The 57,671-nt window shown below is 58.9% G+C and carries 44 protein-coding genes (2 of these 44 cut by a window edge); 23 read left to right on the forward strand and 21 right to left on the reverse strand.

Annotated features, from left to right (window positions below; genetic code table 11):
• From HMPREF2820_RS01025 to HMPREF2820_RS01045, 5 genes are all read left to right on the forward strand, one after another.
• Positions 1–606, forward strand: partial view of an alpha/beta hydrolase gene (locus HMPREF2820_RS01025; RefSeq protein WP_070437281.1) — the 3' portion only. Its footprint begins 438 nt before the window's first position; the window shows 606 of its 1,044 coding nt (coding positions 439–1,044); its start codon lies off the left edge, out of view; its stop codon occupies positions 604–606.
• 554 nt (positions 607–1,160) lie between these two features.
• Positions 1,161–3,272 (forward strand): alpha/beta hydrolase-fold protein, encoded by a 2,112-nt coding sequence (locus HMPREF2820_RS01030; protein WP_070602325.1) that lies wholly within the window; start codon positions 1,161–1,163, stop codon positions 3,270–3,272.
• A gap of 37 nt (positions 3,273–3,309) precedes the next feature.
• Positions 3,310–3,801, forward strand: coding sequence for a DUF732 domain-containing protein (locus tag HMPREF2820_RS01035; protein ID WP_070566670.1), 492 nt, complete (start codon positions 3,310–3,312; stop codon positions 3,799–3,801).
• A 5-nt stretch (positions 3,802–3,806) separates the two neighbouring features.
• Positions 3,807–4,730, forward strand: coding sequence for a cutinase family protein (locus HMPREF2820_RS01040; RefSeq protein ID WP_070602327.1), 924 nt, complete (start codon positions 3,807–3,809; stop codon positions 4,728–4,730).
• Positions 4,731–4,945: 215 nt separating this feature from the next.
• Positions 4,946–5,503 (forward strand): TM2 domain-containing protein, encoded by a 558-nt coding sequence (locus tag HMPREF2820_RS01045; protein ID WP_070602329.1) that lies wholly within the window; start codon positions 4,946–4,948, stop codon positions 5,501–5,503.
• 18 nt (positions 5,504–5,521) lie between these two features.
• Here HMPREF2820_RS01045 and HMPREF2820_RS01050 read toward each other — a convergent pair whose 3' ends face one another.
• The 7 genes from HMPREF2820_RS01050 to trmB all read right to left on the reverse strand — a co-directional run bounded on the left by HMPREF2820_RS01050 (position 5,522) and on the right by trmB (position 12,095).
• Entirely contained in the window at positions 5,522–6,886 is a 1,365-nt protein-coding gene (locus HMPREF2820_RS01050) for a PFL family protein (RefSeq protein ID WP_069359737.1), read from the reverse strand.
• Positions 6,887–6,900: 14 nt separating this feature from the next.
• Positions 6,901–7,170 (reverse strand): ACT domain-containing protein, encoded by a 270-nt coding sequence (locus tag HMPREF2820_RS01055; RefSeq protein ID WP_016421638.1) that lies wholly within the window; start codon positions 7,168–7,170, stop codon positions 6,901–6,903.
• 237 nt (positions 7,171–7,407) lie between these two features.
• Positions 7,408–8,934 (reverse strand): peptide MFS transporter, encoded by a 1,527-nt coding sequence (locus HMPREF2820_RS01060; protein WP_016421637.1) that lies wholly within the window; start codon positions 8,932–8,934, stop codon positions 7,408–7,410.
• Between the two features lie 87 nt (positions 8,935–9,021).
• Complete coding sequence (locus tag HMPREF2820_RS01065) at positions 9,022–9,393, reverse strand: DUF3054 domain-containing protein (protein WP_049171813.1); 372 nt, start codon at positions 9,391–9,393, stop codon at positions 9,022–9,024.
• Positions 9,394–9,455: 62 nt separating this feature from the next.
• A complete protein-coding gene (locus HMPREF2820_RS01070; protein WP_242458653.1) occupies positions 9,456–10,436 on the reverse strand; it encodes a lysylphosphatidylglycerol synthase transmembrane domain-containing protein in 981 nt (326 codons plus the stop codon).
• A 122-nt stretch (positions 10,437–10,558) separates the two neighbouring features.
• Positions 10,559–11,242, reverse strand: coding sequence for an NYN domain-containing protein (locus HMPREF2820_RS01075; RefSeq protein ID WP_070432088.1), 684 nt, complete (start codon positions 11,240–11,242; stop codon positions 10,559–10,561).
• Positions 11,243–11,246: 4 nt separating this feature from the next.
• The gene (gene trmB, locus HMPREF2820_RS01080; RefSeq protein WP_224784017.1) at positions 11,247–12,095 is read right to left on the reverse strand and encodes a tRNA (guanosine(46)-N7)-methyltransferase TrmB; all 849 of its coding nucleotides are present in this window, start codon (positions 12,093–12,095) and stop codon (positions 11,247–11,249) included.
• Positions 12,096–12,420: 325 nt separating this feature from the next.
• Here trmB and HMPREF2820_RS01085 point away from each other — a divergent pair, with 325 nt between their 5' ends.
• The 6 genes from HMPREF2820_RS01085 to HMPREF2820_RS01110 all read left to right on the forward strand — a co-directional run bounded on the left by HMPREF2820_RS01085 (position 12,421) and on the right by HMPREF2820_RS01110 (position 18,539).
• Positions 12,421–12,960 carry a hypothetical protein gene (locus HMPREF2820_RS01085; protein ID WP_070602330.1) on the forward strand — a complete coding sequence of 180 codons (540 nt, stop codon included), beginning with the start codon at positions 12,421–12,423 and terminating at the stop codon, positions 12,958–12,960.
• Complete coding sequence (locus tag HMPREF2820_RS01090; RefSeq protein ID WP_070602333.1) at positions 12,942–13,970, forward strand: hypothetical protein; 1,029 nt, start codon at positions 12,942–12,944, stop codon at positions 13,968–13,970. The genes HMPREF2820_RS01085 and HMPREF2820_RS01090 overlap by 19 nt, the downstream gene beginning before the upstream one ends.
• Positions 13,971–14,004: 34 nt before the next feature.
• The gene (locus HMPREF2820_RS01095; RefSeq protein ID WP_070602335.1) at positions 14,005–14,430 is read left to right on the forward strand and encodes a DUF6802 family protein; all 426 of its coding nucleotides are present in this window, start codon (positions 14,005–14,007) and stop codon (positions 14,428–14,430) included.
• A gap of 299 nt (positions 14,431–14,729) precedes the next feature.
• Positions 14,730–16,565, forward strand: coding sequence for a phosphoenolpyruvate carboxykinase (GTP) (locus tag HMPREF2820_RS01100; RefSeq protein WP_049171801.1), 1,836 nt, complete (start codon positions 14,730–14,732; stop codon positions 16,563–16,565).
• Positions 16,566–16,677: 112 nt separating this feature from the next.
• A complete protein-coding gene (locus HMPREF2820_RS01105) occupies positions 16,678–17,151 on the forward strand; it encodes an Rrf2 family transcriptional regulator (RefSeq protein WP_070602337.1) in 474 nt (157 codons plus the stop codon).
• 191 nt (positions 17,152–17,342) lie between these two features.
• On the forward strand, positions 17,343–18,539 hold the full coding sequence (locus HMPREF2820_RS01110; protein WP_070602339.1) for a globin domain-containing protein: 1,197 nt from the start codon (positions 17,343–17,345) through the stop codon (positions 18,537–18,539).
• 394 nt (positions 18,540–18,933) lie between these two features.
• Here HMPREF2820_RS01110 and HMPREF2820_RS01115 read toward each other — a convergent pair whose 3' ends face one another.
• On the reverse strand, positions 18,934–20,037 hold the full coding sequence (locus HMPREF2820_RS01115; protein WP_070602341.1) for an NAD(P)H-dependent flavin oxidoreductase: 1,104 nt from the start codon (positions 20,035–20,037) through the stop codon (positions 18,934–18,936).
• A 111-nt stretch (positions 20,038–20,148) separates the two neighbouring features.
• The gene (gene betA, locus HMPREF2820_RS01120; RefSeq protein WP_049171795.1) at positions 20,149–21,888 is read right to left on the reverse strand and encodes a choline dehydrogenase; all 1,740 of its coding nucleotides are present in this window, start codon (positions 21,886–21,888) and stop codon (positions 20,149–20,151) included.
• A gap of 348 nt (positions 21,889–22,236) precedes the next feature.
• Here betA and betT point away from each other — a divergent pair, with 348 nt between their 5' ends.
• The 3 genes from betT (at position 22,237) to HMPREF2820_RS01135 (ending at position 26,946) form a co-directional block, all read left to right on the forward strand.
• Positions 22,237–24,417 carry a choline BCCT transporter BetT gene (betT, locus tag HMPREF2820_RS01125; protein WP_070602343.1) on the forward strand — a complete coding sequence of 727 codons (2,181 nt, stop codon included), beginning with the start codon at positions 22,237–22,239 and terminating at the stop codon, positions 24,415–24,417.
• On the forward strand, positions 24,418–25,986 hold the full coding sequence (locus HMPREF2820_RS01130) for an aldehyde dehydrogenase family protein (protein WP_070602346.1): 1,569 nt from the start codon (positions 24,418–24,420) through the stop codon (positions 25,984–25,986). It abuts the gene before it with no gap.
• A 141-nt stretch (positions 25,987–26,127) separates the two neighbouring features.
• A complete protein-coding gene (locus tag HMPREF2820_RS01135; RefSeq protein ID WP_083308390.1) occupies positions 26,128–26,946 on the forward strand; it encodes a CDP-alcohol phosphatidyltransferase family protein in 819 nt (272 codons plus the stop codon).
• Here the strand turns inward: HMPREF2820_RS01135 and HMPREF2820_RS01140 are convergent.
• Complete coding sequence (locus HMPREF2820_RS01140; protein ID WP_070602348.1) at positions 26,943–27,962, reverse strand: hypothetical protein; 1,020 nt, start codon at positions 27,960–27,962, stop codon at positions 26,943–26,945. The genes HMPREF2820_RS01135 and HMPREF2820_RS01140 overlap by 4 nt on opposite strands.
• 204 nt (positions 27,963–28,166) lie before the next feature.
• Between HMPREF2820_RS01140 and HMPREF2820_RS01145 the strand changes: the two genes are divergently transcribed.
• The 8 genes from HMPREF2820_RS01145 (at position 28,167) to HMPREF2820_RS01180 (ending at position 38,978) form a co-directional block, all read left to right on the forward strand.
• The gene (locus HMPREF2820_RS01145; protein WP_070602350.1) at positions 28,167–29,651 is read left to right on the forward strand and encodes a YeeE/YedE thiosulfate transporter family protein; all 1,485 of its coding nucleotides are present in this window, start codon (positions 28,167–28,169) and stop codon (positions 29,649–29,651) included.
• Between the two features lie 76 nt (positions 29,652–29,727).
• The gene (locus HMPREF2820_RS01150) at positions 29,728–30,399 is read left to right on the forward strand and encodes a YdhK family protein (RefSeq protein WP_083308391.1); all 672 of its coding nucleotides are present in this window, start codon (positions 29,728–29,730) and stop codon (positions 30,397–30,399) included.
• A gap of 660 nt (positions 30,400–31,059) precedes the next feature.
• Complete coding sequence (locus HMPREF2820_RS01155) at positions 31,060–31,152, forward strand: potassium-transporting ATPase subunit F (protein WP_016421618.1); 93 nt, start codon at positions 31,060–31,062, stop codon at positions 31,150–31,152.
• Entirely contained in the window at positions 31,149–32,801 is a 1,653-nt protein-coding gene (kdpA, locus tag HMPREF2820_RS01160; RefSeq protein ID WP_070602352.1) for a potassium-transporting ATPase subunit KdpA, read from the forward strand. The genes HMPREF2820_RS01155 and kdpA overlap by 4 nt, the downstream gene beginning before the upstream one ends.
• The gene (gene kdpB, locus HMPREF2820_RS01165; RefSeq protein ID WP_049181801.1) at positions 32,798–34,906 is read left to right on the forward strand and encodes a potassium-transporting ATPase subunit KdpB; all 2,109 of its coding nucleotides are present in this window, start codon (positions 32,798–32,800) and stop codon (positions 34,904–34,906) included. The genes kdpA and kdpB overlap by 4 nt, the downstream gene beginning before the upstream one ends.
• Positions 34,907–34,987: 81 nt before the next feature.
• The gene (gene kdpC / locus HMPREF2820_RS01170) at positions 34,988–35,578 is read left to right on the forward strand and encodes a K(+)-transporting ATPase subunit C (protein WP_048734312.1); all 591 of its coding nucleotides are present in this window, start codon (positions 34,988–34,990) and stop codon (positions 35,576–35,578) included.
• 46 nt (positions 35,579–35,624) lie between these two features.
• Positions 35,625–38,228 (forward strand): sensor histidine kinase, encoded by a 2,604-nt coding sequence (locus HMPREF2820_RS01175; RefSeq protein ID WP_070602354.1) that lies wholly within the window; start codon positions 35,625–35,627, stop codon positions 38,226–38,228.
• Positions 38,229–38,234: 6 nt separating this feature from the next.
• Positions 38,235–38,978 (forward strand): response regulator transcription factor, encoded by a 744-nt coding sequence (locus tag HMPREF2820_RS01180; RefSeq protein ID WP_070602356.1) that lies wholly within the window; start codon positions 38,235–38,237, stop codon positions 38,976–38,978.
• Between the two features lie 201 nt (positions 38,979–39,179).
• On the opposite strand, the gene HMPREF2820_RS01185 is transcribed toward HMPREF2820_RS01180, so the two are convergent.
• The 8 genes from HMPREF2820_RS01185 to HMPREF2820_RS01220 form a co-directional block, all read right to left on the reverse strand.
• On the reverse strand, positions 39,180–40,862 hold the full coding sequence (locus HMPREF2820_RS01185) for a dipeptide ABC transporter ATP-binding protein (protein ID WP_070602359.1): 1,683 nt from the start codon (positions 40,860–40,862) through the stop codon (positions 39,180–39,182).
• Positions 40,859–41,827 (reverse strand): ABC transporter permease, encoded by a 969-nt coding sequence (locus HMPREF2820_RS01190; protein ID WP_070602361.1) that lies wholly within the window; start codon positions 41,825–41,827, stop codon positions 40,859–40,861. Before HMPREF2820_RS01190 ends, HMPREF2820_RS01185 begins: the two co-directional genes overlap by 4 nt.
• Entirely contained in the window at positions 41,820–42,746 is a 927-nt protein-coding gene (locus HMPREF2820_RS01195; RefSeq protein ID WP_016421610.1) for an ABC transporter permease, read from the reverse strand. The genes HMPREF2820_RS01190 and HMPREF2820_RS01195 overlap by 8 nt, the downstream gene beginning before the upstream one ends.
• 4 nt (positions 42,747–42,750) lie before the next feature.
• Positions 42,751–44,496, reverse strand: a complete 1,746-nt coding sequence (locus tag HMPREF2820_RS01200; protein ID WP_069358931.1) for a peptide ABC transporter substrate-binding protein — start codon at positions 44,494–44,496, stop codon at positions 42,751–42,753.
• A 479-nt stretch (positions 44,497–44,975) separates the two neighbouring features.
• Positions 44,976–46,604, reverse strand: a complete 1,629-nt coding sequence (locus HMPREF2820_RS01205) for a protein adenylyltransferase SelO family protein (RefSeq protein WP_070602363.1) — start codon at positions 46,602–46,604, stop codon at positions 44,976–44,978.
• 140 nt (positions 46,605–46,744) lie between these two features.
• Entirely contained in the window at positions 46,745–48,976 is a 2,232-nt protein-coding gene (locus HMPREF2820_RS01210; protein WP_070602365.1) for a 3-hydroxyacyl-CoA dehydrogenase NAD-binding domain-containing protein, read from the reverse strand.
• Positions 48,977–49,050: 74 nt separating this feature from the next.
• Positions 49,051–50,286, reverse strand: coding sequence for an acetyl-CoA C-acetyltransferase (locus tag HMPREF2820_RS01215; RefSeq protein ID WP_048760224.1), 1,236 nt, complete (start codon positions 50,284–50,286; stop codon positions 49,051–49,053).
• A 283-nt stretch (positions 50,287–50,569) separates the two neighbouring features.
• Positions 50,570–53,779, reverse strand: coding sequence for a type I restriction endonuclease subunit R (locus HMPREF2820_RS01220; RefSeq protein ID WP_070602368.1), 3,210 nt, complete (start codon positions 53,777–53,779; stop codon positions 50,570–50,572).
• A 198-nt stretch (positions 53,780–53,977) separates the two neighbouring features.
• Between HMPREF2820_RS01220 and HMPREF2820_RS01225 the strand changes: the two genes are divergently transcribed.
• The gene (locus tag HMPREF2820_RS01225) at positions 53,978–55,699 is read left to right on the forward strand and encodes a DUF5635 domain-containing protein (RefSeq protein WP_042388976.1); all 1,722 of its coding nucleotides are present in this window, start codon (positions 53,978–53,980) and stop codon (positions 55,697–55,699) included.
• A 136-nt stretch (positions 55,700–55,835) separates the two neighbouring features.
• On the opposite strand, the gene HMPREF2820_RS01230 is transcribed toward HMPREF2820_RS01225, so the two are convergent.
• The 3 genes in view from HMPREF2820_RS01230 to HMPREF2820_RS01240 are tightly spaced (each overlapping or abutting the next) and all read right to left on the reverse strand, a layout consistent with a single transcriptional unit that may run on beyond the window.
• Entirely contained in the window at positions 55,836–56,450 is a 615-nt protein-coding gene (locus HMPREF2820_RS01230) for a restriction endonuclease subunit S (RefSeq protein WP_070602369.1), read from the reverse strand.
• A complete protein-coding gene (locus HMPREF2820_RS01235; protein WP_070602372.1) occupies positions 56,447–57,103 on the reverse strand; it encodes a restriction endonuclease subunit S in 657 nt (218 codons plus the stop codon). The genes HMPREF2820_RS01230 and HMPREF2820_RS01235 overlap by 4 nt, the downstream gene beginning before the upstream one ends.
• Positions 57,100–57,671, reverse strand: partial view of a virulence RhuM family protein gene (locus HMPREF2820_RS01240; protein ID WP_083308392.1) — the 3' portion only. The gene runs 466 nt beyond the window's last position; the window shows 572 of its 1,038 coding nt (coding positions 467–1,038); its start codon lies off the right edge, out of view; it ends in the stop codon at positions 57,100–57,102. Before HMPREF2820_RS01240 ends, HMPREF2820_RS01235 begins: the two co-directional genes overlap by 4 nt.

Here is a 57,671-nt window from a genome sequence, read left to right on the forward strand (position 1 = left end):
CAGAAGTGGGAAACCTTCCTGACTCAGGAGCTGCCGGTCTATCTGCAGCGTGAGTTTGGTGTCAACCCGAACCGCAACGCAATCGCTGGTCTGTCCATGGGTGCGGCTGCGGCGGTTTCTCTGGCGGCCCGCCACCGTGATCAGTTCAAGCAGGTTACTTCGCTGTCCGGTTACTACCAGATGTCCAACCCAGTTGTTGCTACGGGTACCACTGCAATGGTGGCTAGCACTGGTGTAGTGAATCCGACTGGCATGTGGGGTCTTCCGGTTCCGGCCTCGGCGGAACGCCAGGCCCATGACCCTTCGATGCTGCTCGACCAGCTCAAGGGGCTGCCGATGTATGTTTCCTCCGCCCAGGGTGTTCAGAGCCTGTGGAGTGATCCGGAGGTTTTGAACCGTCCGGTGCCACAGCTCCCTGACACCGTCTGGCGTGCCGTGATGGAGTCCGTCTCCCGCGCTTCGACGCAGCGCTTTGAGCAGGATGCTCGCGCTGCCGGCCTCAATGCGCAGTTTGTCTACAGCCCCAACGGTATCCACTCGTGGGAGCTGTGGGGCCGTGATGCCGCGCTTGCTCGCCCGCACATTCTTCGGGCGCTGGGGCTTTAAGCCGGTAATTATTTCAGGGCACTCTGGCGCTCTGGCGCGCTGGCCTAGTTCTGGTGCTGGATGACTTCTTAAAGGGACTAGCTTCTTAAGACGTCTCAATTTTGAAAAAGACCAATCCTTTTGTTGGGGTTGGTCTTTTTCTGTGTTGAGTCCGGTTTGGATGCTGAGCGGAAGGTGTGGGTAACGGCTTAAAGAGGGGCACAAAGAGTTGCGCTGTCAAAGCTTGAATTCAGTTCCGTTTGCGTGTGTCTCCACGGTTTTTACCCGTAAGAGGGTAAACATGAGAGTCGAACCTTAAAGTAAAGGGTGAAGCTATTCAGGTAGCTATACCGTTTGTTTCGCAGAACGTGTGTGAGATTCTTCGTGCAGCGGCATGCCGGAGGAGGGGAACCTTCGGATACGTTGCTGGTCACCACGTAATTCCGCGAAGTCGAACGGTAAACGCATAGCTCTAGCGCCGCGTGATGCTATCTGCAGGTGCCTAATCGGCGCCGGTGCAACACTCAACGTCTCAAATAATTTCAACCAGCGACTTTGTAAAGGGAAGCCCTCTTATGCGCGTAACCGCTAGATTCCCCCGTGGTGGCCTCGGCAACAGCCGGAAGTCATCGCGGGCGTTGACCGCACTTTTGGCACTACCGTTGACTCTCGCTCTCGGTGCCCCTGCTGCAGTGGCGGAACCGGAGCCAGCTCAGCCAGGTCTGCCTAGCTACGAGGAGCTTCAGGCCGTTCAGGGGCAGTTGGCTCAATCTGGAGACCTGGGAGACCTTGCTAAGGCCGCTGAAGCAGCGCAAGCTGCTGGTGCGCAGCTACCTGGCCTGGGTATGCCGAAGCCGATGCCAGGGCCGGAGCGTACGCCATTTAAAGTCGATACTCCCGCAGTGGCGAACCTCCCCAGCGGAGTCAGCGTAGACAAGGTCGAGTGGTACACAGATCACCACGTCATTGCGCACATTCGCTCGGCTGCCATGCCGGAGAAGCCAATCCAGGTTGAGATTTTGCTGCCGCGCGATTGGTACCGCGACAAGGAGCGCACATTCCCGAGCGTCTACCACCTTGACGGTATGGCATCGTTTGATGACTACTCCGGTTGGATTCGCGCTACTAATATCGAGCGCTTCTACGAGGACAAGAATGTCCTGGTGGTTATGCCTGCCGGCGGTACATCGTCCTTCTACTCTGACTGGGATCAGCCGGATAACGGTCAGAACTACAAGTGGGAGAGCTTCATCACTAAGGAGCTCGTGCCGGTTATCACCAACGGCTTCCGCGGCAACGATGAACGCGGCATTATCGGTATCTCCATGGGAGCTACCGGTGCTTACAACGTTGCAGCACACTCTCCGGAGCTGTGGAAGTTTGCCGGTAGCCTCTCTGGTTACCTGGATATGACTTCGCCGGGCATGCCGCAGGCAATCTCTCTGGCGATGAAGAACACCGGTGGCTATGACGCGACGAAGATGTGGGGCCCGCTCGGTTCGCAGCGTTGGAAGGACAATGATCCGAAGCTGAACATCGACAAGCTCAAGGGCATGTCGCTGTACATCTCGGCGGGTAACGGCAACACCGGTGAGTGGGACGTGCCGTCGCAGATCGATCCGACGAAGCCGGACAATCCGACCGGTTACGCATTGGAAGTGCTTTCCCGCATGACCAGTGAGACCTTCATCCGAAATGCTCGCGAAAAGGGCGTCGAGCCGGTTGTGAACTTCCGGAGCTCGGGTACTCACACCTGGCCGTACTGGCAATTCGAGGTCAGTCAGGCCTGGCCAACGCTGGCCGATGCACTGCAGTTGCCGGAGTCCGATCGTGGCGCTGTCTGCCGCGTAGGTGGCGAGATTGAAAAGGCCGTCGCATCGCTGCCGGGAATCGGCACCTGCCTGTCGGATGAGTATGGTGTCGCCAAGAATGGCGTGGCTCAGGACTTCACCGGCGGTACCGCCTACTGGCACCCGGATTCCGGGGCACATGTGGTCTGGGGACGCATCGGTTCGCGTTACAACGAGCTCGGTGGTCCGTCCTCGCCGCTCGGCTACCCAGTGACCAACGAACTGGCTACGCCGGATGGCTCGGGACGCTTCGTTCACTTCGAAAAGGGCTCGATTTACTGGACTCCGGAAGGCGGAGCCCACGAAGTCACCGGCGACATTATGAACGTCTGGGGCAAGGCCGACTTCGAGACCGGTCCGCTGGGCTACCCAGTCGCCAACCACCGCGATATTCCGGGCGGTGTCGCCCAGGACTTCCAGGGTGGCACCATCGTCAAGATCGGCGGCGAAGAACCTCGCATCGTGCGTGGTGAAATCGGCCGTGTCTACAAGGAGCTCGGTGGCGCTGAGTCCGATCTGGGTCTGCCTGTCGACGGCGACGAGGTCAAGCTCGCCCGCGGCGCTTTCCAGCGCTTCGAACACGGTGCCATTTACTGGACTCCGGAAACTGGTGCACAGCCGGTGCGCTCCAACGACATCACTGACCACTGGGGCAGCACTGGCTACGAGAATGGCCCGTTCGGCTACCCGGTCGGCCCACTGCAGCCAGTCAAGGCCGGCGGTCTTGAGCAGCAGTTCGAGGGTGGCTGGATCCGTCAGCTCAACGGCAAGATTGTCGAAGAGCGCAACAAGCCAGATGCACCGGCCCCAGCCGCCGACAACGCTGATGACAAGTAAGCCAACCAAAGCAGGGCACTGAGTAGGGGATAGACAAATGTCCATGAACAAGTCCTTCCGGACACTGGCTACAACCACAGCTGTTGCGCTGCTGACCTTCGGAGTGGTCGCCTGTGGCAGTTCCACAGTGGAGTCCTCGGAGGTCACCTCGTCGACGACGACGAACAAGACCTCCACGACGTCGTCAAGCACGAAGACTTCTGCGCCGAAGTCGAGCGAAAAGTCTGCGCCGGAGATCACAGATCCCCAAGCTAAGCGCGTGGACGAAGCGCCCGATGGGCAGATGAAGCTCAGCGAGGCGGACGATTCATACCTCGGAGCGCTGGAAAAAGCGGGAATCGATGTTGATGGGGTGGAGGATCAGCTCATCGGCACAGGTCGCGCGGCATGCGCGGACGCACCGGAGGAGGAGCGTGAAGTCATCGCGCTGGCGATTGCCGGGCAGCTGGTCGCACAGGGGCGCTCACAGGAAAGCGCCGAGGAAGTGGCGAAGACTATTGCAAGCTCCGCTAAAAAGGCGTATTGCTAGCACTCATGCGTAAAGTGCTGACAATTCTGGCGGTCATTGTGCTGGTGGCCGCTATTGGCTTCGGCGTAGTGCAATGGCTTAACGACGACCAAGGCGGTCAAACCCCACCGACCCCCGGTGACGATGGCGGGGTTCTGGCCGAACAACCCGAGTGGTGCCCGGCGGTAGAAGTTATCGCTGTGCCCGGAACTGCGGAATCGCGTGCTGACGATGATCCGATGGCCCCGACCGCGAACCCGCATTCGCTGCTGCTTGGTCTGACGAACTCGATTTCGGAGTCCTACTCGGAGGGTGATGTCAAGGTCTGGACTACGCCGTACCCGGCACAGATCAAGACGCATCAGCTGCCCGACCAACTCACTTACGATGATTCGCAGGCAGTCGGGCGCGATGTCACCGCTAAGGAAATGGCTGACTTGCACGGGCAGTGTCCACTGACGGACTTCGTCCTGATGGGCTTCTCCCAGGGTGCCGCTATTGCAGGTGATTTGGCCTCTGACATCGGCAATGGCCGCGGTGTCGTTCCGGCCGAGCGCATTGCGGGCGTGGCTCTGTTGGGCGACCCGCGGCGTGACCCCAATCAGGGCGTGAACCAGGGCGTTCCGCTGGCTGGTGTGGGCGTCGAGCTGTCATTGCAGCCGCTCGGCGGTATTGTGCAGGCTGTGGTTCCGGGCGCAACGATGCGCGGTCCACGAGACGGCTTTGGGCCTCTTAATGACAAGGTCCAGAATGTCTGCGTGCCATCGGACTCCTTCTGTGATGTGCCTCCGGGAGTGGCCGATGCGATTGCACGAGCGCAGGAGATGATTACCGGCGCGGGTGCGCACGCGACCTACGCCACGAATGATGCGGCAATTCCGGGGACGACTCCGCTGGCCTGGACTGAGGGTTGGGCTCGCGAACTGATTGAGCAATCGCTGGCGCGGTAGTCGAGGCAGCTCACAATGTGCGAGACGCCCCCGACGGGGACTTGCTGTTAGAATCTTGCTCAAGAACTGGTGTTTAATATTCCAAAACAACAGTTTCACTAAAATTTCGAAAGAAATTGACAAAGTTGCAGGAAGCAGTCTGACGGAACCGGTTATTATCGCCCAAGGAACTGCTGTTCATGACCGGGGAAATCTAGGCGAAAAGGTAGGGTGCAATGACGAATCCGACAAACCCATATGGAGATTTCGACGAAGACGGTATGCCGAGGTCCAAGGGGAAGTTCGCTAACAGCTCAGGTGCTTACAGCTCCGGTATGCCGTACTCGGATCCATACCCACCGCAGCAGCCGAACGTGGGGCAGGGCTATCAGGACCCGAGCCAGCACAATTTCCACAACGGGTACTCGAACCCGTATCAGAGTGGTTACCCAAACCAGCAGGTGCCGGCGTATTCCGCTGGCTTCAGCGGCCCGAACCCGCACCAGGGCTACGGGGTCGCAGGTTCCCCTGTCTCGGATAAGTCCAAGATTGCAGCGGCTCTGCTTGCCTTCTTCCTGGGCACCCTCGGTGTTCACAATTTCTACCTGGGGCACAACTCGCGTGGTGCTATTCAGCTAGCACTGACGGTATTCGGCTGGATTACCGCCATTTTCCTGGTTGGCTTCTTCCTCATTATCGGCGTCAGCATTTGGGCATTTATCGAGTTCATTTTGATTCTCGTCGGTAGCGGCTCCTACGCCTATGACGCAAATGGGCGCCGCCTGCAATCGTAGGAGCCTCGTCCGAAGCCACTAGTTCCTGAACCCGTGCACAGGTGCGGGGATGTAGCCGCCGCGGGCAATGAACTCGGCATTGCCCTTGGCATTGACATCAATGACCGGCGCGTAGCCGAGCAGGCCACCGAAGTTCACCTCATCGCCCGGCTTGGTACCCGGCACCGGAATGAGGCGGGCTGCGGTGGTCTTGTGGTTCATCACACCGATGGCGGCCTCGTCGGCAATCATGCCGGAAATCGTGGTCGCAGGCGTGTCGCCGGGAATCGCGATCATGTCGAAGCCCACCGAGCAAATAGAGGTCATCGCCTCCAGCTTGTCCATGCTGATCGACCCCGCGCGCACAGCATCAATCATGCCCTTGTCCTCAGAGACCGGAATGAACGACCCGGACAGTCCACCGACGCGTGAACACGCCATCAGGCCGCCTTTCTTGACGGCGTCGTTAAGCAGTGCCAGCGCGGCAGTGGTGCCGTGCGTGCCGACCTGCTCCAACCCCATGTGCTCGAGAATATGAGCGACGGAGTCGCCCATCTCTGCAGTCGGCGCGAGCGAGAGGTCCACGATGCCAAAAGGCACGCCCAGGCGCTCCGACGCCATCGTGCCGACCAGCTGACCCGTGCGCGTGATCTTGAACGCCGCCTTCTTAATCTCCTCGGCGACTTCGTTAAAGCTGGCGCCCTGCAGATCGCCGAGCGCGCGATCGACCACGCCCGGACCCGAAACGCCGACGGACACGACACAATCTGGCTCCCCGACACCGTGGAACGCGCCGGCCATGAAGGGGTTGTCGCCCACCGCATTGGCGAAAACCACCAGTTTTGCGCAGGCAATCGAGCTGCGGTCAGCGGTTTGCGCCGCAGCTTCCTTCACTACCTCGCCCATGCGGCGCACCGCATCCATGTTGATGCCCGCGCGTGACGACGCAACGTTGACCGAACTGCACACCAATTCGGTCTCGCTAAGAGCGTGGGGAATGGAGTCGATGAGCCGCTTCTCGCTGGTCGTCGCGCCCTTTTCGACGAGCGCCGAGTAGCCGCCGAGGAAGTTCACGCCAGAATCGCGGGCGGCGCGGTCGAGCGCCTTGGCAACCACTGTGGGATCGCCTTCGCAACCGGCCGTGATGAGGGAAACTGGTGTGACGGAGATGCGCTTATTGACGATCGGAATGCCCAGCTCCGCCTCGATACCCTCGCAGACCTCCACGAGGCGAGCGGCCTGCCTGGTTACGCGGTCATACACCGCCTGTGCGGTGGCTTCCATTTCAGAGCGAGAGCACTCGAGCAGGGAAATCCCCATGGTGACCGTCCGGATATCCAGGCGGTACTTCTCGATCATGTCAATAGTGTCGAGGAACTTAGATTGCGCGAAGTTGAAATCCATCCTGGTCGCGCCCTTTAAATCTCGTTGACGGCGTTGAATAGCGCCTCAGACTGGATTCGAATGACAAGCCCCTCCCGCTTGCCGACGGAATCCATGTAACCCTGCAGCGTGCTGATAGGGGTGGCCTTCTCGTTGAACTCCACCCGCAGGATCATGGTGAACCATTTATCCATGAGGGTCTGGGAAACATCGACGATGTTGACGTCCTGCTCCGCCAGAGCAGTGGTGACGGCGGCGATGATGCCGGTGTGATCCTCGCCGGTGACGGTAATGATGGCAAACATGGCCTCAATTTTAGCCGGTGGGGAGGCGGGGAAAACTTGTGGATGGCGGTTGTGCTGGTGGCAAGTTTGTGGCGAAGCATGTTCAGGGCCACCCAAAAACACTTCACGACACCTATGTCACCTCGTGCCATCTGTGGAGGCGGCATGAGGTGACATAGGTGTCGTGAAGTGGGGAGGAGGGGAGGGGGCGTGGGCGTGGGCTGTGCCAGAGCGGGGGCCAGCCTTACGGAGCCAGCCCTATCGGACGTCGACGAACTCCTTGACAATCCACTTGCGCAGGGCGAGCAGAATCAAGCCCAGGACAACCGAGGCGATACCCAGGGTGATGAAGAAGGTGTTCTCAGCAGCGGCATCCTCATAGTTGTAGAAGCCGGCCAGGGTGCCTGCCAGCGAAGTACCCATAGCGACTGCCATCAGCCAGACGGCCATCATGCGCGACGGGAATGCCGCCGGAGCGACCTTGGTAGCAAGGGCGTTGCCGACCGGGCTCAGCATGAGCTCACCCATGGTGAATAGGAAGAGAATCCAGATAATCGCATACAGCGGAGTGGAGTTCTCACCGCCACCGGAGAATGGGATGAAGAAGAACAGCGAGATGCCGATGATGATGTTGGCGACACCGAACTTCACTGGGGTGGACCACTGGCGGTCACCAAGCTTGGACCAGGCGGCTGCAAAGACCATCGAGAAGGCGATGATGAAGATCGGGTTGATCGAGTTAATCCAGGCTGGGGACATTTCCCAACCGAAGATCTCGCGGTCGAGGCGGATGTCCGAGTAGATGGCCAGCACCGTGAACTGCTGCTGGAAGATACCGAAGAACAGCACGCCTGAGACGAACATCGGGATGAAACCGACCAGGCGAGTCTTCTCCGATTTCGTCGTAAGTGGCGAGGAGTACATCTGCCACCACAGCACCACAGCGGCGATCAGTGCAATCACCGTGACCACAGTGGAAAGAGTCGTGACCGGAACAATTCCGGTGGAAACCAGCGTAACCGAGACAACAGTGATGACCACTGCGATGCCAATCCATACCGGGTACTGCTTCTTCGGCAGCGGGTTCGGAATCTCATGGCCAGCCTCGGCGATGGTGGACTTGCGCATCAGGATGTACTGAATCAGACCGGCAGCCATACCGATAGCGGCCAGGCCGAAGCCCCAGTGGAAGCCCTTCATTCCCCAAATCCAGCCGGTGAGCAGTGGGCCGAACAGGGCACCGATATTGACGCCCATGTAGAAGATGGAGAAGCCGGCGTCACGACGCGGGTCGTCCTTGGCGTAGAGCTGACCCAGCACGACCTGTGCGTTGGTCTTCACACCGCCGGAGCCGATTGCGATGGAGACAAGGCCAATAGCCAGGCCAATCACGCCAGGGATGAATGCCAAGGAGATGTGGCCAAACATGACCAGGATGGCGGAGTAGAACAGTGTCCGCTCCGAGCCAAGGATACGGTCGGCAACCAGAGAGGCAACGAGTGCGGCCATGTAGACAAGACCGCCGTAAGCACCGACGATGGAGGTAGCAGCACCCTTGTCCAGGCCGAGACCGCCCTGAGTGGTCTCGTAGTACATGTAGAAAGCCAGGATGGCCTGCATGCCGTAGAAGCTGAAGCGCTCCCACATTTCGATGCCGAAGAGGTTGGCGAGACCCCACGGTTGGCCCATGAAGGTACGGTCTTCGCTGGACCCTGCGGGGTTATGAGTTCGTTGGGTCTCAGCAGTTGGTTGATTGCCGAGAGCCTCGTCAGAAGATTTGTCCATTCTTCAATTATCGAGGCGGAGTGCAAAAATTAAAAACCAGATTTAGTCAGTGAACTAAACCGAAGGGCTAGGGATGGGGCCGAAGGCTTAGTCCAGAGACTTACGAGCAACCGCATTCGACGCTGCTCGCCAACCCAGCAGCAGCAAGGCGCTCATGACTGAGGCAACCAGAATGAAGGACCAGTGCGGGACTGCCGAATTGCGGGTGGCCCACACAGCTAGGCCGACGACGACAGTGCCGAGCCACACAATTGCGCCTGAACTCACTGCACGCGGGTTCGGCTCGTTCTTAATCAGCGCGGTGCCCAGGAGGACACCGAATGCGAACGGCCACCAGGTATCGAGGATATTGATGAAGGTAAAAGAATCCTCGGGAGTGTTGTGAGCCAGGCGCGCTAACACGGCGAAAATAAAGATGGCGAGGATGTCAATCAAGAACGTCGATACGCGTGTGTTCATGCTTCTTAGTCTAGCGACCCCTCAGATTGGTGGGGGACCAGCGACCAGCGGCGAGGAAGCCATTAGCGGTCAGCGACTGGCTGATGCTCGGGCTGATCCTTGTGGTCGAAGCCGAGGGCGTAGATAATCCAGCCCACAATTGCCACCAGGACGAAGGAAACGATGCGATAGACCAGCACCGCTGCAAAGGCCTCGGCGCCGGTGGTGCCGCCTGCGATGAGAGCCGCGGTCAAAGCGGCCTCGACAGTGCCGATGCCGCCCGGTGTGGCCTGGATGAAACCTGCGAGCTTGCCGGTTACGAAAGCCAGCAGCACCTTCGTAGCGGAGATGTCATCGACACCAACGGCACGGATGGCGGCGTAGAGACAGACAATTTCCGCGACCCAGTTGATAAAGGACCAGGTGAAGGAAAGAGCCAAAGTTTGCACGGGCAACTTCACGCTGGTCAGCTGTTTGACGGACTCTTCAAGTCGGTCGACATCGGTGTCCGCGGGCTTCTTTCGAATCTTGTTAAAGACACGCAGACACCACGCGCCTGTCTTGTTGAGAAAAGCCGGGTTCTGCGAAATCCGCCACAGCAAAATGGTGGCCAGTAACACCGCAATTGCCATAGCGATGAGCACTGCGGTCGTGCCACCCTGTCCGACGAAGAAGAGGCTGCCAAGCCCCAGAAATGCCAGACCTAAAAACGACAACGCGCCCGAAAAAAGCACGAACCAGCTGACAAGGACCGCGGATGCGCCCCACTGCATCATGCGCTTAATCTGCAGCGCCGTGGAAAAAGCAGCACCACCGGGAACGGTGACCGCCCACGCGTTGGATGCGAGGGTTAGCGCATTGGTGCTACGGCGAGTGGCTGCTTTTACGCCTCCAGCTCGCAACAGCAGACGCATCACTTCCGCCATCGCGTAGAGCGAAAAAGCCACGGAAAAAATGGCGATGAACAGCCACTTAGCGTCGACATCCGCAAGGATTTGGAGCCCCTGGACGACGCTGTCCCAGTTTCTTACCGTCAGGACGATACCGGCAATCACGAGGGCCACGAGGATTATCGATCGTAGCCAGCTCGAATTGCCGGTTTTGAGGACTTTTTTAAGTCGTGACATAAATAAGAAGCCTGTTCGTCTTCCTGTTCGTCTTCCTGTTCGTCGCGGCGGTGGTCTCCCTAGTCGTCGTTCTTACCGTCGCGCTCCTTGAGCAACGACGTGAGCGGACGGAACGGCTGCAGCCACGCACCGCCATCTGGCAGGCGGTCGAGGTCGATACGCGGTAGCGGCTCGCGGAAAACGCCCTTGATTTCCTCCAGGTCAACGAAGCGAATCGCATCGGAGGCCAGCGCCCAGGATGCGTGCTCGTGAAAACCGATGACGGTTACCGGAATCCCTTCGGATGCGAGCTTTTCCAGCAGTTCCTGGAAATTCTGGCCATCGGCGGACGCAACGACGACGCTGCGCAACACGCCCTCGTCGTAACGCCGTTGGATGTGCGCAATCATGTCGGGGTCAACGTCGGTGTCCTCTTCAATCTTCGGCTTTGCGAAGACCGCGAAACCAACATTGCGCAGAGCCTCGACCCAGGGGCGGACAATCTCCGCAGAGCCCGGGTTGACGTTGGTGAAGACCGTGGCTTCGGGGAGGACATCGGAACCGATTTTGTTGGATACGCGCTCGGCTTCGTCGATAAGCCATTTGCCCACGGCGTCGAAGCGCGGACGGTGTGCGGCGGTCGGGCGGGATCCAAGGATAGCGCCGAGCCCCATGTCCAAGTTCGGGGCGTCCCACACGAGCAGTGCGGTGGGGTGCGTCTCGGTGGTGTTGTAGCTGGCAGAGGTGTTCTGGGTAGTGCTCATGTTCCTATGCCTCTTTCTTGCGCCAGATGAACTCGTGGATGTCGTGGTCGAGGTTCAGGCCGCGGGCTTCGAACTTGGTCGTCGGTCGGTCGAGAAGCATGGGGGATTCCGGCCACGGCCAGGCGATGGGCTCGAGCGTCGGCTCGACCTCGCGGAGTTCCTCAATCCACTCCGCGTAGTCCGCGTGGTCGGTGGCGGCGTGGAAAATGCCGCCGGGCTTCAGACGCGAAGAGATCAGGCGCAACGTGCCGGACTGCACAATGCGGCGCTTGTGATGGCGTGCCTTTGGCCACGGGTCCGGGAAGAACAGGCGCACGCCGGCTAGCGACTCCGGCTCGATCATGCGCTGCAAAACCTCGACGCCGTCGCCGCGGACCATGCGGATGTTCGACACCTCATTGCGCACGGTGGCAGAGAGCAGTTTCGCCAGGCCAGGGCGGTAAAGCTCAACTGCGATGATGTTGTGGTCCGGTTCTTGCGGAGCCATAGCCACGGTGGACGTGCCGGTGCCGCAGCCAATCTCGACGATGGTCGGGCCCTTGCGACCAAACCATTCCTCCACGTCGATGACTTCGTCGGAGAGGACCTTGCCGTAAGTGTCCCAGTTGTCTTCCCAGATTTTTTCCTGGTTGGGGGTCAAAGTGCCGCGGCGGAAGGACAGATTGCCGATGCGCGGGTAGTCAAGACCGTCGTCGAATTGGGTCTTTTCCGGACGACCTGCAGGCAATTCGCCCTTCTTCGGCTGGCGCTCATGCGGCTGTTCCGCCTGCTCGTCTCCGCGAGTTGGCAATGGTTCAGATTCCTGCGAAACCGCAGGCTGTTCGATATTTTCAGAAAAATCAGAAGTAGTCACGTTCCCTATTGTCCACGACATCGGCCAACTATCCAATCATTGCCCCTAGGATTTTTGTTGTTGTCCTGGCGGTTTCAACTCGGTTGACGATGCCGCGTCGTCCCGAACTGGCGGCACGACGGGGCAAGTTGTTTTGTCGACTTGCCGAATCCGCGGTCCGCTGTAGGCTGAACGCGAAGCCGCGCTTATTCGTTGGTTGAAGCGGTGCTTGGGGTCTGCCTAGTGCAGTGTTTCAGGGCGCGGATTCTGGCCCACGGGCCGTATGGGGGTTACGCAGGTTTTTAACTAAACCACGCAGGGGATTTATGGGAGGGGACTAGGCCGAATGGACCTTATTTCCGCAAGTGACGTCACGGAAACAACACAGCCGTCAACAGGATCTACATCGTCGTTGCGCGCCGCTGTGGTGGACTGGCTGTCAGCACGGCAGGTCGCGCACTCGGACACCACACACACGAGCGGTGCGGAGGTGTGCGTCGCCAAGGCGCTTGAGCGTGAGAAACGGCCATCGATAATCTGCGCGCGATTGCGCAGGGGCGTGCGCGAAACCGCTGTGCGCGAGGCGTTTTCGCAATGTCACGCGGAGCTGGCCGACAAGCTGTCCGTCCCTGTCGCGCTGGTCATCGAGCAACAACCGATTCGCCATTCGCTTGCCGACGAGTATTGCGACATCACCACAAACGAGACAGCTGAACACACCTTTTTGTTCAGCTCCGCGTTGCGGAAGATTGCTGAACGCCACGGGGCGAAAGGCGGATCACGCGATGATGACAGGCTACTCGCGGTGCAGTTGACTGAGATCGCGGCGGCCTTTCCCGCGGCTAGAGACAGCCTGGAGGAGCTGTTATGGCAGCACCGGACGTAGTTGAGCCACTCCCGGTCTCGGCCGAGGGGCCGGAGCAGCCACCGCTTCTTGTCACCAAAGCCGGGGACGCAGCGGACCGCGCGGAATTCTCGCAGATTGTTGATACTGCGACTCCGCCACGTCGCCTGGAGTTCGTGGATAAACGCAGCGCCGTCGTGCTCTATGTTGCAGACAGCGAGGTGCAGCCCACGCGGGAGTGCGTCAGCACGATTGCAGCAATTAGCCAAGCCACCGGCCGTGTTGCAGTTGGCCTGATTGGCAATGGTGAGTATGCCGAGGCCTGGCGTCAGGAAATCGACAGCACAATCCCGATGGGAGCGCTGGACGAGAGGATGGCCAGAACCCTGGTTCTGCTGGCAGAAGGCCCGCCCAGAAACCCGGGGGAAACACTGAGTGCGCGCCGGGCTCGAAATGTGCGAGCTCAGCTGGCACAGGAGCGATCGCGCGGAGCCGGGGCGGCGGCGCGATTGCAGCGGAAGATGCAGTTGGCAGCTGAGAGTGCAGTGCAGGATGCACTCCAGGAAGTGGCTGACGGCCCCGCAGGTGATCAGGCGGAACTTCAGGGTCGTGCCGAGGTCGCAGCGACGTGGCTGCAACAGCGGTGTGGCGACGAATTGGGTCTTCGTGTGGAAGTCTCAGTGCCCGCTCCAGCAAGCCCGGCTCGCCCCAGTTATGCCATGGACGCTCTGGTGGCGGTGGCATCGCTTGGCGTGGCGGTCGGTGCAGTGCGGATCGTCCACGGATTGCTGATGTGGATTGGGGTGCCGACGCCTGCGGCGCAGCTGGTCGCACTTGCAATAGGCCTCGGTGTTGCGGTGGTGGCGGTGGGCGCAACGATTCGTCGTAACGCACGCCAACGCACCGCGCAGTGGCGGGCAAATTACCTCGCCCATCTGCGGCGAAAATGGACACAGTCCGTGGAGATGACGGTGCGCGAAGCCCTTGGTGCGCGGGGTCCGGGATGGCGGATAGAGCAGCTGGCGGAGTACACCGGAACGCCTGCCCGATAGCCGTGACAGCGAAGAGAAATAGGGGGATATCACGATGGATGAGTTTTCATTACTGCAGTACTTTTCCGACCAACCCGCGTCCGAGGTCGGGGTGGAGGTGCGTTCGCCCGCTACGCCGTGTGGTTTGGAGGCGGCGACGCCGATTGATGGGCAGTCTGCGGACGTTGGTGGCGCCGGGCTGGTTGTGGAGGTCGATGGGCAGCTCTACGACCTCGGCGACGACGAGGGGTCAATTACGCTTGCCGACGATTCCGGGTTGTCAATCTATTCGGATCTGGACGGTGACGGCACGGTGGATCACGTTACGACGGTCCGTTTTGACGGCACTTGGGAGTCTTGGAGCAGTGATGATGTGAGGGCTGCTGACGCGATGGGCGGAGCGGCAGCGGAAACGGTATCAGCAGCGGGGAAGTGGGATGCGTACTCATGGGAGCAGTCTGCGCGGGGCAGCTGGGACTGACGACTTTGGGAACCGCTGCGCGCGGGGGTACCCGTGTCTCGGTTGCTTACAAATGGGGGTAACTGCAGCCAAAGGGTTAATGGTTGTAAATTTATGTGGTGAGGCTGGCCTTATTCGCTGGTTATGGCCATAAATGAACAGGTCGCAAGAATGGGGCGAGGAAAATTATTTGTTGTAAAGCCGTGATGTAACGGCTTGCAAATGAGGGAACGAGCCGATTGTCGATGTGGGGCCCGGCAACTTTCGGTATCCCCCGGTAGCCTTAAATTAAGACGCGAATCAATGAGTCAGGAGAACTGATGTCCGCACCTTCTATTCCTGGTCTCGAGGGCCAGGCCCCGACCGAGAACGCCGAACTGCTGCGCTGGATTGCTGAGGTCGTAGAACTGACCCAGCCAGACAAGGTTGTCTTTGCTGATGGCTCGGAAGAAGAGTGGAACCGCCTTACCCAGGACCTGGTTGATAAGGGAACTCTTATCAAGCTGAATGAGGAAAAGCGCCCGAACTCTTTCCTTGCCCGCTCTAACCCGAAGGACGTTGCTCGTGTGGAGTCCCGCACGTTCATCGCTTCTGAAAAGGAAGAGGACGCTGGCCCGACCAACAACTGGGCGGATCCGGTCGAGCTGAAGAAGGAAATGACCGAGCACTACCGCGGTTCCATGAAGGGTCGCACCATGTTCGTCGTTCCGTTCTGCATGGGTCCGATTACCGACCCGGAGCCGAAGCTGGGTGTTCAGCTGACCGACTCGGAGTACGTGGTTCTCTCCATGCGAATCATGACCCGCATGGGTCAGGATGCCCTGGACAAGATTGGTCCGGACGGAGACTTCGTCCACGCTCTGCACTCCGTTGGCGCTCCGCTGGAGGAGGGCCAGGAGGACGTTGCATGGCCGTGCAACGATGAGAAGTACATCACCCAGTTCCCGGAGACCAAGGAGATTTGGTCCTACGGTTCCGGCTACGGCGGAAACGCCATCCTGGCCAAGAAGTGCTACGCACTGCGTATCGCTTCGGTCATGGCTAAGGAAGAGGGCTGGATGGCCGAGCACATGCTCATCCTGAAGCTCACCAACCCAGAGGGCAAGGCCTACCACATCGCCGCTGCATTCCCGTCTGCATGTGGTAAGACCAACCTGGCTATGCTGACTCCGACCATCGAGGGCTGGAAGGCCGAGGTCGTCGGTGACGACATCGCATGGCTGAAGTTCGGTGAGGACGGCCGCCTGTACGCTGTCAACCCGGAGAACGGCTTCTTCGGTGTTGCACCGGGTACCAACTACTCCTCCAACCCGAACGCCATGAAGACCATGGAGGCCGGTAACACCCTGTTCACCAACGTCGCACTGACCGACGATGGCGACGTCTGGTGGGAAGGCATGGAAGGCAAGCCGGAGCACCTCATTGACTGGAAGGGCAATGACTGGACTCCGGATTCCGACGAGCTGTCCTCGCACCCGAACTCCCGTTACTGCACCCCGATTTCGCAGTGCCCGGTCGCTGCACCGGAGTATGACGACCCGCAGGGTGTCCCGATTGACGCCATCCTGTTCGGTGGCCGTCGCCCGGACACTGTGCCGCTGGTGACCCAGGCTCTGTCCTGGAACCACGCAACCTTCATCGGTGCAACCCTGGCTTCCGGTCAGACCGCTGCTTCCGCTGAGGCTAAGGTTGGCTCCCTGCGTCACGACCCGATGGCAATGCTGCCGTTCATTGGCTACAACGTCGGTGACTACCTGCAGCACTGGATTGACATGGGTGTCAAGGGCGGCGACAAGATGCCAGAGGTCTTCCTGGTCAACTGGTTCCGCCGCGGCGAAGACGGTCGCTTCCTGTGGCCGGGCTTCGGCGACAACTCCCGTGTTCTCAAGTGGATCATCGACCGCATTGAGGGCCGTGTTGGCGCCAAGGAGACCGTTGTTGGTCACACCGCTAAGGCAGAGGACCTGGATCTGACTGGCCTGGACATCGACTTCGCCGATGTCAAGGAAGCCCTGAAGGCACCGGCTGCTAAGTGGCAGGGTGACCTCCCGGACAACGAGGAGTGGCTGAAGTTCCTCGGCGACCGCGTTCCGCAGGAGGTTTGGGACGAGTTCGAGGCTCTGAAGGCCCGTATCGAGAAGAGCCTGCAGGACTAAGATCTTGCTAGCTAGCCTTGCTAAAAGCTAGAACCTAGAACCACCCCCTTGTTGCCCGAAGTGGCTGGCAAGGGGGTGGTTTGTGCAGTACAACGATGAAGGATGACACGCAATGCAACTAACGCTTTTCTCTGATTTGAGCCTGCGTGTCATCACTTTGATGGCGATGGGGGAGCTGGGGCGCAAATACACCGCTGCCGAGGTAGCGGAGTCTCTCAATGCGTCTCGCGCGCATGTTTCCAAGGTTGTCTCGCGGCTTGTGGAGCTCGGCTTCTTGGAAGCGGTCAAGGGGCGCAATGGTGGCATCTATCTGCGAGATTCGGCTACGGAAAAATCCGTCGGCAAGCTGCTGCGCACTCTGGAAAACAACGAGGTCGTCGATTGCGTCGGCACTGACTGCCCATTGCTGCCGACGTGCCTGTTGCGTGGCAAGTTAGCGGCCGCGCAGGAGGCGTTCTTCGCCGCGCTGGATCCGGTGTTGATTGCGGATCTCATTCCCGCCAAGCCGGTTGATGGTGTGGATGCCAATCGCCCCGAGGGAGGCGGTCCGCAGGGGAGTACCCAGCTCAATATTCGTCCGGCTTAGGTGCAGAGCTGAAGGCCTGACCGCGGGTTGAAAAAGCTAAAAATGGTGCTGTCGAAGTTTTCTGGTGAAGTTTTCGACATTGCCATTTTTGCAGTTCAAGACGGGTAAAACTCAACCGCATAGAGTAGTTAGGGACACCATTGGGTGATAATACGCAAACGGAATGCGCAATATGGTGTTATTGTGAAGTCATGCCAAACCTGAATGTTAACAAGAACGGCCTGACTCCAGAGCAGGCTGAAGTCATCACCCAAACCCTGCCCGTTGTCGGTGCCAACATCGAGAAAATCACGCCGAACTTCTATAACCGGATGTTCGCTGCTCACCCGGAGCTCATTGCCGATACCTTCAACCGCGGCAACCAGAAGCAGGGTGCTCAGCAGAAGGCGCTGGCGGCATCCGTCGCTACCTTCGCAGCTACCCTGGTCGACCCAGATGCTCCCGCCCCGGAAGAACTGCTTTCCCGCATCGGCCACAAGCACATCTCCGTTGGTATCAAGCCGGAGCAGTACCCAATCGTACACAAGCACCTCTTCGATGCCATCGAGGAAATCCTCACCCCAGAGGTCTTTCAGGGAGCTGTCCGCGATGCGTGGGATGCCGTCTACCTGGAGATGGAGCGTGTTCTCATCAACTTCGAGAAGGGGCTCTATGACGACCTCGGTGTCGAAGCAGGCGATGTCTTCCGCGCCGCTCACGTCGTCTCTCGTGAAGACCGCGGTGATGATGTCGCAGTGTTCTCCGTCAAGCTTGACGACGAAACCCCCGTTTCCTACCTCCCAGGACAGTACATCTCCGTGCGTCAGACCATGCCGGACGGCGCCGGCCAGCTACGTCAGTACTCCCTGGTCGGCGGCAAGGAAGGTGTTCTGACCTTCGCGGTTCGTCGTGTCGATGCCTCTGAGGACCTGCCGGCTGGCGAAGTTTCCACACAGCTGTGGGAAAAGGTGCAGCCGGGCGATGCCATCGAGATCTCTCTGCCTGCAGGCGACCTGGTGTTGGACACCAAGTCCGATGACCCGGTGGTACTCATTTCCGCAGGTATTGGCGCAACTCCGATGATCGGCATGCTGGATGCCCTGGTGGCTGGCGACTCTAAGCGAGATGTTGTCGTCCTCCACGCGGACCGTGCAGAAACCGCAGATGCCCTGCGCGCAGAGCGTGACAATGCTGTCGCCGCTCTGACCAATGCTCGCCAGCAGGTGTGGTACGAGCCGGATTTGATGAATCTGGCGGATGCGGAGCTGCCGGAGGGCGCTCAGTTCTACCTCTGTGGTGGCAACGGCTTCCTGCAGGCCATTCGCCAGCAGCTCGCCGATCGCGGTGTTGCTCGCGATAACGTTCACTTCGAGCTGTTCAGCCCGAACGATTGGCTGCTAGACGCTTAACGCCACAACCGCGCCGTCGCCATAAAAGTCGTCGTCACAAATAAAGCCAAATGACCAGCCGCGATATATGTCCGGGGCTGGTCATTTTTCGTGTGTGCATGGTCAGTCGGAGGGGACTAGCCATTTTTGAGAGTGCGTTATTTCTCGTTTTCGCTGTTCTTGTAAGTCTTATAAAGCAGCACAATTGCAGTGATTAACAATGCAGGAATAATCAAAAGCACTGCAATAATGACGATCGAGAGTAAAATTTCACCGATTCCCATTGTAAAAATCACCTACTTTTTAATTTGAACGCAAGCGTAATTTCCCCAAACTCCGCCGGGTGAGTGTGCGGATGGGCTACCTGTTGATATGGAACATTTCTACATTTGTGGATAGGGGAGTCTGATAGCGGTTACATTGACACTGACAACTCCGCAACAACATCGCCCGCATATTGAACCTCGCACTGCGCAAACGCAATACCTGCCCACAAATTGAGATACTCGGGATCGACGGCCTTATTCGCCGCGCCGCGAAGCGGTGTGGTCAAGTAGTGCAGTTGCGGGTAAAGCTCCGGCGCGACCCTAGAAAACTCCCGGGTAAACGTGTTCTCGATGGCACGCGCTGGCTTGCCGGAAAAAGCATGAGTCAAAACGGTGTCACGCCCCACCAAATCACGCAGTGCCCGTCGGTGCGTCTCCTTCGTACCCGCCTCCGCGGTGGTGAGGAACCGTGTGCCAGCTTGCACAGCCACCGCGCCGGCTTCCACAAGCTTGACGACGTCCTCTCGGTTACCCACCCCACCAGCGGCGATGATGGGAACATTGGTAACTGCACATGCTTCGGTGACTGCTTGGGCGAGCTCTTCCACAGAGGCCCCAATGCTGTCGGACGAATCCTTCCCCTTCACAAATGCGCGGTGCCCACCCGCAGCTAGTCCCTGCAGGACAATGCGATCAGCGCCAGCCTTCGCCGCCGCCTGTACACCCTCAATTGAGGTCGCATTCAAAATCACTTTGCGGCCTGATTCCTTTACCCGAGCAATGACCTCGTTATCTGGGTAGCCAAAGGTAAAGGAGACGAACTTCAGGGCATCGGGATTGGGCAGAAAGTCATCAGCGAGAATTGCCTCGACTTTCGCCGAGAAGTAGTCATCTGACCAGGTCGGAGTGTCAGGCAAGTCGATGTCGAAGTGGGCAGCGGCCGGCGCCAGACGATTACGAAAAGCGGTCCACTGAGCAAGTTCCTCCTCTGAGGTTCCGATACCGGCGTCAGCAGTGTTGGGGCAGAAGAGGTTGATGCCGAAACCTTTGCCGTCGTCAAGCAGTGCGCACGTCTTCCGTGCTTGTTCAGTGAGCTTTTCGACAGTGAGATATCCGGCGGCAAGGGTGCCAACCCCGCCAGCATTGGAAACGGCAGCGACGAGTTCGGGCGTGGATGGGCCACCGGCCATCGGTGCCAGAATGATTGATGAGCGTCGGAGGTTTTCGAGTGTCTGCGAGGTTGTACTGCTCATAGGGGCGAGAGTAACACTAAGGCCGGATTCCCCCGCGTGGGAGAACCCGGCCAATGCCGACGAACGGCGTTGCGCGATAGACGTCGCGCTACCGCCTCAAGAACTCAAGGACTACTTGGTGCTCTCCGGCGGATCCAGCGGCATACCCTGGCCAGCACGGTAGAACGGAATGTCCTGCGGTGCCAGCGGGGTCTTGCCGGCGATGAGGTCAGCGGCCTTTTCGGCAATCATCATGGTCGGTGCGTAGATATTGCCGTTGGTGATGCCCGGCATGACCGAAGCGTCAACCACGTAGAGGCCCTCGGTGCCGTGGACCTGCATGGTCTCCGGATCGACCACGGCCATCTCGTCGGAGGCCGGCCCCATCTTGCAGGTGCAGGATGGGTGCAGTGCGGTCTCGGCATCCTTGCGGACCCACTCGAGAATTTCCTCGTCGGTCTGCACATCTGCACCCGGGGAAATCTCGCCGTCGGTGTACTCCTTCATGGCCGGAGTGTCCAGCAACTTACGGGAGACCTTCACAGCCTCGACCCATTCACGGCGGTCCTGATCAGTGGACAGGTAGTTGAACAGGATCGACGGCTTGACCTTGATGTCCGAGGAGGTGATGTGGACATGGCCACGGGCATCCGAGTACATCGGACCAACGTGGAACTGGAAACCGTGCGGGCTATCGATCTTCGTGCCGTCGTAACGCATGGCCAGCGGCAGGAAGTGGAACATCAGGTTCGGGTAGGGCTCGTTGTCGTTGGAGCGCGCGAAACCGCCACCCTCGAAGTGCGACGTTGCCACCGGGCCCTTGTGGGTGAGCATCCACCACAGACCGATGAACGGCCAACGCCACTTCTCCAGGTACGGCTGTGAAGACACCGGCTGGGTGGCGTTGTACTGAATGTAGACCTCCAGGTGGTCCTGCAGGTTCTCGCCGACACCAGGCAGGTGCTTGACGACGTTCACTCCGGCGGCATTCAGAATCTTCTCATCGCCAACGCCGGAGACCTCGAGCAGCTGCGGAGAGTTGAAAGCGCCACCGCAGAGGATGACCTTGTCTGCTCGCACCTGGTGTGTACGACCCTTCCAGGTGTACTCGATGCCGACGGCCTTGGTGCCCTCGAAGAGGATGCGGGTGGCTTCTGCGCGGGTGCGGAGCTCCAGATTTGGACGCTGCAGGGCTGGGTGCAGGTATGCGCGGGCAGCGGAGAGGCGACGGCCCTTGTCGATGTTCGCGTCGAAGGGACCGAAGCCCTCCTGGCGGTAGCCGTTGACGTCCGGGGTGTAGTTGTAGCCGGCCTGCTGGACAGACTTGAAGAAGGCCTTGAACAGCGGAGAATCGGCCGGACCGCGCTTCATGCGCAGTGGGCCGTCGTGGCCACGGCGCGGGTCGTCCTTGTCGGAGCCGAGCGCATTTTCCATGCGCTTGAAGTACGGCAGAACGTGGTTCCAGCCCCAGTTCTCCAGCCCCTTGGTGTCGCCCCACTTGTCGTAGTCCATGGGGTTACCGCGCTGGTAAATTTGGCCGTTGATGGAGGAGGAGCCGCCGACGACCTTGCCGCGGGCGTGGTAGATGCGGCGACCGTTCATCTCCGGTTCCGGCTCGGATTCGTACTTCCAGTCGTAGTACTTGTTACCGATTGGGAAGGAGAACGCCGAAGGCATGTGAATGTAGAGATCCCAGAGGGAGTCCATGCGGCCGGCCTCGAGTACGAGCACCTGCTGAGTGTGGTCTGCGGACAGCCGGTTAGCCAGCACAGAGCCGGCAGAGCCCGCGCCAACGATGACGACGTCGCGGTGTTCGACTGTGGTGTTGCCATTCTTTTTACCGAAGTTGAAGACAGCCGGGAAAGCTCCCATGTTCTGGTGTACCTCCGTAGGTTGTTTGCCGATGTATATCGGAATGGTTTTCAAGGACTGTGATAAGCCCCGATAAGCCCCAAGTAATATTTAAAGGCGGGCCCTATATATTGATATTGGAATAAGTGGCCGGAGGCGTATCTCAAATCCCCTTCACCTATATAGAATGCCACACAATTGGTATTCAATTCCAGTTGGAATGATTTTAAACGTCTTGAAAACTGGGTAAATATGCAGGTGAAGGTGTTGATGTTGGTATTGGAGAATTCTTCTGAATCGATTCTTAAGCTTGAGGGATTATTCAAACTAGGTATGCTGGGTTAGTTCCCGAATCTGAAGGATTTTCCTATGTCTGATACTCCGCCAACTGAGAAGGTAACGGAGGAAAAATCTGGATCGTCGCAAGGAATGCAGCGATCGCAGTCGGCCCCTCCACAACAAGCGCAAGCGAGTGTGACCTCCGAGCCTGAGGTCAACTGGCCTGTGTTTATTATTTCAGGTGTTGGCATTCTTACCATTGCCCTGTGGGCTATTTTTGCCCCGGACAATGCAGCGGACACCCTAGCTGGCATTGTCGCCTGGGTATCGAAGAACTTCGGCTGGTTCTATATTGTGACCGCGACGGTGGCAGTGCTCTTCATGCTCTACGTCGCTATCTCGCGAACGGGACAGATTAAGCTCGGCCCCGATCACGCCAAGCCTCAGTTTGGTCTGTTCTCCTGGGCCTCTATGCTCTTTGCGGCGGGTATCGGCATTGACCTGCTCTTCTTCTCGGTAGCGGAGCCGGTGGCACAGTTTTATGGCCCGCCGACCGGAGACGCGGAGACCATCGAAGCTGCACGTCAGGCAGTGGTGTTCACGCTCTTCCACTATGGCGTGACCGGTTGGGCACTCTACGCCCTGATGGGTATGGCATTCGGCTACTTCGCGTATCGCCTGAACATGCCGCTGACCATTCGTTCGGCGCTCTATCCGATTATCGGCAAGCGCATCCACGGCCCCGCTGGTGAAGCGGTCGAAATCGCGGCGATGCTGGGTACCGTTTTCGGTGTCGCAACCTCGCTGGGTATCGGCGTCGTCCAGCTGAATTACGGCCTGCGTGTGCTGTTCGGGGTGGATGAGAGTACGTCCTGGCAGATCGCTCTAATCGTCGTGGCCGTATCGGTGGCTATCGCCTCCGCAGTTTCCGGTGTCGACAAGGGAATTCGTCGTCTCTCGGAGCTCAACGTTGGCCTGGCCATCTGCTTGATGCTCTACATCCTGGTTACCGGCCGCACCGCGTTCCTGTTTGACGCACTGGTGATGAACGTCGGTGAGTACGTCTCGAAGTTCCCGTCCATGACTATGGATACCTACGCGTTCTCCGGAGCGCAGGAATGGTTGAACTCCTGGACCCTGTTCTTCTGGGCTTGGTGGGTGGCCTGGGCACCGTTCGTCGGTTTGTTCCTGGCTCGCATTTCCCGTGGCCGTAGTCTGCGTCAGTTTGTCGTCGGCACGCTGACCATTCCATTCCTCTTCGTTCTGATGTGGGTATCGGTGTTCGGTAACTCGGCTCTGGACCTGGTTATCGGTGGCGATTCGGAGTTTGGGCAGACTGCATTGGATTACCCGGAGCGCGCCTTCTACCTTCTGCTAGAGCAGTACCCGGCACCGATGTTGGTGGCGGCAGTCGCCTCCCTGATCGGTCTGCTGCTCTACATCACCTCGGCTGACTCGGCAGCACTGGTGATGAGTAACTTCACTTCGAAGATCACCGACACACAGCAGGACGGTAAGAAGTGGACCCGTATTTTCTGGGCTGTCGTGGTCGGTGTGCTGACCATCGCGATGCTCTACGTCGGCGGTATTCCGACACTGCAGTCCGCGACGATTGTGATGGGCCTGCCGTTCGCCTTTGTCATCTATCTGGTGATGTATGGCCTCTTTAAGTCGCTGCGACTGGAGCTGCTGCAACAGGATTCGACACGTCGAGCCCTCCATGGGGCGATGTCGGGCCGCGCCGTAGATGGCGAACAGGGCGACTGGCGTAAGCGACTTGCCCGCTCCATGTCCTTCCCGGGCAAGAAGCCAGTCATGCGCTACCTCGACCGAGTGGTACAGCCCGCGCTTGAACAGGTGGCAGAAGCTATCAGGGATCGTGGCGGCGAAGTGACGCTGCACCGTGAACCAGCAGAAGAAGTTGGCATCGACCAGATTGACCTGCAGGTCGGTTTCGGCGAGGAGATGAGCTTCCGCTACCAGGTCTATCCGGTTGAACACTTGACGCCGTCTTTCGCTGGCCTGGTACACCTGGACAGTGATGCTGATATTTACTACTACCGTCTCGAGGTCTTCACGCTTACCGGCTCGCTCGGCTACGACGTCTATGGCTACACCCAAGAGCAGCTGATTTCCGACGTCCTCGACCTCTACGAACGGCACTTGGAGTTCCTGCATATGCAGTCTGATCTCCCGGGCACCTCAGATCTGTCCGATAATGCCGAACCTGTCCGCGAATGGTCTGATGACTACGCCAAGGAGGATTCCTAAATGACCTTTAAGCCTTCCACTACTGATAAGGCTCTCGCAACCGAGACCGCCAAATCTCACGAAGGGGCCGCCACGCTGTTTATCAACGGCACCTGGTCCGCTGCAGCCGCTGGCAATACTCGCACCATCGAGTGCCCGGCCGACGGCTCTTTCATCGCCGAGGTCGCAGAAGCAGACGCAACCGACACCGAGCGCGCCATCGCCGCCGCCGACGCTGCTTTCCGACGTACCGGAGAAGGTTCCTGGGCATCCTGGAGCACAGCTGAGCGCAGCAAGTTGGTACTCGATATCGGAGCTGCCATCAGGCAGCGCAAGGACGAATTTGCCTGGGCAGAGGCTATGGATACCGGCAAGCGCCTGCCTGAGGCGGCAGCCGATATGGATGACATCATTGCCTGCTTTGAGTACTTCGGGAAGCTCGCGGGCAATGATGCCGGTCGTCTCGTGGATGCGGATGACCCGTCCGTCGTCGCGCGTATTGTGCGTGAACCTGTTGGTGTCTGTGGCCTGATTACGCCGTGGAACTACCCACTGCTGCAGACCGCATGGAAGGTTGCACCGGCGCTGGCCACGGGCAATACCTTTGTGCTCAAGCCGGCGGAGCTGACTCCGCACACAGCAATTCTGCTCATGCACGTCATCGATGATCTGGGTGTTCCGGCAGGCGTTGCCAACCTCATTACCGGAGCCGGTGCCGAAGCGGGCGCACCGCTGTCCTCGCATCCGAAGGTGGACATGGTCTCCTTCACTGGCGGTCTTGTCACTGGCAAGATTATTGCTGGTGAAGCGGCTAAGTCTGTGAAGAAGGTCGCGCTTGAGCTCGGCGGCAAGAACCCGAACATCATCTTCGCCGACGCCGATTACGAAGCCGCTTTGGACAATGCCCTCAATGCTGCGTTCCTGCACTCCGGTCAGGTGTGCTCGGCGGGCGCTCGCTTGATTGTGGAGGAGTCCATCGCCGAGAAGTTTGTCGACGATCTGGTCGAGCGCGCCGGACACATCCAGCTCGGCGGTCCGCTCGACGAGAAGGCCGAGACCGGTGCGCTGATTTCGAAGCAGCACCTGGATAAGGTCGCGGCATACGTCGATCGAGCTCGTGAGCAGGGCGCTCGTGTGCGCGTAGGCGGCGAGATCGCCACGGGCACCACCGCCGATGGTTCCGCCTCGCTTGCCGACGGCTACTTCTACCTCCCAACCGTGATTGACCAGGTCACCCGCGATATGGACTGCGTCCACGACGAAGCCTTTGGCCCGGTAGTGACGGTGGAGACCTTCACCACGGTTGACGAGGCCATCGAGATCGGCAACGACACCGAATATGGCCTGGCCGGTGCGGTGTGGACATCTAACCGCGAGGTTTCTGAGCGTGTTTCCCGCGAGCTGCGTCACGGTACCGTCTGGATCAACGACTTTGGCCCCTACCTGCCACAGGCCGAGTGGGGTGGCTTTGGTCAGTCCGGTATCGGCCGCGAGCTGGGCCCGACCGGCCTGGAGGAGTACACCGAAGCCAAGCTGGTCTACGAGAACACAGCACCGGCTGTTACCGGTTGGTTCGAGGATCGTCGTTAAATAACTCGGCACAAGCCCGAGTAAAAATACGGGAAAACGATCCATCGGCCGTTATACTCACCGATTGAAAAAATCGACTCTGCGCACAACTGCGATAAAGGTTTGCAGTTGTGCGCATTTGTTCTCTAAAGGACATCTGCCGTGAACGCTACTACCCGCTCCGACAATGCCAGTTCTAGTGCCGCCAGTGGGCCAGATACTGCCTGCGCCGATACTGCCAGCACCGCCGCGACCTTCACCCGCTTCACCCGGCGCCAGCATGTCATCGCCTGGGCTGTGCATGCCTTTACGCTGACCGGTTTGGTGTGGGCAACGCTGGCTGTGGTCGCGCTGCTGGAGGGCCGCCCACATTGGATGTGGCTCTGGTTGGGAATTGCCCTCGTCGTCGATGGTGTCGATGGCAATATGGCGCGTAAGCATCACATCAAGGAAGTCGTCCCGTGGTTTAACGGCGCAGTGGTGGACAACATCGTTGACTATCTCACCTGGACCGCCATACCCGCCGCTTTCATGGTCATGTATCTGCCTCTGGGGCCACGTCCGTTGGCGATCGCCCTGATGATTCTGGTCCTGGTGTCGTCGATGTTCTGCTATGCCAACGAAGCCGCCAAGTCTGGCGATTACTACTTCGTTGGTTTCCCTGCCGCATGGAACATCGTGGCAGTCTTGCTGTGGGTATGGAACGCGCCCATGGCGGTGTGCATCGCTGCCATTTTTATCTTCAGCGCAATGACGCTGGTGCCGCTGCACTACACGCATCCATTCCGCGTGGAACGCGGCCGGATTGCCAACATTGCCGCAACGTTCATCTGGATTGTCTCGACCGGCATGCTTATCGCAAGTGAGACGATGGCAGCGTCGTTAAGCAAGGCGTCTATCCACGGGCTTGTGGCTGTCAACGTTGCCGCCGGTGCCTGGCTGATTATTGGCGGCGTGCGGCGCTCACTTAGCGGTCGCTAGCGGCAGTTGGTGGGTGGTTGGCGCAGGATTGCGGAGATGGCGCGGTCGCGCAGCCAGCGGGCGTATTCGACGGCGCAGGCTGCGACAATTAATGCAATGACAAAGATGGTGACCCACACCGGATAATCGCGTCCGTTGGCCCAGAAATAGACATAGGGCGAGACGAAAGTCACTACGGTGATCAGGAGCCCCAGCATTCTTCGGCCGAATGAGCGGCCGGTGATCATCTCGACAATTCCCCAGGTGTAGGGGATAGCGGTAATGATGTCGATGCTCCACAGCACCCAGACATTGCCGTGGAATCCGGGGACGAAAACCACAGGTAGCGCGCGGAGCGAAGAGTAGACCATCACCACCAGATAGGCGAGGACCTTCGGGTTGTAGAGCAGGCGCCACACGGGGTTGCGCTCGATGAGTTTGGTCCCGACTTTGCGTAGTGCCTGCAGGTCCTTTTGCTGCATGACCAGCGTATTTGTTCCCTCCAGCAGGTAAGCGAGCAGTTTTTGCTGCTTGAGACTGCCGTGTGCCCAGGCCTGCACCAGCTCGCTTGGCGAGATAGCGATGGGCACCAGTGGTTCTCCGCGCTGCTTCAGCGCAGTGGGAAGCTCGAGGGGACTGTCATCGAGCTTATCGACGGCCAGTTCCGCGCCCACCACATGAACGATGTCGCCGCCGAGGATGTTTTGTACCTTGTCCACATCACTGTGGGGCAGCGAGCTAAACCAGAGTAGCTGCCGGGAGGAAATCGCCATTCGCAAGGCGGTCCCCAGAGCTTCTGCTGCGTCATCGATGGCGTAAAAGTCCTGCGTGTTGGTGTGGGCGAGTGGCCGCAAACTGTCGATTATTGCGACATTTTTGGCATTGAGCTCGCTGAGGCGGGCCACACCGGAAATATCGATGACCGCCTGAGGATCAAGGGCGAAAGCATGGGTAAAAGGAAGGTCGAGTATCGAGCGCATCGCAAGGAACCGCTGGTGTCGCTGGTGTCCAACCAGGGCTGAATTCTGTGCGCTCATAGTGTTTTAGCTTGCCACAACTTGCGCTTCTCACCAGCAACTATACGGTTCGGTCTGTCTATTGGCAGGTGTTCTACCCTATGAAAACTTCATTAAGTTGGACTTTTTTCGCTGTGTAGAGTAGCTTCTAATCCACTAATAGACAGGTCTGTTCATTATGGCTTTGATGGCGGACTGGCTCATAAATTTAGGAGAAACACTCTCATGCTCATTTCAGGACTAGCGCTGGGTGCCGTGCTCGGCTTTGTTATGCAGCGAGGACGCTTCTGCGTCACCGGCTTCTTGCGCGACATCTTCACTCAGCGCAGCTGGCGCGGCTTCGTCGCCCTGCTGATTGTTATTTCCGTTCACGCCATCGGTCTGGCCGCCCTGACCAGCGCCGGCGTGATTACTCCCGAATACAAGGAATTGGCACCGCTGGCTGTCATTATTGGTGGCGTTATCTTCGGACTGGGTATCGTCCTGGCCGGTGGCTGCGCCTCGGGTACCTGGTACCGCTCCGGTGAGGGCCTGATCGGCTCCTGGATCGCACTGGTCTTTTACGCCCTATCCGCTGCTGCCATGAAGACTGGCTTCCTCAACGGCCTGCAGGATTCCCTGAAGGACCGCACCGTCGGCCTGACCAGCATCCACGCCTCTCTGGGCATTAGTATCTGGCCACTGGTCATCGCGCTGAGCGCCGTCACGGCATACTTCGCCGTCCGCTTCCTGCGCGAAGAATTCTCCGGCCCGCGCCCGGTAACTCTGGCACCGCGTAAGTCCGGTCTCGCGCACATCCTGGCTGAGAAGCCCTGGCACGTGTACGCCACCGCCGCCATCGTCGGTGTACTGGGCGTGATTGCATGGCCACTGTCCGCAGCTACCGGCCGCAACGATGGCCTCGGCATCACCACTCCGTCCTCCAACCTCGCTAACTACGTTGTCACTGGTGACACCGAGCGTTTCGACTGGGGCGTCCTCCTCGTCCTCGGCATCCTCGTCGGTTCCTTCATCGCGGCCAAGGCCTCCGGTGAATTCCGTCTCCGCGTCCCGGACGCCACTCAGGGCGCCCGCTCGGTAGTCGGCGGCATCTTCATGGGTGTCGGCGCTGCGTGGGCCGGCGGCTGCACCGTCGGCAACGGCATGGTCCAGACTTCGCTGTTCAGCTACCAGGGTTGGCTCGCGCTGGCGTCCATCGCCGCAGGTGTCGCTATCGCCGCCAAGCTTTGGCTGAAGCCGTCCGCGCCTTCGCTTAGCGACGTCCCGAGCACCCCTTCCACCACCAACGACACGGCGGTATCGGCAACTGCTCCGGTCGCTTCGGCTGCTACTTCTCCTGTGTCCCTGCCGGGTAGCGAAGGTGCCGGTGCCGCTGGCACCGAGGCCTCCCCGCTGGCGGGTGCCTTTGCTGTCGCTCCGGTGGCGTTGCTCGACCGGAGCGTCGTCAAGCAGGATGACGGCAAGCTCAAGCCGCTGGGCGATGGGCGATACGAGCTCGACACCGTCGGCGCGGTGTGCCCATTCCCGTTGATCGAGGCCAAGGATGCAATCAACAAGATTGAGGTCGGCGAGGAGCTGGTGATTCCATTCGACTGCACCCAGGCCACGGATGCGATTCCGCGCTGGGCTGCGAAGGATGGACACGAGGTCACCAACTTCGAGCAGACCGGTGAGGCCGGCTGGACGATTTCCGTCCGCCGAGGGCGATAAGTCCTGGTGGCGTTAGAGGAGCGTCGGTAGGGTGAGGGCATAGATTGATTGACATCAACAACAAAGGAGCTTGACCATGGCAAAGAATATCCGACCACTTAATGCGCTTGTAGCCGCAGGTGCCGCCAGCGTGCTTGCGCTGGCCGGTTGCTCCTCCGATGATTCGACTAATACCGAAGCAGGCAGCACTGTTAGCGAGACCAGCTCGTCGGCAACGGCAACCAGCTCTGAGGACACGGACGACATGGATGACATGGACGATGCCGATGACCACGGTGAGCACGGCGACCATGATGACGATGCAATGGCTGGCCATGATCACCCGACCGATGGCGGTCCGGCTCCCGAGGGAATGGCTCCGGCTGACAACGCGAAGTTTCCGGTCGGCAGTGAAGTGAAGGTTCTAGCTGATCACATGCCGGGCATGAAGGGTGCAGAAGGCAAGGTTGTTGGTGATTTCAACACCACCACGTACTCCGTGTCCTACACTCCGACCGATGGCAGTGAACCGGTGAAGGATCACCGTTGGGTTGTTCATGAGGAGCTGGAGAACCCAGGTGAGGCTCCGCTTGCCGACGGCTCCGAGATCACCATCAATGCCGAGCACATGGCGGGCATGAAGGGCGCCAAGGGTACTGTTGATTACTCCACCCAGGAGCCGGTCTACATGGTTGATATCGACGAAGACGGCATGACCATGAAGAACCACAAGTGGGTTACCGAAAGCGAGCTCGCACCGGAGGACTAACTAGTTAGGCTTAGTCCGCCACTTCTAGGTTGGTTGCTTCGGGCCGGTTGCTTCGGCCTAACTCAATCCATTAAAACCGGGTATCACGCAGGAAGTGTGGTGCCCGGTTTTTTTATGCTTCGCGCCTATGCTCCGTGTCCAAAAACCTTCGGGTAGCGCGTGGTCCGGCTGGGTGCGGAGACGGCGGGGACGGGGCCGGCGAGGGCAGGGGCGGTCGGCCACTTGTCGATGAGCTATTCACCTGTCGATGCGCTATAGCGTGGCCATCAGTGAATAACGCATCGACAAGTGCTCAGGTAGACCCCACAACGTGCGCATAAGTGGCGGAAAACCATCGATAAGACAACGGAAGTCATCGACAGGTCACGGAAAACCATCGATAAGTCGGCAACACCAGTGCGCCTGCTCAGTCCACTCAGCCCCGAAACTGGTATTAATTCGCCGCGTACCTGCATTGGCACTTTCTTAATCAGAAGTGCATTCGCACATCTCTAAGCGCATAACCCCAGTTCAGTCGGGTGTTAAAAAAGCGTTAATAGGTGCCCGCCGCAGTAGGTATGGGTGTTTTATAACTGTCATGTTCGTAGACATTTTGCTTCTTCTACTCACCATTGCGGCCTTCCTGCTACTGCAGGGCTGCGCAAAGGCGGTGAAGAAACTATGACGTGGGAATTGATCGTCGGCGCCATTTTAGGTTTGGCGGCATTGGGCTATGTCCTGGTCGCCCTGATTGATCCGGAGCGATTCTCGTGAGCAACGTCATTATGGGATTTGTCCCGGTAATCATCGTGATGGCCGCACTGGCCATCCTTTACATCCCGCTCGGCAATTACATGGGGCGGGTATTCACCACTGATAAACACTTGGGTGTTGAGCGCGGTTTCTACCGCGCCATCGGTGTGCGCCCAGAGGCCAACCAGCACTGGACAAAGTACACCGCCAGTGTGTTGAGCTTCTCCGCTGTCAGCGTCATCTTCGTCTACCTGCTGCAGCGAGTGCAGCAGTGGCTACCGCTCAACCACGGCAAGGGCCCAGTTTCTCCGGACCAGGCGTGGAACACCGCGGTGTCGTTTACCACCAACACCAACTGGCAGTCCTACTCCGGTGAAGAAGCCATGACAGTGCTAACCCAGATGGCTGGCCTGGCAGTTCAGAACTTCGTCTCCGCCGCAGTCGGTATTGCAGTGGCGGTGGCGCTGGTCCGAGGCCTGGCCAACCGTCACGGTGACGGCAACATCGGCAACTTCTGGGTAGATCTGACTCGTACCGTCCTGCGAGTGCTGCTGCCCATCGCCGCTATTGGTGCAATTCTGCTGATTTCGCAGGGTGCCATCCAGAATTTCTCGGCCCCACAGACTATCCAGACTGTCACCGGCGGCAGCCAGACTATCCCGGGCGGTGCCGTGGCATCGCAGGAGGTCATCAAGGAATTGGGCACCAACGGCGGTGGCTACTTCAACGCCAACTCCGCGCATCCATTTGAAAACCCGAATGCGTGGACCAACATGCTGGAAATCTTCCTTATCCTGTTGATTCCGGTCTCGTTGACCAGGGCATTCGGTGTCATCATCGGTGACAAGCGCCAGGGCTGGGCAATTCTGTCCACCATGGCGGTGCTCTACTTCATCTCTCTGGCTGCCGTTATGTCCAGCGAGACTGCGCTGCAGACCTTCCAAGGTGGCGGCATGGAGGGCAAGGAAATGCGCTTTGGCGTGCTGCCGAGTTCCTTCTTTGCGGTGACCACCACCATGACGTCGACAGGCGCGGTGGACAGCTTCCACTCCAGCTACTCACCACTGGCAGGCGGCATGCTCATGCTGAACATGCTGCTGGGTGAGATCAGCCCTGGTGGTGTGGGCTCCGGTCTCTACGGCATGCTCATCATCGCCATCCTGACCGTATTCATCGCCGGCCTGATGGTCGGCCGTACCCCGGAATACCTGGGCAAGCGCATTGGTGTTTCGGAAATCACCAAGATTTGCCTCTACATCCTGGTCATGCCAGTGCTGGTGCTGGCAGGTGTCGGTATCTCCACCATGCTGCCGTCGACGCTGGACTCCGTGTCCGCTGATGGGCCGCACGGTTTCTCCGACCTGATTTACGCCTTCACCAGTGCGTCCAACAACAATGGTTCGGCATTCGCGGGCTTCGGTGCCGATACCCCGTGGTTCAACATGAGCCTCGGTTTCGCCATGCTGTTTGGTCGCTTTCTTCCAATTGTCATGGTGCTGGGTCTGGCTGGTGACTTCGCCAAGCAGCGACCAGCCGCCGAGACCGCTGGCACCCTGCCAACTCACCGACCGCAGTTTGTCGGCCTGACCGTTGCCATCGCAATCATCGTCAGCGCCCTGACCTTCCTACCAACCCTCGTCCTAGGTCCGCTGACGGAGGCCCTGTCATGAGCAAGAATTCCAACGCATCTTCCGCATTTTCTCCCAGCGCACTGAAAGCGGCTCTGCCGCTGGCGCTGAGCAAGATGAACCCGCGCCAGCTCATCGCCACCCCGGTGATGTTCCTGGTCGAAGTCGGTGCCGCATTTACGCTGGTCCTGGCCATTGCGCACCCGTCGCTGTTCAGTATTTCCATCACGGTGTGGCTGTGGTTGACGGTACTTTTTGCAACGCTGGCGGAAGCCGTCGCTGAGGGCCGCGGCAAGGCACAGGCGGAATCGCTGCGCGCTTCGCGCACCACCTCTGATGCCTTCAAGCTCAACAACGGCGCCAACGCCGCTGCAGCACTGGAGAACCCAGCCGCGCAGACCACCAAGGTCGCGGCCACGGACCTGGTTCCGGGTGACATCGTCATCGTCTCCGCCGGCGAGCCGATTCCCGCCGATGGCGACGTGATCGTCGGCGCTGCCAGTGTCGATGAGTCCGCCATTACCGGTGAGTCCGCGCCGGTCATCCGCGAGGCCGGCGGTGATCGGTGCGCGGTCACCGGTGGTACACGCGTGCTTTCCGACGCCATCGCCATCGAGGTCACCACCATGCCCGGTGAGAGCTTCATGGATCGCATGATTGGTCTGGTCGAAGGCGCACAGCGCAAGAAGACTCCGAACGAGCTGGCACTTGGTTCCCTGCTGCACGTGTTGACCCTGATCTTCCTCATGGTCGTCATCGCCTTGGCACCAATGGCTGTCTTCAACGGCGCTGAGCAGGACCCATTGGTACTGGTCGCACTGCTGATCTGCCTGATCCCGACCACTATCGGCGCGCTGCTGTCCGCTATTGGTATCGCCGGTATGGACCGCCTGGTTCAGCACAACGTGTTGGCCATGTCGGGCCGTGCGGTTGAGGCCGCTGGTGACGTCGCCACGCTGCTGCTAGACAAGACCGGCACCATCACCTTCGGTAACCGTCAGGCTGCGGAGTTCTCCGAGGTCGGCGACACCACGCACGCTGAATTGGTACACGCCTGCCAGCTTTCTTCGCTTGCCGACGAAACCCCCGAGGGCCGCTCCATTGTCGAGCTCGCGGAAACCGAATCGAATGAACGCATCGACGAATCCGTCTATGCCAATGCGACCTTCATTCCCTTTACCGCTCAGACTCGTATGAGTGGTATCGAGTTCCCCGCTACCGGCGGCGAGAAGAAACGCAAGGTAGTCAAGGGTGCCGCAATGGAGATTGTGAAGCTGATGAAGTGCATCGGTGCCACCGTGCCGCCCGAGGTCGATGGCATTGTCCAGCGCATTTCGGAAGCGGGCGGTACCGCGCTGGTGGTCGCCGAGGTATTTGGCGGCGACGAAGTAACCAGCGGTGAGTCCGGACGAGTGCTGGGTGTTATTTATCTCAAGGACGTCGTTAAGCCTGGCATGCGTGAGCGTTTCGATCAGCTGCGTGAAATGGGCATTCGTACCGTCATGATCACGGGCGACAATGCGGTGACGGCGCATGCGATTGCGAAGGAGGCCGGCGTCGACGATGTGCTCGCTGAGGCCACCCCGGAGCAGAAGCTAGAGTTGATCCGCAAGGAGCAGTCGAAGGGACGCCTGGTCGCCATGACCGGTGACGGCACCAACGATGCACCGGCATTGGCGCAGGCAGATGTGGGCGTGGCAATGAACACTGGTACGTCGGCGGCGAAGGAAGCGGCCAACATGGTGGACCTGGATTCGGATCCGACCAAGCTCATTGACGTGGTGGGAATCGGCAAGCAGTTGCTGATTACCCGCGGTGCGCTGACCACCTTCTCCATTGCCAATGACGTGGCGAAGTACTTCGCCATCATTCCAGCCATGTTCGTCACGGCGCTGCCTGGCCTGGACAAGCTCAACATCATGAACCTGCATTCGCCGGAAAGCGCCATCCTGTCTGCAGTGATCTTCAACGCGCTGGTGATTGTCGCCTTGATTCCGCTGGCTCTCAAGGGCGTGAAGTACCGCGCCGGGTCGGCTGCCTCACTGCTGAGCCGCAACCTGCTCATCTTCGGTGTCGGTGGCATCATCGCACCGTTTGTCGGCATCAAAATTATTGACCTCCTGCTCTCCGGAGTGTTCGGGATGTAAGTGCCTTGGCCTCGCGCCAAACGGCGCAGCCAGCGCACAGCACTTGGCATCTCGCAACATGTGAAAAGAATCGAGAAGGACATGAACAAGAACTTTCGGTTGGTATCCACCACAATCAAGGCATATTTGCTGCTCACCGTGGTTATCGGCCTGCTGTACCCAGCCGCAATCTGGGTAGTGGGGCGAATCTGGTCCGATAACGCTGATGGCTCGATGATGTATGACTCCGCAGGCAAGGCCCAGGGCTCGGAGCTCATTGCCCAAGAAGTGACAAAGCCGGGATTTTTCTACCCGCGCCCGTCTGCTGCGGGGGATAATGGCTACGACGCGATGTCGTCTTCGGCATCGAACGTGTCGCCGTATAGCAAGGAGTTCCAGGCTGAAATCGAACAGCGCCGCACCGATGTCGCTGCCCGCGAGGGCATCGACCCGGCCCAGGTACCGGTGGAGGCAGTCACCGCCTCCGGTTCCGGTCTGGATCCGCATATCTCCGAGAAGTACGCACAGCTGCAAGCACCGCGCGTGGCCAAGGAGCGCAACCTGCCACAGGCAGAGGTTGAGCGGTTGATCTCGGAAAATAGTGAAAACGCAATTACGGAACAGGGCTCGCAGGATGGTGGGCGACTGGTCAACGTCGTAAAGCTGAACGCCGCTCTGACAGACGGACAGTAAGCATCCTGCGATTGGGCAAGGTATGGCAAGTAAAGGTCTGTAAGAAATGGCCAAGCGAGGAAAACTGAAGGTCTACCTGGGGTTCGCCCCGGGCGTGGGTAAGACGTGCGCCATGTTGAGCGAGGGGCACGATCTGTACTCCCGTGGGCACGAGGTAGTCATTGGTCTGGTGGAACACCACGGTCGCGAGCGGACGAAGAAGCTCATCGAAGGCCTGCCAGTGTTGGATTGTCGAAAGGTGTCCTACCGCGGCAACACCTATCGTGAGCTGGATGTTGATGCGATTATCGAGATGCGTCCCGAGGTCGCCCTCGTCGATGAGCTCGCGCACACCGTCGTTACCGATGAGCCGGACAACGAGTTCGTTCAGCAACGCAAGCGCTGGCACGATGTCTACCAGCTTCTCGACGCAGGCATCGACGTCATCTCGACGATGAACATCCAGCACCTGGAATCGCTTAACGACGTCGTTGCGGCCGTCACCGGCGTGCGCCAAATGGAGACGGTGCCCGACCGTGTCCTCCGCGATGCGGACGAGATTGAGCTCATCGACTTAAGCCCGGATGCCCTGCGTATCCGACTGTCCCGCGGCGAAATCTACCGCAAGGAGCAAGCGGAACTGGCGCTGCGGAAGTACTTCCGACCCGGCAACCTCAGCGCCCTGCGTGAGCTGGCACTGCTGTGGCTGGCCGACAAGGTCGAAGAGGTTCTGGACTCCTACCGCGAAGATGAGGAGATCGACGATCATTGGACTACCCGCGAGCGTGTGGTGGTAGCGGTGCGTGATGACAACAACGCCGAGGCCATGATTCGTCGCGGTGCTCGTATGACCGGTCGCGTGGCCGGCCGCGAGATGATTGTCGTGCACATTACCGGTGATGACGATGGCCTCGACCGCGGCTACTTGCGTCGACTGCGAAAACTGCAGGACCTCACCGAGTCGCTGGGTGGGCAGTGGCGTACCATCGTGGGCGATGATGTGCCGGGCATCCTGCTGGAGTTCTCCCGCACGGTGAATGCATCGCAGCTGGTCATTGGCTCGGAGCGAGGACTGCGGCGCTACGTGGGCTTAAGTACCTCGCAGCGCATCATCGACCAGGCTGAGCCCATCGATGTGCACATCATCTCCTCAAGCTCAGAGAAGAAAGCCAAGCGGCGCAAGAAACTGCGCTCTCGCTTTTCCAAGGAGCGACGTATCACCGGTTGGCTGCTGGCACTGGTGGGGCCAGTGCTACTGACGTTGCTGCTCTACCAGCTGGACACCGGCCCGGAGTTCCTGGGCGTACTGCTGCTGACCTATCTGATGCCGATAGTCTTCGCCGCTATGGCGGCAGGGTTGGTGCCAGCGCTGGCGGCAGTGGTGGTCTCCTCAATTCTGGCAAACTGGTACTTCACCGCCCCGGTGAACACCCTGACTATCACCGAGCCGGCCAGCTTGGCTCAAATCCTGCTCTTCGGTGTGATTGCGGCGGCTGTGGCGACGGTGGTGGAGCGTTCCGAGCGCCGCCGCGAGATGGCGGACAGGAGTCTGCATCAGGCAGTCGTAATGTCCGAGTTGGCACACGGTGTCGTCCACGATGGCGACAACATGTCCAACCTGGTCCACAGCTTGGCGGATACGTTCTCGATGGAGCGCGTGGACGTGCAGCGTTACTCCTCAGAGCGCAAGAAGTGGTTGACCATTGTCACCACCGCCGAACACGGCTTGTCCGAACCGTGGCCGACAGAGCTGCCGATGACTAAGGTCAGCTCCGGCGATGACCTGCGCTTTGTGCTCAGTGGCCGTGAACTCACCGCCGCTGAGACTGCCATGATTGCGGCTCACGGTTCCCGCATCCGGGCGCTCATGGACATGGAGGAAATCGCCGCGATGCGCCGCGCCACCGCTGCCCTCGAGGCGGGCAACCGCGTGGGCAGCGCGGTGCTGACCGCCGTTTCACATGACCTGCGCACACCGCTGGCCAGCATCAAGGCTGCGATCTCCAGCATGAACATGGAGGACGTCGAGCTTGACGACGAAACGCGTCTCATCCTCATGGAGACAATCGAGAGTTCCGCTGACCGCCTAGAGGTGGTCATTGGCAACCTACTCGATGCCAGCCGCATCGACTCCAGCACCAAGCGGGTGGAAAGTGTGCCGGTTAGCGTCTCCGATGTTGTGGACGCGGTATGTGCGGAGCTGCCGGAAGCCGCAGGTCACATTGACCGCGATATTGACCATGACGCCTGCATGGTGGAAGGCGATCCTGGGCTGATCCAGCGCATTGTTTCCAACATCGTCATCAACGGCCGTCAGTACGCACCGGAGTCGAGCCTGACCATTCGTACGCGGCCCAGCGAGCGCGGTGTGCGCGGTCCCGCCGACATGCCGGTTATGGGCTCGCTGGGTGCTATCGCTGCGAGCGCATGCATAGACATTTTGATCATTGACCACGGTAAGGGCATCCCGGAGGATAAGTTGGAGGAGATTTTTCAACCGTTCCAACGCCTTGGCGACTACTCGGCACAATCTCAGGGCCTTGGTCTGGGACTTGCCGCCGCCTCGCGTTTTGCCGACGCCATGGGAGGCGCCATCCGCGCCGAACAGACACCCGGCGGCGGTGCTACCTTCGTGCTGACGTTGCCGCGTGCAATGGGCGAGAGAAAGTAGGATTCCATGAATCTCAGTTCAGGACAACCCGCTGGTCAGGCTGGCAACAAACCCGGGCGAAAGATACTCATCGTCGAGGATGATGTCGCCATGGCCCGCACTGTGCTTGTCAGTTTAAAAGCCCGCGGTTACGAGCCACGTGTCGCGCAAACGGCCACGCGGGCGTTAGCCGCGGTCAGCGAGTGGAAGCCCGACGCCGTTCTCCTGGATCTGGGCTTGCCCGATGTCAGTGGCCTGGAAGTTCTGCGTTCTTTGCGCAGGTGGAGCGATATTCCAGTGCTGATTGTCTCCGCACGTCACGACGAGGCGGGGAAAATCAACGCCCTCAATGAAGGGGCCGATGACTACGTCACCAAGCCTTTCTCGATGGGGGAGTTGTTGGCTCGGCTGCGTTCAACCATGCGGCGTGCTAGCAAAGTAGTGGTCGAAGAGGTGCCGAAGGTGACCTCCGCAGATGGTCATCTAATGGTTGACCTGGCCAAACGGCAAGTTCTCGTGGCGGACGAGCTCGTGCATCTGACCCCGCGCGAGTGGGACATCCTGGTCTACCTGGTGCAGCATCGTGGCGAACTGGTGACCAAACTGGAGCTTCTCAAGGCCGTCTGGGGTGGCCAGTACGAAAAAGAGACCAACTACCTGCGCGTTTACATCTCCCAGCTGCGCCACAAGATTGAGCCTCAGCAGGCTCACAACAAGTACTTGCGCACTGAGGTGGGGGTCGGTTATCGCATGGTGCTGGACGAGGAGTAGCAGCCGGCTGCTTGCCCGTTCTTGCTTGCCCGCCTGCACGTTCCCGCCTTCCCGCTCGCCTGCCTGCCTCTCCTCGCGACTTCACGACACCTATGTCACCTCATGCCGCCTCCACAGCTGGCACGAGGTGACGCCTGTGTCGTGAAGTGGCCCAGAAGGGGGGCGGAGCGAAGTGCCCTAGGGAAACAGGCCACCGCCCAGCTACAGATCCAAATCCAACGACGCACCTGGGATGGCGTCCAGCAGCCGCTGGGTGTATTCCTTCTCCGGGTGATCGAAGAGATCGTCGGTCGGACGGTGTTCAACCATCTTGCCGTGCTCCATCACGATGACCTCATCAGCCACCTGCCGCACCACAGCGAGGTCGTGCGTAATAAAGAGGTAGGCCAAATCCATCTCTTCCTGCAGCTCAGCGAGTAGTTCGAGCACCTGAGCCTGCACCACCACGTCGAGTGCTGACACCGCCTCGTCACAGACCACAACCTCAGGGTTCAGGGCCAACGCACGCGCAATCGCAACACGCTGACGCTGGCCACCCGACAGCTCACCGGGGAAGCGGCGTCCCATCTCCGCGGGAAGTGCGACGCGGTCGAGAAGCTCGAATACGCGCTGCTCACGCTCCTTTTTGGTCCCAATCTTGTGAATACGCAGCGGCTCCTCAATGGAGGAATGCACCGTGCGCATCGGATCCAGCGTCGCATACGGGTTCTGGAAGATCGGCTGAATGCGACGCCGCAGCTCCAGTTCCTCTTTACGATTCCGGCCCTGGACGCGTTTGCCGTCGAAAAGCACTTCGCCTTCAGTCGGATCGAGCAGCCCCAGCGCCATGTTGGCGACGGTGGATTTACCCGAACCGGATTCGCCCACGATGCCGATGGTGCGGCCGCGACGCAGTGTAAAGCTAATGTCATCGACGGCGCGGAAGGAGTCCTTGCGCCACGGGCGGTTGCCGGGGATGGCGAAGTCGCGGACCAGATTCTTCGCGACCAGAATCTCCTTCTGCTCGTGGTCTGCGGTCGTCGGAGCCGCCACCACGCGATCACCGCGCCGGGCAGCCAGCGACGGAGCCGCCGCAATCAACTGCTTGGTGTACGGATGCTGCGGGTGCGTGAGGACGTCCAGGGCAGGGCCAGTCTCCACGACACGTCCTGCTTGCATAACGACGAGTCGGTCAGCGCGCTCGGCAGCCAAACCGAGGTCATGGGTGATCAGCACCACGGACGTGCCGAGTTCGCTAGTGAGCTTGGCAAGGTGGTCGAGGATCTTCTTCGCCACGGTCACGTCGAGAGCCGAGGTGGGCTCATCGGCAATCAACAGCTTCGGGTGTGCGGCCAGACCCATTGCAATCAGTGCGCGCTGGCGCATGCCGCCGGAGTACTCGTGTGGGTACTGGTCGATGCGCTTTTTGGCATCGGGAAGACCAGCCTGTTCCAGCAGTTCAATCGCCTTTTTGTGGGCCTCGGAGCCAGTGGCGATGTTATTTGCGCGCAGCGCCTCGGTAATCTGGGCGCCGACGGTCCACACCGGATTCAGGTTGGTCATCGGATCCTGCGGGACCAAGCCGATGCCGCTACCGCGGATACTGACAAACTCGCGGTCTGTCAGATGCGTGATGTCGCGGCCATCAAAGGTGATGGTGCCCCCGGTGACTTCGCCATCACCGGGCAGGAGCCCCAGCGCGGCATGGACAGTGGTGGATTTACCCGAGCCGGATTCGCCAACAATGGCGACCGTCTCACCGGGGAAAATCTCCAGGTCGACGTCATGCACCACATCGGTCAACGATTTACTGCGGCGGCCGGACGCTGTGGTCGTCGGAAAGCCAATGCAGACATCCTTCAAGGTGAGAATGGGCGCTGCGGAAGTATTGGTGTCGGTGCTCATCGACGACGCTCCTTCGGGTCGAGAGAATCCTTCAAAGCGTCACCCATGAGGATGAAGCCGAGAACGGTAATCGCCAGGGCGAGTGCTGGCCAGAACAGGTTGGACGGGGCCTGGCGGAGCACCTGCTGTGCGACAGAGATGTCGTTGCCCCAGGAAACGGTGGTCGTCGGCAAGCCAATGCCCAAGTAGGACAGCGTGGCCTCGGCGACGATGTAAATACCCAGTGAGGTCGTGGCCATGACGATGACAGGGGCGAGGCAGTTCGGCAGCACATGGCGGAAGAGAATGCCAGTGCTGGACAGACCGAGCGCCTTGGAGGCGGTGACGTATTCCTCGTTTTTCACTGAGATCACCGAGGAGCGCACCACGCGCGCCATCTGCGGCCAGCCGAAAGCAGCGAGCACGAAGACCACGGACCAGATGGTGCGTTCGGTAAACAGCTGCATCAGCACGATACCGGCGAGAATCAGGGGGATGGCAAAGAACATGTCCGTGATGCGAGAGAGCACCGCATCGACCCAACCGCCGAGATAGCCAGCGATGGCACCGAGGATGATGCCCACCACGGTCACGGCCAGGGTGACGCCGATGCCGACGATGACCGAGGCGCGGGCACCGTAGATGACACGGGCGTAGACGTCGTAGCCCTGCTGAGTGAAGCCCATCGGGTGGCCGTCGCGGGCTGGGGCCAGCGAGTCACGCAGGTTTGCCGCCGTCGGGTCCACAGAGGTGAACAGCGACGGGAATGCGGCCACTGCGATGGAGAGCAAAATAATGAATGCGGAAACCCAGAACAGTGGGCGGTAACGCAGGTTCTGCCAGGCCGAACCCCAGAGCCCCAGCGGCGGGGTATCCGGCAACTGCTTGTGGTCGGGGTTCGTTGCCTGGGCGGTGCCGGTATGCACGGTGTTGGCCTGCTTTTCTGGCTGAGGCGAATCTAACTGCGTCGAATCTGGCTTAGGCATAACGAATCCTCGGATCCAGGACTGCGTAGAGCAAGTCGATGAGCAAGTTGGCGAACATGTAAATAACCACCAGGATGGTCACGATGCTGACCACGGTGGGAGCTTCACCAATCTGGACGGCGTGGAAGATCAGGCCACCGATACCGGGCACGTTGAAGATGCCCTCGGTGACAATTGCGCCACCCATCAGAGCAGCGAGATCAGCGCCGATGAAGGTCACAACGGGAATTAGCGAGTTGCGCAAGATGTGGCGGCGGGTGACTTCAGAGGTTGGCAAGCCCTTGGCGCGGGCAGTGCGTACGAAGTCAGCATGGCGTGCCGACGAAACCTCGGAGCGCGTCAGTCGCAGAACATAAGCAACCGAGACGAGACCCAGCACGAATGCCGGCAGCAGCAGGGAAGTAAAGGAGGCATCGCTACCAACGGTGGGGGAGACAATCTCCCAGCGCACACCGAAGAGGTAGCGGGCCACGAAGCCGAGCACGAAGGTCGGAGTTGCGATAACCAGCAGGGACATCACCAGAACGGTGGAGTCGAAGAACCCGCCCTTGCGCATGCCGGCAATAACGCCGAGGCCAATGCCGAAAATGGCCTCAATGGCAACGGCCATCAGCGCCAGGCGAATCGTAATAGGGAAGGCCAGCGCGATTTCCTCGCCGACCGAGCGACCGGAGAAGGTCTCGCCCATATCCAGGGTGAACAGGCCCTTGAGGTACTCCCAGTACTGGACGAGGAAAGGCTCATCCAGGTGGTAGTGGGCGCGCAGTGCTGCGACCTGCTCCGGTGGCAGCTGCTTATCGCCAGCCAGTGCGGCAATGGGGTCGCCTGGCATGGCGAAGACCATTGCATAAATCAGCAGTGTGGCACCGAAGAAAACCGGCACCATCTGTAGGAGTCTCTTTCCGATATACCAACCCATGGTGCTAGTCCTTCTCAATCATTGGGTAGTCCAAGATGCCGTCCCACATCACTACGGCATTGCGCAGCTTCGGGTTCCACGCCACCGAAGCATTGGGGTACCACAGCGGAATCGCTGGCAGGTCCTCCATCAGCACAGACTGAGCCTTGACATAAATCGGCTTGGCATCTTCTGCGCTCTTTGCCGAGGCCGCCTCCTGAATCAGCTTGTCGAACTCCGGGTTCGAGTAGTGGTAGTCATTCGAGGAACCGCCAGTGACGAACTGCGGGATCATGTAGTTGGCCACTGACGGGTAGTCCGCTGACCAGCCAGTGCGGTAGCCGCTGGTGATGGTCTCGTTGGAGATTTCATCGCGCAACTGCTTGAAGGTCGGGTAGGCCTTGCCGTGGGAATCGATGCCGAGGGTTTCGCCAATCATGTTGGTCACCGCTTCGACCCACTGCTGGTGTCCGCCGTCGGCGTTGTAGGCGATGTCGAACGAGCCGGTAAACGGTGCAATTTTGTTGGCTTCGGCCCACAGTTGGCGGGCCTTCTTCGGGTTGTATTCCAGCACCTCTTGGCCAGGTACGTTCGGGTCAAGGTCGCCGAGCGTCAACGAGCTGAACTCGCGCGCCGGGGTGCGGGTGTCGAAGAAAATCTTCTCAGTGATCAGTTTCCGGTCAATCGCCATGGAAATCGCTTGACGACGAAGCTTGCCCTCTTCACCCGAAAAACCTGGCAGATTTCGCGGAATTGCGAAGTACTGCGAAGACGAGGTCGGGACGTTTGCGCTGGAGTCGGGGAAGTCCGTTTCGAAGCTGGCCAGGGCTGTTGGTGGAATTGTGCGTGGCAGCGTGTCCAGGCGGCCTGCCTGGAGGTCTGCATATGCGGTGTCCACGTCCGAGTAGAAGCGGTAGACCAGGCCGTTGTTGCGAGCCTTGTGCTCACCGGCGAAGTCATCATTGCGAACCACAGTTAGCTGGTTGTTGTGCAGCCAAGCGCGGCCTTCGGCCATCTTGTACGGGCCATTGCCGATTGGGTGTTCACCGAAAGCCTTCTTGTCTTCGAACGCGGCCTTCGGCAGCGGCATAAACGCGACATAGCCGAGGCTGAGCGGGAAGGAGGAATCTGGGTTGGTCAGATCCACGGTGAACCTCAGGTCATCGACCTTTTTCAGGCCGGAGAGGGTTTTCTCCGTGGCCTTTTCTCCCGAGACTGCATCAAAACCCTGCACGTTGGCGAAGAAGGACTGCTGCTTCTGCAGGTTCGGTCCGTAGGCAGCGTAATTCCAGGCATCGATGTAGCTCTGCGCGGTGACTGGTTCGCCGTTGTGGAAGGTCCAGCCCGGTTTCAGCGTGATGTCGAAATGAGTCGAGTCCTCGTTGGGCTTAATTTCTGCCGCATGGTCCAGGATCATCGAGCCGTCGGTGTCGTAGCGCACCAGACCTGAGTAGAGCATGCGGAGGATATCGCCACCACCGGTTTCATTGGTGTCAGTGGTGTACAGCGGCGACTGTGGTTCGGAGTTCTGGACCACAATGAACCCCGCGCCGACCTGTTGCTGGTCAGTGCTGCAGGCAGCGAGCGCGCTTCCTGGCAAGGCGATTACCAGCAAAGCCGCCAGGATCTGGCGGACATGCAGCGTGAACTTTCCTTTTCCGCTGAGCGTTGTTGCGTGCAGTTTTGTGGCACGGGACTTCTCTCGCTGTCGGAGCTTCCGCCGGAGTTTCTGCCGGGTGTGGAAGGGGCCGGAGGCAACGGGTCTATGCATCGCGAGCCTTTCTAGATTCTGCCAGATAGGCGATATGAATTTGGTGATCGGCTCACTCCAAATGGCTTAGATACCCACCTCCCAGCTGCTTAGCAATGGCGGTGGTGAAACCTTTGGTTGTGACGGACTCTAAGGTTTGGATACGACCGTTCAATACAGTCTCTAACCTTACAAGTCCAAAAAACATATGAGTATTAATCAGGCGAACCATCCCTTATTTGACGGTGTCTTTTACCCTCGATTGGGGAGTTAATCCTGTGCAGTGGTGCAACGTTGTAACATCCTGGCACCCCCGCAGGGGTTGGGGCTGCTGAATTTCTGGCTGTCCCACCGCCGGGCTCCTGTCCGGCCCCATCCGCGACTTCACGACACAGGTGTCACCTCATGCCACCTCCACAGCTGGCACGAGGTGACACCTGTGTCGTGAAGTGGGCTTTGGAAGAGGAAGTGGACTTTGGAGGAGGCGGAGAGGCAGCGCATTAAGTCCCACAGTACGAGTGGAAAGCACCCAACTCCCGCGGTGCCGGCTCCGTGAACCCCGCAGGGACGTCTTGCGACTCAAAGGGGTTGGTTACCGCCTCCAGCAGGTGCCGGTAGTCGGTCAGATCCCCCGCCCCTGCCGCCGCTAACGCTTCCGTGACCAGGTAGTTTCGCGGAATATACAGCGGATTCGTTTCCTCCATAAGTGTCAGGGCCGTCGTCTGGTCGATTCCCAGCTCTTCCCGCGTCTGCTTCCACAACTGCCCCCACTCAGCCGCGGCGGCGGGGAACGCAGGATCAGCGGTCAGCCTGGTCAGCGCAGCCAACGCAGCAACTGTATCCCCATCACCATCGGCCAGAACCTCAATCAGCGCCCGATGAGCATTCGTATGGTCGAGCCCAAACTTCGCCAGCAACGCCTGCCACTGCTGCACCAGGGGGATGGCCAGCGGGTCGTCGTAAAGCGAGGGGAGAATACCCAACTTAGGCAGCCACCTGCGGCTGAGCGCATCGGTGAACTCGTCGGCGAATTCGCTCAGGATGTCGCGGGCGCGTGCGAGGGCTTCCTCCGGGGTGCCTGCGAAATGCGGTAGCAATGTCTCCGCGAGCTTCGACATGTTCCACCCGGCAATCGTCGGCTGCGCGCCGAACGCGTATCGACCGCCTCGATCAATGCTGCTAAACACCGCCCGCGGATCGTGCGCATCCAGAAACGCACACGGCCCAAAGTCGATGGTCTCGCCCGCGATGCTGGCATTGTCGGTGTTCATCACGCCGTGGACAAATCCACAGGCCAGCCACGCCGCAACGAGATCGGCTTGCCGCTTGACGACGTCCCGGAGAACCGACTCCGCCGAACCTTCGTAGCCATGCCGCTGCGCGGCGAACTCGATGAGCCGATCCATGACTCCGGTGTCCGAACCGGAGCGTGCGACCAGCTCGAACGTGCCAACTCGCAGGTGGCTGGATGCTACGCGCACGACGATGCCGCCCGGTTGAAGTTCGGTAGTGGGGTCGGTGTTGTCGAATGGGGTTTGCGAGCCGCGGTAAATCTCTTCGCCAGTTTTGATGACCGCCAGCGCGCGGGTGGTGGGGATGCCGAGTGCATACATGGCTTCGCTGATGAGGTACTCCCGCAGGGCGGAGGTCAGCGTGGCTTTGCCGTCACCGCCACGGGAGAAGGGCGTGGGGCCGGTGCCTTTCGCCTGAATCTCGTAGGCCTGGGTGTTGTCGCTGTGGGTTGTCTCTTTGGGGCAGTCGGGCTGGTTAGGCGGACAGTGCAGCCCAGTCAGCCCCGGTTCAGCCTCAACTGTGGCAAGCAAGAGCGCGCGACCATCACCGAGTAGGCCTGCGAAGTTGCCGAACTGGTGGCCGGCGTAGGCCGTGGCCATCGGGGTTGTGTATGCGCCGGGTGGGGTGCCGGCGCCGCTGTCGACTCCGTGATCGGCGCCGTGGCCAGTGAGGAACTTCAGGCCAGCCTCCGAGCGAAGCCACTGCGGGGAGAGGCCGAGTTGGGTCGCGAGCTCGTCGTTAAGCATGACCAGCTGCGGCGATGGGGCATCAAACCCCTGCTGGTCGATAGCGAGTTCAGGCAGTGCGGTGGGCAGATCCGCGACGTTTCTAGCCATGTGCGCAGTTTAACGGGTAGGCCGGATTGGGGTTGGCGCGCTGGTGCGTTCAGCGGTGCTACGCCGTTGACGTGGCCTCGAAGGCGAAAAACCCCGGTTACTGGAACAATTCCAGCAACCGGGGTGCGCTCGGGGTAGTCCTACTTCTTCAGGGACTCCGGAGCGTTGAAGCGCTCGCCGTGCTTAGCGGCCAGCTCTTCGGCGCGCTCGACGAAGCCTGCGACACCGCGGCGCTCCGGGTGAGCTGCGTCCGGGTCGACAACAGTGGCGCCGTCGTAGTTCTTAATGAACTGGCGAGTACCACCGGTCCAGGCCGGGTAGCCGATACCGAAGATGGAGCCGATGTTGCCGTCGGCGTCGTGAAGCAGAACGCCCTCGTCGACGCACTTCTGAGTCTCGATGGCCTCGATGAAGAGCATGCGGTCAACCAGCTCCTGCAGGTCGGTGTCCTCCGGAGCGATCGGGGTGATGTTCAGCTCTTCGCGGAGCTCGTTGAACAGGCCCGGCCAGAGACCGGAGCGCTTGCCGTCGACGTACTCGTAAAAGCCCTTGCCCTCGAGCTTGCCCGGGCGCTCGAACTTGTGCAGCATGGCCTCGACCAGAGCCGGTACGCCGCCCTCGTCCAGGGTCTGGCCTGCAGCCTCGGCGGCAGCGCGGGTCTCGCCAGCGATCTTCTCCATGAGTTTGAGGTTCAGCTCGTCGGCAAGCTGGAGCTGCGGTGCCGGGTAACCAGCCTGGCGACCAGCGGCCTCGATGATGGCCGGGTCGTAGCCCTCAGCGACCATGCGCAGGGCCTCGTTGATGACGGTGCCGATGACGCGGGAGGTGTAGAAACCGCGGGAGTCGGTGACAACAATCGGGATCTTGCGGATTGCAACAGCGAAGTCCAGCGAAGCGGCGAGGATTGCCGGGTCGGTGTTGTCGCCGGAGATGATCTCAATCAGCTGCATCTTGTCCACCGGGGAGAAGAAGTGCAGGCCGATGAAGTCCTTCTCACGCTTGACGTGGGAAGCCAGCTCGGTGATCGGAAGGGTGGAGGTGTTGGAGCCCAGGATGCAGGTCTCCGGAACTGCGGCCTCGATCTCGGCGTGAACCTTGTGCTTGAGGTCGGTGTTCTCGAAGACTGCCTCGATGACTAGATCGACGTCGGACAGGTCGTCGTAGGACTCGGTCGGCTTGATGCGGTTCAGCAGCGCTGCAGACTTCTCCTCAGTGGTACGACCGCGCTTGAGAGCCTTGGCCTCCAGACCCTCGGAGTAGGCCTTGCCGCGCTCGGCGTTCTCCAGGGAAATGTCCTTCAGGACAACTTCCATGCCTGCCTTTGCACACACGTATGCAATACCTGCGCCCATCATGCCGGCACCAACGACGGCAACCTTCTTGAACTCGCGCTTCGGGTACGGGGTGCCGTCAGCCTGCAGCGGACGGGAGCCTCCGCCCTGAGCGTGGTTGAGGTCGAAGAAGAACGCCTGCATCATGTTCTTCGACTGGGTGCCGGTGACCAGCTCGGTGAAGTAGCGGGACTCGATACGCAGTGCAGTGTCGATGTCGACCTGAGAGCCCTCGATGGCAGCCTGCATCGCAAGGCGCGGAGCCTTCATCGGGGAGCCCTTGAGCTGCTTGGTCAGGTTTGCCGGGAAGGACGGCAGGTTCATTGCGAACTTAGGAGTCTTCGGGTCACCGCCTGGGATCTTGAAGCCCTTCTCATCCCACGGCTGTGCGGCCTTGGCGTCTTCGCTGGTCAGCCATGCGCGGGCGGTGTCGATGAGCTGCTCCGGAGCAACAACCTCGTCAACGAGGCCAGCTGCGAGGGCCTTGCCCGGGTTCATCTGAGCGCCGGTCAGAATGACCTTCATCAGCGCGTCCTGAATGCCCAGCATGCGCACGACGCGGGAAACGCCGCCGCCACCCGGCAGCAGGCCGAGGGTGACCTCTGGCAGGCCAATCTTGGAACCGCGGACATCGGCAGCAACGCGGTGGTTAGCAGCCAGCGCGACCTCGAGGCCGCCGCCCAGTGCTGCGCCATTGATGGCAGCAACAATCGGCACCGGGAGCTTCTCCAGGCGACGCAGGGAGGCCTTCATGTCCTCGACCATGCCGAACATGTCAGCTGCATCGTCTTCAGTGGCCTTGGACATCTGCTTGATGTCGCCGCCTGCGAAGAAGGTCTTCTTCGCAGAGGTGATGATGATGCCCTTGATGGAGGTCTCAGAGCCGTCGCCAATTTCGTTTTCCAGGCGCTCCACGGTGGCGCAGATGTCGTCCTGGAAGGTCTTGTTCATGGTGTTGACCGGCGCATTCGGGTCATCCATGGTGAGGGTGACGATTCCGGCGTCGTCCTGATCCCACCGGAACATGTTATCTGTGCTCATAAATCAGTCAGTCCTTTGTGGTTATCGCGGTGTGACCGCGGTAATTGTCGCTGTGAGTTTCGTTCCGGTTTGCTTTAGACGCGCTCGATGATGGTTGCAACACCCATGCCGCCAGCCACGCAGAGCGAGATGAGAGCGTAGCGGCCACCGGTGCGGTGCAGCTCGTCGATTGCGGCGCCGGTGATCATGGCACCGGTTGCACCCAGCGGGTGACCCATGGCCATTGCGCCACCGTTGATGTTGAGCTTGTCGTAGTCGATGCCCAGGTTCTGCTGAGCGTGCTTGACGACGGCGGCAAACGCCTCGTTGATTTCCCAGACGTCGATATCGTCGACGGTCAGGTTGGCCTTGGCCAGTGCCTCGCGGACAGCCGGCTCGATACCGGTCAGCATGATGGTCGGCTCGACACCATTGACGGCGGTGGCGACAACGCGTGCGCGTGGGGTCAGACCCATGTCTGCGCCGGCCTTCTCAGAGCCAACCAGAGTCAGTGCAGCGCCATCGACGATGCCGGAGGAGTTACCTGCATGGTGGACGTGGTTAATGCGCTCAAGCTGCGGGTACTTCTTCAGTGCAACTGCGTCGAAGCCGCCCTGCTCACCCATCATGGTGAAGGCTGCGCGCAGACCGGAGAGGGACTCTGCGGAGACGCCTTCGCGGATGGTCTCATCACGATCGAGGATGGTCAGGCCGTTAGCGTCCTTGACTGGGACGACGGAGCGGTCGAAGCGCCCCTCAGACCATGCCTTTGCGGCACGAGCGTGGGAGAGTGCTGCCATCTCGTCGAGGGACTCACGGTCAAAGCCGTCGAGCGATGCAATCAGGTCAGCGGAAATACCCTGCGGGACGAAGTCGGTCGCAAACGAGACCTGTGCGTCCATCGCCATTGCACCGCCGTCGGACATCATTGGCACGCGGGACATGGACTCGACGCCACCGGCGAGGACGAGCTCGTCCATGCCGGAGCGGACTTTCTGAGCAGCCAAGTTGATGGCGGAGAGGCCGGAAGCGCAGAAGCGGTTGATCTGGACACCGCCGGTGCGGTACGGCAGACCTGCGGTGAGTGCTGCGGTCCGGGCAATGTCCGCACCCTGGTCGCCGACCGGGCTGACGCAGCCAACGATGAGGTCGCTGATGCGCTCTTCGTCCAGGTCAGGGAAACGATTGCGGATTTCGTCGATGAGGCCGACGAGAAGCGATACCGGGCGTACCTCGTGGAGGGAGCCGTCCTTCTTGCCCTTGCCGCGCGGGGTGCGAATTGCCTCGTAAATGAAGGCTTCGCCGCCCGGCTGAATGGTGGCGGAAGTCATGTGTTTTTACCTCACAGATTCGTCGTAAAGTGTCGTGCGTCACTCTATAACGAATGCCGGATTGGCGGGGGTAATTTGAGGGGTACTGGGGAGAAAGTTAGCTCGTCGCACCTGTCTACCTGCGGTTATGGGAGAAACCGGGGGTAATTACATAAGTAGTTTGGGGCGTGGAGTCGCGGAAGTGAGGCGGTAACGGTCTGCTATGTGAAGGCCTAACCGTTACGCCCGCCCAGCTGCCACTCCGTCAGCCCCTCCAGCCCCCGCAAACGTCCGCCCGCAACCATCATGCCGCCTCTCCATCATCCTCGGCGAACCCCAAGTTCTGATAGCGTTCGACAAAGGCCTGGATGCGCTGCAGCACCCGCGTCTTGACCTTTTCACGCTCATTACCTGGGGTAAACCGCGACATTGGTGGAAGAACTCGAACAATTCCGGTGCCAAGCGTGCTGACAATGCCGGTGGTCAGCGCCTCTTCAATGAAAGATTGCGCAGTGGGCATCCGCAGTCTTTCTTCCGTGATGATCGCATTGAGTTCTTCCGTGCGTTTGGTCCTGATGAACTCCTCCCACTGCTCATCAACGGGCTGTGTCAGGCTCACGGTGCTGACGAACTCTTCAATCAGGTCGCGCTTGTTCCGCAGCGATGGGCTGGAGTTTGCAGCACGAGAAATCTGGGCACGAATTTCTTCTCTCTCGTCGCTGCCGTGGGTTTCACGGTATTGCTCGACGAGCATGAGAATGTAGTCGACATTGATCTCGACCTGCTTGATTAGCTCCATCTCGAAGACGACATCGTCATTGATGGACTCCCGGTCCCCGTCGCTTTCAGTACGGAATTCCGCAAAAAGGTCGAGGTAGATACTGCGGTAATCCTGCTCCTGGCGCGGCGTCAACAGCGCGTCATCAGCGAATTGGTCGAAGGAAGTCAGGATGTTTTGGACACGCAGAATCGCGCCGAAGAGCTTGATGAACTCCTTCTTCGCCTTCTCGCCAACAATGACCTTATCCAGCGGGTATTCCTGGAGCAGTCGCTTCACTAGCTTGGCATATTCGGCAAAGTACTCAGCGTAGGGCTTAAGCAGTACCACGCTTTGCGCCTTGGTATCGCCGAAGAGCCGCAGCGCCTGATTTGTGGCGTCTTCGAGGTCTCGGAAGCAGACAATGTTGCCGTACGTCTTGACGGAATTGAGGATTCGGTTGGTACGCGAGAATGCCTGAATCAACCCGTGGTATTTCAGGTTCTTGTCCACGAACAGCGTGTTCAAGGTAGTGGCGTCGAATCCGGTGAGGAACATGTTGACCACGATGGTCATATCGACTTCCCTGTTCTTCATTCGCAGGGAGAGGTCTTTGTAGTAGTTCTGGAATTTCTCGGCGGAGGTGTCGTAGTTGGTCTTGAAATACCCGTTGTAGTCGGCAATCGCCGCTTCCAGGTAATCGCGCGCAACCTTGGGTAGCTGCTCGGGCTCCATGCCTTCTTCACGGAGCAGGCCTGCCTCGTCGGCCACGGCAGTAGCTGCCGCATCGCTTTTCTTTTCGCTTGACGACGGAATCGTCGGTGACTCATCCTTTTCGGCCTCATTTGGTGCGAATGAGTAAATCATGGCAATCTTCAGGCGCTCTGCTTCTGGCAGTGATACTTGCGCTTTTTTGAAGAGGTTGTAGTAAGTGTAGGCAGCCTCAACAGAAGCGGTGGCGAAGATAGCGTTGAAGCCACGAACTCGTTGTTCTTTCTTTATTTCCTTAATCCGACCGCGGTGCCGGGCCTTTGCTGAGGCGGATACGTTCTCGACAACGCGGTGTTCGTAGAAGGTTTCCCGCTTTGTTTTCTGAGCGAAGTGTTCGAGCGTGTAGTCGACGACGTTTTTCAGGCGTGGCTCCGCCAGGAGTGCGCCTTCGGTGTCGATGCCTGCGACTTCCTTGTCCTTAACGCTTCCAACCGAGATGGTGTTGACGTAGTCAATCCGGAAGGGCAGGACATTCTTATCGTTGATGGCGTCAACGATGGTGTAGGAGTGGAGTCGTTTGCCGAAAGCCTGCTCGGTGGTTTTGAGGTTGGCTTTGGTTCCGCTGGTGGAGTTGTCGGCGAAGATGGGCGTTCCGGTGAAACCGAAGAGGTTGTATTTCTTGAACGCCTTCGTGATGGCAGTGTGCATGTCACCGAATTGGGAGCGGTGGCATTCGTCGAAGATGATGACCACGTGCTTGCCGTAGACATCGTGGTGTTTGTTGCCTGCGATGAAGTTCGACAGCTTCTGAATTGTGGTGATGATGATGGATGCGTCGTCGTCTTCCAGCTGCTTCTTCAGCACGGCGGTCGAGGTGTTGGAGTTCGCAGCGCCCTTTTGGAAGCGGTCGTACTCACGCATGGTTTGGTAGTCGAGGTCTTTACGGTCGACGACGAAGAGAACCTTATCTACATGCGAAAGTTTGCTAGCCAGCTGTGCGGCTTTGAATGAGGTGAGGGTTTTCCCCGAACCGGTTGTGTGCCAGATGTAGCCGCCAGCCTCCGTGGTGCCAAGGCGTTCACGATAGTTATTGGAAATCTCAACTCGTTGCAGAATCTTCTCAGCGGCGACGATCTGGTATGGGCGCATCACCAGTAGTTCTTCCGCAGCAGTGAAGACGCAGAACTTAGTCAGAATATTGAGAAGCGAGTGCTTGGACAGAAATGTCTTAGTGAAGCCAACAAGATCCCGGATGGGTTTGTTGTTTGCGTCAGCCCACCACGATGTGAATTCAAAGCTCTTAGCACCGCGCGCCGGGCGGCCTTTTCCTCCCGTTTCTTTGATGTGTAGTTCACGGGTGGTGTTGGAGTAGTACTTGGTCAGCGTGCCGTTACTGATGACAAACAGCTGCACATAATCGAACAAACCGTCACCGGACCAGAAAGAGTCGCGCTGGTAGCGCCTAATCTGGTTAAAGGCTTCACGCAAATCTACGCCACGGCGCTTGAGTTCGATGTGCACCATGGGAAGGCCATTGACCAGGATGGTGACGTCGTAACGATTGGAGTGTTTCGCACCGCCTTCGCCCTTTCCAACCTCGTACTGGTTAATGACCTGCAGCCGGTTGTTATGGACATTTGCTTTATCCAGCAGTCGGATGTTTTTGCTCGTGCCGTCGTCACGCGTAAGAACCTGAATGTGGTCTTCGTGGATGCGACGGGTCTTCTCTTTGATTCCGTCGTTGGCGCTGGTGACGCAGGTGCGATAGAACCGTTCCCATTCCGCGTCGCTAAATGTGACGTGGTTGAGAGTTTCGAGTTGACGGCGCAGGTTGGCAACGAGGTCTGCTTCGCTGTGGATGGGCAGGTAGTCGTAGGCCTGCGACTGGAGGATGTCGATGAGTTCCTGCTCCAGTTGCGCCTCGGTTTGGTAGTCCTCCGAGATGCGCTCCTCGGCCTTGTACTCCGCTACGACGGTGCTTTGCTCACCGACAGCGATCGGGTCGTACTTGGTTGCTCGTCGCTTGCCGACGCCGTCCTGGTTCATGCTGCCAGCACCTTTTCCATAGTGTTAATTTGAAGCGTTACTTTTATGAGTCTCTATCTTAGAGAGTCCGGGGTAGCACGGGGTGGTGCAGCTAATCCACCAAGGTTCCCGCAAAAACCACAACCACTGTTAGAATAAGGGGGCTCTAATCTAACAATCCCCAGGTGGTGGTTCGCTGTGGCTCCGACTTTGCCGGGAATGGAAGTTCGCCGGGAGCAGCTGATTGCTCAAGTTGACGCTATTTTGGAGTCGGCAATCGACGATTGTGTGCGTAAAACCAAAGAGACCCAGTCGATTGATTTCAAAGAGGAAGCTGGCCGACGTAGAGGTTCCCAGATTGAACCTGGTAAGTCGGAGAATCCGACAGCTGCCGACAAACTTGCCGACGAAGTGGCCTGCATGGCCAATACTCCTGGTGGCGGTGCCTTGATTGTTGGAATCGAGGATAAAACAGGGCGGATTATCGGTACCGAACTGGACATAGATTGGTTGCGGCAGGCTATCTATAGCCGGATTGATATTGCGCCTGATGTTGTCGAAAAGCGTGTGCAGGGCCAGCGGGTGCTTGTCATCTATGTTGCGGCAGCCTCTGAACCCGTTGAAGATACTGGGAACAGGCTGCGTTGGCGTGTTGGTGATTCGTGCAAGCCGGTGGACCGGTCGGAATGGTGGGAGTATCGGCGTGCGCAGGACGGTTTTGATTCAATGGCGCAGGTTAGTGCCGCAACACTTTCCGATGTCCGTCCCGGTGCCCTGGCGTTGGCCAGGAAATGGGACCCAGTGTTTGCCGAGCTTACCGACCAAGAAGTGCTGCACGGCATTGGTGCTCTTGATGCCAATGGATTCCTATCAATGGCAGGAAAGCAGCTATTTACTTCGGCAGGGCGCACGGTTATTGAGCTCAGCATTTTTGATGTTCACGGTGGTCAGGTGCTTAACAGAGTGGTGCCGGAACCTGAGAAGTCGTGTCTTGAGCAGCTTGCGTACATAGAGCAGGCTCTGAATGTGGTGAATAAAAACAACACTGTGGTGGAGGGGTTCGTACATAAGCCGGTACCAGAGATTCCACGCGGTGCAGTGCGTGAGGCGATGCTAAATGCCATGATTCACCGCGATTGGAATCGAAGCGAAGCCATTGATGTGCGATGGATTGAGCTCGACAGCACCTTGATTGTGCGAAGCCCCGGTGGTTTTCCAGGAGCAATCACCGAAAACAATGTTTTAAGTAACCGTTCTGCTCGTTACCCCGCTCTGGCTGATGTGTATCGCGCAATTGGGCTCGTAGACAAGCAGGGTGTTGGGGTGGATCGCATGTACCAATCGATGATTGCCCTGGGGCATCGGCCGCCCACCATTGAAGAAGTAGCGGGCCCGTTTGTGGAAACGACTTTGGTGGGTGGCAGTCCCGTGCTGCCCGTTCTTGAGCTGATGTCAAGGATAATCCCGCAAGCACGGCAGGAAGATTACCGCATTGCAATCGTGTTGTATCTACTTTTTCAGCGCCCATTTGTCACGGTTGCGGAAGTAGCGCGTGGGCTGCAAGCCGGGCCTGAATCGGCTCACAATGCCTTGGATGCAGCCCGACAAACGACGGTACTGGGTGAACCGCTGATTGTCCCCCATGCTGGAGTATGGGTGCTTGGCGAAACATGCCGAGCAATCTTGCGCAAAGCTGAACCGACGCCATTCTTGCCTGCGCGGTACCTCACCACCGATCAGGATGAACTCCAGAAAGCAGCGATGTTGTGGCTGTGTGAGGTTGGGGATATCGCTACAAGTGACCTCATGGTTCTGTCTGGAAGCTCCCGCGGCACAGTGAAGGCCTGTATCGACGTCATGGTAGAAGCCGGTATTGTCACTGCCATTGGCAACGGCCGATCGCGCAGGTATCGGCTCACTAATCCGTCAAGGTCCTTGTAGAAACCGAAATCATTGTCAGATTAGGCACTGCTTAATCTGACAATCCGGAGGTGGGCGATGAATGCGGAAATATCGCTGACCTGATGGAGCGAGGGAAGTCCGACGTCCCGCTGGGACTCGCCGACGCCGTCCTGGTTCATGCTGCCAATTCCTTAAAAGTCAGTAGTTGATCCCGGTAGTACTCGTACTGCTTCCGGCGAGCTTCAATTTCGGCAGGCAGACCGGAGGTGAGGTCGTTCACGAGTGCATCGAACTTGTCGAGAATATTCACGATGCGCTGCTGCTCTTCGAGGGGAGGGATGGGAACTTTAATCATTCCAAGCCGCTGTTTAGAAACATTGAATCGAGTTACCCCGTTTGCTGCCTTCATTATTTGATTCCTTACCGATTGGCATCGGAACAAAAACTTTGTGAATTCGGGGTTTAATTGTCGTGCATATTCGTCTGAGGGGCGAAAGCCGATGCTAAAACTATTTAAGTAGGTCGGCTTTTGAAACTCTTGAGTGACAACTGCGGTAAAACCAGCTTCTTCCCTCGATTCCGACGACCCTGTGAATAGTATATCTCCAAAATGAACTTCGTTTTGATGTTCGTTTGGGTGAATTGCTACTCGACTATTGCCCTCGGACGATATCGAAATATTTGAATAAATCTGCTTATAAGAGATGAAGTTGTGTGACCCATTGGCGAAGTCTTCTTTTCTCTTTCCAGTTAGTCCTCCATAGAAAGATCCGGTTTCGTTCAAGGTCACCCACCGGACTCTCTCTCTCTCTCGGTAAACGTCAGCAGTTGATCACGATAAAATTCATACTGCTTTTTCCTGGCTTCCAGCTCCGCTTCCAGCTCCGCTTCCAGCTCCGCTTCCAGCGATTGGAAGGTATCGAGAATTTTTACGATTTCTTGTTGGATTTCCAAAGGAGGGCATGGTAAGAGGATTCTCCCCATATTCGTGCCCGAGATGGAGCGGACCTTTGTGCCGAAAACAAACTTTCGTTTTTGTTTCTGGAAAGGTAGTGAGCGTAGAAAGTATGAAACAAACTTAGGATTTAGTTCAGTTGTAAAGATCAATGTGTGGTTACTAACTGCGACTGAATCTTCACCTAGCCAAGCAACTGCTTTGCATAAATCTTCATCATTTTCACTGGTATCTGCGATGATAATGTCGCCTGGTTGAGCTTTCTTTGCTTTAGAGAATGTTAACGAGGAAACAAATGACTTAGTCTCCGTAGCCCAGATTCCGTAGTGGGTATAAATCTGGCCGTAGTGGATACAGCCGACACCGCTTTCGGTGAAGTCTTTCTTCTGGAGTCCGCCACCACGACTGAATGTTCCTAGCTCGCCCAGCGGTTTGTACTCCACGCCATTCGGGCAGAGTTCCTCGATGAGCTTTTCAATCTGGTTCACTTCTGCTCCTTCGGTGTTTGCTGAATTTGCTTCTGAACTGCAGTGATTTCCTTGAGGTAGTCCCGCTCCACATCACTGGGCTGGGCATCCATCACAGTTTTGTACTTCTCGTATTCCTCATGGGCCTTCTGTACCGCTTGGCGGTGGGAAACCGTTCCTGCTCCCTCCAAGGACTTGCCACCCATGGCCGCAATCATTGCGGTGAGGTGATCCATCCAGTCCGCCATATACGTCGGCTGGTGCATCTGGGCACGGAACTCTGCCGCATCGAAGTAGGCAGAAACCAAGGTATTCAGGCGTTTTAGCTCATCCTCGGCAAGGTAGTTTTTGGCAATCTCCACCTCAGCCTTGGTGATGCGCTCGCCCTTCCAATTGGTCAACCCCATGTTTGGCTTTGTGGCATCCGAACGCTCGTAAACCACCTCGGCTGCCGTGTGGCCGTGAGCACCAAAATGAAGTTTATTCTGGACCGTCGCAAAGAACTGCTTACTCACAGCAGCCCGCGGATCGTAATCCACGCTGGTGGCGTACAAATCTAAAACCTGGCGATGAATGACCTTCTCACTAG

It is taken from the genome of Corynebacterium sp. HMSC064E08 (assembly GCF_001811805.1).
In the GTDB taxonomy this organism is placed as follows: domain Bacteria; phylum Actinomycetota; class Actinomycetes; order Mycobacteriales; family Mycobacteriaceae; genus Corynebacterium; species Corynebacterium jeikeium_D.

What these genes read in the sequence shown, in the direction of transcription:
- HMPREF2820_RS01030 (WP_070602325.1), top strand. Translation starts at nt 1,161, where the DNA reads ATGCGCGTAACCGCTAGATTCCCCCGTGGTGGCCTCGGCAACAGCCGG.
- HMPREF2820_RS01035 (WP_070566670.1), top strand. Translation starts at nt 3,310, where the DNA reads ATGTCCATGAACAAGTCCTTCCGGACACTGGCTACAACCACAGCTGTT.
- HMPREF2820_RS01040 (WP_070602327.1), top strand. Translation starts at nt 3,807, where the DNA reads ATGCGTAAAGTGCTGACAATTCTGGCGGTCATTGTGCTGGTGGCCGCT.
- HMPREF2820_RS01045 (WP_070602329.1), top strand. Translation starts at nt 4,946, where the DNA reads ATGACGAATCCGACAAACCCATATGGAGATTTCGACGAAGACGGTATG.
- HMPREF2820_RS01050 (WP_069359737.1), bottom strand. Translation starts at nt 6,886, where the DNA reads ATGGATTTCAACTTCGCGCAATCTAAGTTCCTCGACACTATTGACATG.
- HMPREF2820_RS01055 (WP_016421638.1), bottom strand. Translation starts at nt 7,170, where the DNA reads ATGTTTGCCATCATTACCGTCACCGGCGAGGATCACACCGGCATCATC.
- HMPREF2820_RS01060 (WP_016421637.1), bottom strand. Translation starts at nt 8,934, where the DNA reads ATGGACAAATCTTCTGACGAGGCTCTCGGCAATCAACCAACTGCTGAG.
- HMPREF2820_RS01065 (WP_049171813.1), bottom strand. Translation starts at nt 9,393, where the DNA reads ATGAACACACGCGTATCGACGTTCTTGATTGACATCCTCGCCATCTTT.
- HMPREF2820_RS01075 (WP_070432088.1), bottom strand. Translation starts at nt 11,242, where the DNA reads ATGAGCACTACCCAGAACACCTCTGCCAGCTACAACACCACCGAGACG.
- HMPREF2820_RS01085 (WP_070602330.1), top strand. Translation starts at nt 12,421, where the DNA reads ATGGACCTTATTTCCGCAAGTGACGTCACGGAAACAACACAGCCGTCA.
- HMPREF2820_RS01090 (WP_070602333.1), top strand. Translation starts at nt 12,942, where the DNA reads ATGGCAGCACCGGACGTAGTTGAGCCACTCCCGGTCTCGGCCGAGGGG.
- HMPREF2820_RS01095 (WP_070602335.1), top strand. Translation starts at nt 14,005, where the DNA reads ATGGATGAGTTTTCATTACTGCAGTACTTTTCCGACCAACCCGCGTCC.
- HMPREF2820_RS01100 (WP_049171801.1), top strand. Translation starts at nt 14,730, where the DNA reads ATGTCCGCACCTTCTATTCCTGGTCTCGAGGGCCAGGCCCCGACCGAG.
- HMPREF2820_RS01105 (WP_070602337.1), top strand. Translation starts at nt 16,678, where the DNA reads ATGCAACTAACGCTTTTCTCTGATTTGAGCCTGCGTGTCATCACTTTG.
- HMPREF2820_RS01110 (WP_070602339.1), top strand. Translation starts at nt 17,343, where the DNA reads ATGCCAAACCTGAATGTTAACAAGAACGGCCTGACTCCAGAGCAGGCT.
- HMPREF2820_RS01115 (WP_070602341.1), bottom strand. Translation starts at nt 20,037, where the DNA reads ATGAGCAGTACAACCTCGCAGACACTCGAAAACCTCCGACGCTCATCA.
- betA (WP_049171795.1), bottom strand. Translation starts at nt 21,888, where the DNA reads ATGGGAGCTTTCCCGGCTGTCTTCAACTTCGGTAAAAAGAATGGCAAC.
- betT (WP_070602343.1), top strand. Translation starts at nt 22,237, where the DNA reads ATGTCTGATACTCCGCCAACTGAGAAGGTAACGGAGGAAAAATCTGGA.
- HMPREF2820_RS01130 (WP_070602346.1), top strand. Translation starts at nt 24,418, where the DNA reads ATGACCTTTAAGCCTTCCACTACTGATAAGGCTCTCGCAACCGAGACC.
- HMPREF2820_RS01140 (WP_070602348.1), bottom strand. Translation starts at nt 27,962, where the DNA reads ATGAGCGCACAGAATTCAGCCCTGGTTGGACACCAGCGACACCAGCGG.
- HMPREF2820_RS01145 (WP_070602350.1), top strand. Translation starts at nt 28,167, where the DNA reads ATGCTCATTTCAGGACTAGCGCTGGGTGCCGTGCTCGGCTTTGTTATG.
- HMPREF2820_RS01150 (WP_083308391.1), top strand. Translation starts at nt 29,728, where the DNA reads ATGGCAAAGAATATCCGACCACTTAATGCGCTTGTAGCCGCAGGTGCC.
- HMPREF2820_RS01155 (WP_016421618.1), top strand. Translation starts at nt 31,060, where the DNA reads ATGACGTGGGAATTGATCGTCGGCGCCATTTTAGGTTTGGCGGCATTG.
- kdpB (WP_049181801.1), top strand. Translation starts at nt 32,798, where the DNA reads ATGAGCAAGAATTCCAACGCATCTTCCGCATTTTCTCCCAGCGCACTG.
- kdpC (WP_048734312.1), top strand. Translation starts at nt 34,988, where the DNA reads ATGAACAAGAACTTTCGGTTGGTATCCACCACAATCAAGGCATATTTG.
- HMPREF2820_RS01175 (WP_070602354.1), top strand. Translation starts at nt 35,625, where the DNA reads ATGGCCAAGCGAGGAAAACTGAAGGTCTACCTGGGGTTCGCCCCGGGC.
- HMPREF2820_RS01180 (WP_070602356.1), top strand. Translation starts at nt 38,235, where the DNA reads ATGAATCTCAGTTCAGGACAACCCGCTGGTCAGGCTGGCAACAAACCC.
- HMPREF2820_RS01185 (WP_070602359.1), bottom strand. Translation starts at nt 40,862, where the DNA reads ATGAGCACCGACACCAATACTTCCGCAGCGCCCATTCTCACCTTGAAG.
- HMPREF2820_RS01190 (WP_070602361.1), bottom strand. Translation starts at nt 41,827, where the DNA reads ATGCCTAAGCCAGATTCGACGCAGTTAGATTCGCCTCAGCCAGAAAAG.
- HMPREF2820_RS01195 (WP_016421610.1), bottom strand. Translation starts at nt 42,746, where the DNA reads ATGGGTTGGTATATCGGAAAGAGACTCCTACAGATGGTGCCGGTTTTC.
- HMPREF2820_RS01200 (WP_069358931.1), bottom strand. Translation starts at nt 44,496, where the DNA reads ATGCATAGACCCGTTGCCTCCGGCCCCTTCCACACCCGGCAGAAACTC.
- HMPREF2820_RS01205 (WP_070602363.1), bottom strand. Translation starts at nt 46,604, where the DNA reads ATGGCTAGAAACGTCGCGGATCTGCCCACCGCACTGCCTGAACTCGCT.
- HMPREF2820_RS01210 (WP_070602365.1), bottom strand. Translation starts at nt 48,976, where the DNA reads ATGAGCACAGATAACATGTTCCGGTGGGATCAGGACGACGCCGGAATC.
- HMPREF2820_RS01215 (WP_048760224.1), bottom strand. Translation starts at nt 50,286, where the DNA reads ATGACTTCCGCCACCATTCAGCCGGGCGGCGAAGCCTTCATTTACGAG.
- HMPREF2820_RS01220 (WP_070602368.1), bottom strand. Translation starts at nt 53,779, where the DNA reads ATGAACCAGGACGGCGTCGGCAAGCGACGAGCAACCAAGTACGACCCG.
- HMPREF2820_RS01225 (WP_042388976.1), top strand. Translation starts at nt 53,978, where the DNA reads ATGGAAGTTCGCCGGGAGCAGCTGATTGCTCAAGTTGACGCTATTTTG.